The organism is Azospirillum sp., from assembly GCF_035628975.1.
Taxonomy (GTDB): Bacteria; Pseudomonadota; Alphaproteobacteria; order Azospirillales; family Azospirillaceae; genus Azospirillum.
Genome location: NZ_DASPIS010000079.1, coordinates 1 through 56,426, shown reverse-complemented (window position 1 = coordinate 56,426; position 56,426 = coordinate 1). Strand labels below are relative to the sequence as shown.

Below are 56,426 nucleotides of genomic sequence, written 5' to 3'. Positions count from 1 at the left end.
GCGGCGCCTTCTTCCGGTCGGTGCGCGGCACGCTGAACCACATCCTGGTCGCCGACCGGGTGTGGCTGGAGCGGATCGAGGGCGCCGGGCCGAAGCCCTCGGCGTTGGACGAGATCCTGTTCGACGACTTCGCTGGCCTCCGTGCCGCCCGCGAGGCGGAGGACGAGCGCATCCTGCGCGTGCTGGCCGCCACGCGAGCGGAGCGGTTCGAGTCGGTTCTCTCCTACCGCAGCATCGCGGGCACGGCCCACGAGCTTCCCTTCGCCCAGGTGCTAACTCACGTCTTCAACCACCAGACCCACCATCGCGGGCAGGCCCACGGCCTGCTGAGCCAGTTTGGGCTGGAAACCCCGTCCATCGACTTCGTTTATTTCCTGCTGGAGTCGAAATGAGCCGCCCCATCACCGATCCCGCCGCGCTGGAAGCCCTCTATGGCGAACCGGTTCCCGCCTCCATCGCCAAGGAGGTGCCGGCGCTGACCCCCGGCTACCGCGCGCTGATCGAGGCGTCGCCCTTCTTCGTTCTCGCCACCAGCGGGCCGGGCGGGCTGGACGCCTCGCCGCGCGGCGACGAACCGGGCTTCGTCCGGGTGGCGGACGACCGCACCCTGCTGATCCCCGACCGCCGCGGCAACAACCGCATCGACAGCCTGCGCAACATCCTGGCCGATCCTCGCGTCGGGCTGCTGTTCCTGGTGCCGGGGCTGAACGAGACCCTGCGCGTCAACGGCCGCGCGGTGATCGATACCGACCAGGATCTGTGCGAAAGCTTCGCCGTCGACGGCAAGGCGCCGAAATCGGTGCTGGTGGTGACCATCGAGACGGTGTTCTTCCAGTGCTCCCGCGCCCTGCTGCGTTCCCACCTGTGGGACCCTGCGGCGCAGGTGCCGCGCGCCAGCCTGCCGTCGGTGGGGTCGCTGCTGGCCGAGGCCAGCGCCGGCCGCGAGGGCGGCGACGCCTATGACCGCTCTCTGACGGAGCGGATCCCGAAGACGCTCTACTAGGCTCCCGCCTTCATTGGGCCGCGAGACGGCCGGCGGCCGATGGCTGCCCGCCGTCATCCGGCAAGCGGATGGTGAAGACGGAGCCTTCCTCGCGCGTGCTCTCCACCGTCAGAATGCCGCCATGGGCGGCAACGATCTTCTTCGTCATATAGAGCCCCAGCCCGGTGCCCTTCGTCCCGCGCGAGGAAGAGGCGCGGAAATAGATGGAGCCGATCCGCTCCACCTCCTCAGGCGCCATGCCACGCCCGCGATCGGCGATGCGGATGACGATTTCACCTCCGTCCCCGGCCGCATCATAGCCGGCCGTCACCCGCACCGGCGCCTCCGGGGGCGAGTAGCGCAGTGCGTTCTGCACGAGGTTGCCGATCGCCACCCCCAGGAAGGGCGCGTCGACCAGCAGCGGGTGGTCCGGCGTCTCCACCGCCACCTCCAGCCGGTCCTCCGCCTCCGTCCCCGTCAGGCCGCCCAGCGCCTCCTCCATCAACTGGCCCAGCGCCACCGGTTCCGGCTTCAGCGCCAGCGCTCCCTGGTCCAGCGCGTCGGAGGACAGGAACAGCTCCACCAGTTCGACCATCTTGCGGGTGGTGTTACGGATGCGCTCCAGCCGGGTCAGCGCCGCCGGCGCCGTGACCGCCCCGGACAGCTCGATCATCTGCGCCGCGCTGTCGATGGAGGCGAGCGGGGTACGGAACTCGTGCGACAGCATGGCGACGAAGGTGCGCTGCTCCTCCGCCCGCTTGGTGGCGAAGGCCGACTCCTCGCGTGCGCGCAGCCGTTCGGACTGCAGGCGGCCGATGCGCAGGGCCAGACCGACGCCCAGCACCAGAACCGCCAGCATGGACGAGATCTGGTAAGGATCGGCGACGGCGAAATCGGCCGGCAGCACGCCGCGCAGCGACATCTGCGTCAGCAGCAGGCCACCCAGCGAGACCAGCGTGCTGGCCAGATAGAAGCGCGGGCTGAGATCGCCGGGATTCAGCCAGACCATGCGCGCGGTCAGCACCAGCGCGATCACCACCACGATCAGCGCCGACAGCGTCACCACCGGATTGGTCAGGGCATAGAGCGGCGACACCGTCGTCGGCAGCATCAGCACGGACAGCAGCGCCAGCCCCTGGTAACAGCGGCGCAGCCACGGCGCCCCGCTCCGCAGGTCGAGGATATAGACCCACATGATCAGCGCCGCGGCGAAGCCCAGGAAGCCGCTGCTGCCCACCATCATGTTGATGGCCCAGCCCGGCATGTCCGGCAGCAGGGCGGCGGCGATGCCGTTGGCGAACAGATAATAGCAGAAGACGGTGGCGACATAGCCGGTGTAGGCCAGCAGCGCCCCGTCGCGCAGAAGCAGCCCCAACGCGACGTATCCCAGCGTCAGGATGCCCAGCACGCCGAGGAACAGGCCCTGGAACAGCAGGTCGGGCGTCTGGTGGTCGGCATAGGCCGCCGGCGTCCACATCCGGGCGGACAGGCGGATGGCGCTGATCGAATCGACCCGCAGATAGAGCGAGACCGGGTGTCCTTCCGGCAGGGTCAGCGGCAGGGCGTGCAGCCGCGTCTTCATCGGCCGCTGGCTGAAGGGAACGAAATCCCCCAGCCGGACCAGCCGGTAGGCGTCCGGACTTTGCGGCCGGCCGTCCGCCGCCATCGATTTGGGGTCCATCGATTTCGGCCCCATCAGTTTCGGAACGAACAGGTCGAGATGGTCGATGTAGGCCTCGCCCATCTCCAGGATCCAGTCGGCCGGGGCGCCGGGCGCGCGCAGCAGGTCGAAACGGTACCAATGGATGTCGCGGGTCTGGCCGGCCCCGCGGAAATCGCTGCGCGGCTCCATGCCTCCGGCGGCATCGGCCTTCAGGATGTCGGCGAAGTCCAGCTTGCGCTCCGGATCGACCAGCCGGGCGAAATGGCCGGCCAGCGTGGCGCCAGCGGTGGACGACTCCAGCCGCAGCGGCTCCACCGGCGCGGATGCGGACGCAATGCCCAATGCGCAAAGCCAAAGCAGGGCCGCGCCAAGCAGGACTCGCAAAAAATCGGGAAGATGGCCGGGCAGAAAGCTGGAGGGCCGGCGCTCCGCCGGGGTGCGAATGCGGATGGCCGGCAGGTTGCCGCGCCGGCTTTGCATCCACCGGCCGCTCGCGCCGCCGTTCTTCGCATCCTTGGTCATCGTACGGCTTCGATAAAGCTAAAGTTTTAGGAAAAGATTAAGCACATATGCATTCCGTCACCATCTTCCCCCAACCATGTCAGATGCGCGAGGGCGACAGCTTGAACTCCACCAAAGCGTCTGTCGAGGCGAGCGCCGCGACCAGCGTCATCGGGTCGAGATCGCCCTTGCCCTGCAGAACCAGCTGGCATTCGAACTGGCCGCTGCCGTTGGCGAGGTGGAAGGCCCAGTCGACCACCTCGAAGCCATGGCGGGCCACCTGCGCCCGCAGCTCGTCCGGCGGCGGCGCCTTGTCGCGGGGAAAGACCAGCGTCAGATGGACCACCGAGCGGTGCGGCAGCAACCGCTCGATCGGGCGCAGCAGGCTCATCACCAGGATGGTCAACAGCGCGGCGGCGATGGCGACGGCGTAGAAGCCAAGCCCGATGATGATGCCGATGGCGGAGGTCGCCCAGATCGACGCCGCGGTGGACAGGCCGCGGATCGACAGCCCCTCGCGCATGATCACGCCTGCGCCGAGAAAGCCGATGCCGGTCACGATCCCCTGGATCACCCGCGTCGGGTCGCCGGCCCCGGCGGCGCTCTGGACTCCCATGCCGCCATACCACATGGCGGGATAGGCGTTGACCACCGTCAGCGCGGCCGACGCCAGGCAGACCAGCCCATAGGTCCGCATCCCCGCCGCCCGCCCGTGATAGCTGCGCTCGTAGCCCAGCAGCAGCCCGACCGCCAACGCTCCCAACAGATGCAGAAGAATCAGCCCGTTGGTCACCAACTCGGCCGGCGACCAGTAGGAGCGCAGCAAATCCATGGCCACCCCATCTCGAACCGAAGCCCCGGGCCCTCCCCGCAAGGCCCGGCTCCAGTTTAGCGCGGTCCGGGCCGGAAGGCCTGCACGGCGCGATGGGAGGGTCCGCCGCGCCATTCCGTCACAGGCGTGAATAGCCCCGCTTGACCTGGGTCAATTCCAGACCGCCCCAAAGTATCGATACTAAGGGCCGAAAACCGGTACCTAAGGACCATACCTTGGTATCGGTCGATCCGTTCCCGCACCGACCGAGAGTGCAGCCATGAGGCCCACCAGTTCCCCCGTCCTGTCCCATCCGTCCGATCGGATCGCGACCGAGTCCGATCCGGCTCCGACCCGCCGGGCCGAGGGACTGATGTTCCTGTGGCTGGCCTTCCTGGTCTGGCCGCTGATCGCCATCGGCTCCGTATCGGCCTACGGCTTCTCGATCTGGATGTACCAGCTCCTCACCCACTGAGTCTTCCGACATGCCCCGCGCCCCCGAAGTCCACATCTCCAGCCTCGTCATCCAGCACAGCCCCGATTGCACCGAGGCGGTGCGCGAGGCGGCGAACGCCGTCGCCGGGCTGGAGTGGTGCGCATCGGAGAACGGCAAGGCCGTCGTGACGCTGGTCACCGCCAGCGCCGCCGAGGTGGTGGACCGCATCGCCCAGCTGAACGCCGTCCCCGGCGTGCACACCACGACCATGGTCTACCACCACTACGAACCCGCGGACGCGATCGACGCAGCCTGACGCCTCCACCGTCCAGGCGCGCCGCATCCGCCCTGTCCCGACCGAATTTCCTCCGAAACTGGAGTCTCCCTGCCATGTTCCTGTCCCGCCGCGATTACCTGAAGGCGCAAGCCGCCGCTGCCGCCGCCGCGGCGGCCGGAATCTCAATGCCCGCATCGGCCGCCAACATCCTCACCGGCGAAGGCGCCAAGCTGAACTGGTCCAAGGCCCCCTGCCGGTTCTGCGGAACCGGCTGCGGCGTGATGGTCGGCGTCAAGGACGGCCGCGTGGTCGCCACCCACGGCGACGCGAAGGCCGAGGTGAACCGCGGCCTGAACTGCGTGAAGGGCTATTTCCTGTCCAAGATCATGTATGGCGAGGACCGGCTGAACCAGCCGCTGCTGCGCATGAAGGACGGCAAGTTCGACAAGGAGGGCGAGTTCCAGCCGGTCAGCTGGGACGCCGCCTTCGACATCATGGCGCAGAAGTGGAAGGAGACCCTGAAGAAGAAGGGTCCGACCGCCGTCGGCATGTTCGGCTCCGGCCAGTGGACCATCTACGAGGGCTATGCCGCCTCCAAGCTGATGAAGGCCGGCCTGCGCTCCAACAACCTGGACCCGAACGCCCGCCACTGCATGGCGTCGGCGGTGGCCGGCTTCATGCGCACCTTCGGCATGGACGAGCCGATGGGCTGCTACGACGACATGGAGCAGGCCGACGCCTTCGTGCTGTGGGGCTCCAACATGGCGGAGATGCACCCCATCCTGTGGACGCGCGTCACCGACCGCCGCCTCAGCCATCCCGACTGCAAGGTCGCCGTCCTCTCCACCTTCGAGCATCGCAGCTTCGACCTCGCCGACATCGGTCTGGTCTTCACCCCCGGTTCCGACCTGGCGATCCTGAACTACATCGCCAACCACATCATCAAGACCGGCCGGGTGAACAAGGAGTTCATCGAGAAGCACTGCAACTTCAAGCGCGGCCGCGACGACATCGGCTACGGCCTGCGTCCCGAGCATGCGCTGGAGCAGAAGGCGAAGAACGCCGCCAAGGCCAACGACTCCGACCCGATCAGCTTCGACGAGTTCGCCAAGTTCGTCGAGCCCTACACGCTGGACAAGGCGCATGAGCTGTCGGGCGTGCCGAAGAACCGGCTGGAGGCGCTGGCCGAGCTGTATGCCGACCCGAAGGTGAAGGTCGTGTCCTTCTGGACCATGGGCTTCAACCAGCATGTCCGCGGCGTCTGGGCCAACAACCTCGTCTACAACATCCACCTGCTGACCGGCAAAATCTCCCAGCCCGGCAACGGTCCCTTCTCGCTGACCGGCCAGCCGTCCGCCTGCGGCACCGCGCGCGAGGTCGGCACCTTCGCCCACCGGCTGCCCGCCGACATGGTGGTGACCAACCCCGAGCACCGCAAACACGCCGAGGAGATCTGGAAGCTGCCGGAGGGGACCATCCCCGACAAGATCGGCTACCACGCCGTTCTGCAGGACCGCATGCTCAAGGACGGCAAGCTCAACGCCTACTGGGTCATGTGCAACAACAACATGCAGACGGCCCCGAACACGGCGAAGGAGACCTTCCCCGGCTACCGCAACCCGGAGAACTTCGTCGTCGTTTCCGATCCCTACCCCACCGTGACGGCGCTGGCCGCCGACCTGATCCTGCCGACCGCCATGTGGGTGGAGAAGGAGGGCGGCTACGGCAACGCCGAACGCCGCACCCAGCTGTGGCGCCAGCTGGTCGACGCGCCGGACGGTGCCAAGTCCGACCTGTGGCAGATCATGGAGTTCTCCAAGCGCTTCCGCATCGAGGAGGTGTGGCCGGAAGAACTCCTGAACAAGAAGCCGGAATACCGCGGCAAGAGCCTCTACGACGTGCTGTTCCGCAACGGCCAGGTCGACCGCTTCCCGCTGTCCGACCTCGACCCGAACTACGGGAACCACGAGGCCAAGGATGCCGGCTTCTACGTCCAGAAGGGCCTGTTCGAGGAATATGCCGCCTTCGGCCGCGGCCATGGCCATGATCTGGCGCCCTTCGACCTGTACCACCAGGAACGCGGCCTGCGCTGGCCGGTGGTGGACGGCAAGGAGACCAAGTGGCGCTACCGCGAGGGCTCCGACCCCTACGTGAAGGCCGGTGAAGGCATGCGCTTCTACGGCAACAAGGACGGCAAGGCGAATGTCTTCGCCCTGCCCTACGAGCCGCCGGCCGAAGCGCCCGACGCCGACTACCCGTTCTGGCTGTCGACCGGCCGCGTGCTGGAGCACTGGCACAGCGGGTCGATGACGCTGCGCGTGCCGGAGCTGCGCAAGTCGGTCCCCAACGCCGTGGTGTTCATGCACCCCGACGACGCCAAGGACCTGAACGTCCGGCGCGGGCAGGAGGTGCGCATCACCTCGCGGCGCGGCGAGGTCCGGGTGCGGGTCGAAACGCGCGGGCGCAACAAGCCGCCGCGCGGCCTGGTCTTCGTCCCCTTCTTCGACCACACGGTCCTCATCAATAAGGTGACGCTCGACGCCACCGATCCCATCAGCAAACAGACCGACTTCAAGAAATGCGCGGTCAAGATCACGCCCGTCGTGAACGCCTGAGGAGTGCCGGCATCATGAAGACCCGTTTCCTGATCGCCGCGCTGGCCCTTCTGGCCGGCGTCCCGGCCCTGACCATCGGCGTCACCTCCGGTGTTGTCGCCGCCGACAAGCCCGTCGTGATGGCCCAAGCAGCCGCCAACGCCACCGGCACCGTGGGGGGGATCAAGGTCCCCTCCGCCAATCATCCGATCACCACGGATGTCCCGGCCGAGGCGACCCACCGCGAGATCACCGACGACCAGAAGCGCGTGCGCAACTACGCCGACCAGCCGCCGCTGATCCCGCATGCCATCCGCGACTATCAGATTGACCTGAACATCAACAAGTGCCTGACCTGCCACGACCGCCGCAACACGGCCGGCTCGCAGGCGCCGATGCTGTCGGTCACCCATTTCCAGGACCGTGACGGCCAGACGCTGGGCACGGTGGCGGCGCGCCGCTACTTCTGCACCCAGTGCCACGTCCAGCAGACGGATGCGCAGCCGATCGTTCCCAACAGCTTCCGCGACTTCGACTCGGTCCTGGGCCATGCCCAAGGCGGCCAGAAATGACGATCCGATCCGCCCTGACGGGCCTGTGGCGGCTGTTCGCCCGCCCCAGCGTCCACTTCAGCCTGGGTTTCCTGACGCTGGGCGGCTTCATCGCCGGCGTCCTCTTCTGGGGTGGTTTCAACACCGCGCTGGAGGCGACCAACAAGGAGGCCTTCTGCATCAGCTGCCACGAGATGCGTGACAATCCCTATGAGGAGCTGAAGCAGACCATCCACTTCACCAACCGGTCGGGCGTGCGCGCAAGCTGCCCCGACTGCCACGTCCCGCATGAATGGACCGACAAGATCGCCCGCAAGATGCAGGCATCGAAGGAGGTCTGGGGCAAGATCTTCGGCACCATCGACACCCGCGAGAAGTTCCTGGACAAGCGCCGCGAGCTGGCCGAGCACGAATGGGCGCGTCTGAAGTCCAACAACTCGCTGGAATGCCGGAACTGCCACAGCGCCGATTCGATGGACATCACCAAGCAGAACCCGCGCGCGGCGAACATGCACGAGACCTACCTGTTCACCGGCCAGAACACCTGCATCGACTGCCACAAGGGCATCGCCCACCGCCTGCCCGACATGCATGGCGTGGAACCCGGCTGGACCATGAAGACCAGCCAGAAGTGAGTGCCTGGTTGCTGCAACAGCCCCGTCTCCGGAAGGAGCGGGGCTGTTTGCGTTTCACGGGAAACCTTTCAGGCTATCGAACCGCCGCCCACCGCACCGCCGGCCCGCTTTCGACACCAGCGATATCACCGATAGGAAATGGCAACTCCATCCATGGAGCTTTCTCTCTGAACGACGTTCCCCTCGCCGAACGCCTCGGCGGCATTGGAGGCGGTGATTTCAACGGTTGCCGCATCGATCCATCTGACATGGAGGTCATGCTGTCCCCGCACATACAGGAACTGCTTGCTGCCATCCGGATCGAACTTCCGATTTGCCGGGGCAAAGGTTGCCCGCGTGTTGAAGCCTGTTGTTGCACCACAATCGACTGAATAGATGACCACTGACACCTTTCCATCCGGCGAAGGCGTCTCCCCAAGATTATCAACTCGGCACATATCGAAGAAAAAAGCGATATAGATGAAAAATGTTGCGTATATCAATATAGGCACACAAAGAAACACACCAACCGCAACCAATATGATTTTATTTATTTGAAATTTTTTAATCATAATTTTCTATTGCCGCTCGGTGATACATTTTATCTAAACAGTTAGATCAAAATCAGAAAAAATTCGTCAGTATCTTTTCAAGGATTTATCCTCTTTACTTTCCGGCATGGCATGCACCTATCGACACAGAAAGTGTCACCGATAGGAGATGGCGACTCCATCCATGGAGTTTTCTCTCTGAACGATGTTTCCCTCGCCGAAAGCATCGGCGGCGTCGGCGGCAGTGATTTCAACGGTTGCCGCATCGATCCATCTGACATGGAAGTCGTGCTGTCCCCGCACATGAAGGAACTGCTTGCTTTTTCCAGGAACGAATTCCTTTTTTGCGGGAGCCAGAGCTGCCCTGGTGTTGAACCGACTTCCCGCACCGCAATCGATCGAGTAGATGACCACTGATGTCTCGCCATTTGGTGATGGCGTCACCCCGAAACTCTCAACCTCGCAAAAGCTAAAGAAAAAATTTATGTATATATAGACCGCAGAGAAAAAAATAATTATCAGAGCCACAGCTATCGACACAGAGATAAAAAATATTCTCAACATTCTATTCTTCGACGCTCCCATTATTTTTTCCTCACGTATTTTCCAACATAATAACTATACCCTTTTCCGATATTGTCATAGTCAACTGGATCATCGCCAAATGGCGCTACTCCTCCAATTCCTAGAATGGCTTCAAGTACACTCGGCGCCACCCCTCCCCATGATGGGTCACTTGTCCCTTGAGTTACTTGATACCAACCAGCCGTCCTTTGAAGGGTGTCCAATGAATATCCCATAGCGGCGCCAACGGCACCATAATGAAAATTCCCAAACCCCTCGTACTCTCTCGATATCCTCTTATAATCCCATGGACCATAACTCTTGACCTGATCATAAAACCATAAATCACCCACGACAGTATGCGCCCAATGATTCTCCGCCTCTTTTATGTTCTTATCGATATCCACACCCGGCGGAGCTTTCGGCACGCCATTCCCGGGAGTGTAACCCTGGGATTGAGCGTGACCGCTGCCGGACGGCCAACCCCGTTCATGTTCTGAAACGAGCACATCCTCACCGCTTACAGTTCGGATGTATTCGTTGACATGAACCGTAACGCCATGCTCCGCCCTATCTTTCGGACGTCCGGCAAAGTCATGGCGGGAATTATCAGGATATAGCGCGTCAAACCCGCGCGTCACCTTCGCAATCCATCGTTCACGCTCCGGATCTGCAGCATTCCAATAACGCGGATCCCGCATCATCGCGTGCAGAGCATCCAATGCCGATGCCTTTGTCCGTTGACTGGACATAACGCCCGCCCCCATCACAACACACCTGGAATGGGATTATTTACACAGCACCTCTTCGTCCAGACATAAATTCAAATCTCAACGTCTGAAGAACTGCCCTTGCGCGTGATCGAAATTAGGAATTTTCGCTTATCACCCCAGCAGTGCCACCGCCCACAGCGCCAGCAGCGTCACCAGCACCGCCTCGCCCAGTCCGATCAGCCCGCGCAGCCCCAGCGCTACCCACCAACTCGCCCAATCGCGGCGGTGGCGGACCTCCTTCAGCAGGCGTTCCTGGATGCCGGCGACGGTGCGGCGGGCCGACAAGCTGGCGATGCCGCCGACCAGCGCCACCACCCCGGTGCCCAGCACGAAATACAGCGCGCCCTTCCAGCCGGCGAAATGGTCGGGGTCGTTCAGGTAATGCCCGGTGCCGACGACGATCCACACCGCCGCCGGCCAGACGCCGACGATTTCCGGCCCGGGTCCTTCCCCCTTCGGCTCCTCTTTCCGAACGTCGCTCATTGCCGCCTCCTCAGCCGCCCGGCACATGACGGTAGGCCAGCACCCGCGTCGCCGGCCCGCCCTCCACATCGGCGAGCGGCAGCAGCAGCTCGACGAACTTCGCCCCCGGCAGCATCGGGTCGTCGCGCACCAGCAGGCAGCGCGGCTCTCCGCTTTCCAGGCAGGCGCGCAGATCGGACAGCCAGCGCTGCGCCGCCTGTTCCGGATGGCACTCCGTCACCCGCCGCGTGGTCGGCCGCCCGTCCAGACGACGCTGCAGGGCGCGGCCGCAGGACTTGTAGACGAAATCGCTGCCGTCGGCGGTCGGCTCCATCAGGGCGATGCGCGGCACGCTCTCGCGCACCTGCGCGGTGTCGATCTCGACCGCCAGCGGCATGCGGCGCTTGCGCTTCAGCCGGAGCCAATGGGTGTAGAGCACGCGGACCTGCGGCGACTGCTCCACATCGATCGGGTCGGCGCGGCAGGGCGGCGGCGGCAGGTCGAGCACCGGAGTCGCGACCGGCGCGTCGGCGAAGGCGGCGGCGGCCGGCACCGGCCGGGACACCGGCGGCATCGGCCGCGACGCCGCCGCGGTCACCGGCGCATGTGCCTGGCCGGCGGCCGTATGCCCGATCCGCCCGCCATGCTTCTTCAGCATCGGCAGCGGCGCCCAGGCGCTGCAGGTGTGATAGCCCTTGGTGATGCGGCGGTAGTCCTGGCTGCTGGCGGTGCGGCATTCGCCCTCCACCCCGTGGCGGGCGACATGGACAAGCGTGTTGTCCTCCGACAGCGCGCGCTCGCCCCCCCACGAGACGCAGGCGGCGCAGGCGCGGCTGTCCTTGGCGAATGCGTGGCTCATCGGGGCGTATCTCCAAAGGGTATGCGAAACGGGAGAATGGGAATTGATGCGTCCCTTTCACGCCCGGTTCAAGACCCGCATAGGGCGGCGGTGCCGTGCCCGAGATTCAGTCATGCGAGGGTGACATCCATGCCACCCCTTCCCCCCCGGCCCCGAACCCCCTATAAGGGGGCCTTGCACGACATGCCCATCCCCGCTCTCCGTCTCCGGTCCTCCGGTGCCGGGGGGTTTTCGGCTGACCACACTTCAGAGAAGCGGACCCATGCCCAAACGCACCGACATCAAATCCATCTGCATCATCGGCGCGGGTCCGATCGTCATCGGACAGGCATGCGAGTTCGATTATTCCGGCGTCCAGGCCTGCAAGGCGCTGCGCGAGGAAGGCTACCGGGTCATCCTCGTCAACTCCAACCCGGCCACCATCATGACCGACCCCGGTCTGGCCGACGCCACCTACATCGAGCCGATCACCCCGGCGGTGGTCGCCAAGATCCTGGAGAAGGAGCGCCCCGACGCCCTCTTGCCGACCATGGGCGGCCAGACCGCGCTGAACACGGCGATGGCGCTGTCCGACGACGGCACGCTGGAGCGCCTCGGCGTGGAGATGATCGGCGCCAAGCGCGACGTCATCGCCAAGGCCGAGGACCGTATCCTCTTCCGCGACGCCATGGACAAGCTGGGCCTCGAATCGCCGAAGTCGCGCATGGTCCGCACGCTGGACGAGGCGATGGACGCGCTGGAGTTCGTCGGGCTGCCGGCGATCATCCGTCCCAGCTTCACCCTGGCCGGCACCGGCGGCGGCATCGCCTACAACCGGGCGGAGTTCGAGGACATCGTGCGCGGCGGCCTGCGCGCCAGCCCGGTCGGCGAGGTGCTGATCGAGGAATCGGTGCTGGGCTGGAAGGAATATGAGATGGAGGTCGTGCGCGACGGCGCCGACAACTGCATCATCGTCTGCGCCATCGAGAACATCGATCCGATGGGCGTCCACACCGGCGACTCGATCACGGTGGCGCCGTCGCTGACGCTGACCGACAAAGAATACCAGATCATGCGCGACGCCTCGATCGCCGTGCTGCGCGAGATCGGCGTGGACACCGGCGGCTCGAACGTCCAGTTCGCGGTCAACCCGGCCAACGGCCGCCTGATCGTCATCGAGATGAACCCGCGCGTGTCGCGCTCCTCGGCGCTGGCGTCGAAGGCCACCGGCTTCCCGATCGCCAAGATCGCCGCCAAGCTGGCCGTCGGCTACCGTCTGGACGAGCTGACCAACGACATCACCGGCACCACGCCCGCGAGCTTCGAGCCGACGATCGACTATGTCGTCACCAAGATGCCGCGCTTCACCTTCGAGAAGTTCAAGGGGTCGGAGCCGCTGCTGACCACCTCGATGAAGTCGGTGGGCGAGGCGATGTCGATCGGCCGCACCTTCCAAGAGTCGGTGCAGAAGGCCCTGCGTTCGATGGAGACCGGCCTGACCGGCTTCAACGAGGTGAAGATCGGCGGGGAAGAGAACCCGGACCGCACCGCCATCCGCGGCGCGCTCGCCACCCCGACGCCCGACCGCCTGCTGGTGATCGCCCAGGCCTTCCGCCACGGCTTCACCGTTGACGAGGTCCAGGCCGTCTCCAAATACGACCCGTGGTTCCTTGAGCAGATCAAGGCGATCACCGACCGCGAGGCGGCGATCCGCGCCGACGGCCTGCCGACCGACAAGGCCGGCTGGCTGAAGCTGAAGCAGATGGGCTTCTCCGACGCCCGTCTGGCCGAACTGGCCAAGACCACCGAGGCCGCGGTCGCCACCGCGCGCCGCATGGCCGGCGTCACCCCGGTCTACAAGCGCATCGACACCTGCGCCGCCGAATTCGCCTCCGCCACCCCCTACATGTACTCGACCTACGAGACCGACGGGACCGGCGAGGCGGAGTGCGAGTCCGACCCGACCGAAGCGAAGAAGGTCGTCATCCTCGGCGGCGGTCCGAACCGCATCGGCCAGGGCATCGAGTTCGACTATTGCTGCGTCCATGCCGTCTACGCCCTGCAGGAGGCCGGCATCGAGACCATCATGGTCAACTGCAACCCGGAGACCGTCTCCACCGACTACGACACCGCCGACCGCCTGTATTTCGAGCCGCTGACGGCCGAGGACGTGGTGGAGCTGGTGCGGGTCGAGCAGCGCAAGGGCAATGTGCTGGGCTGCATCGTGCAGTTCGGCGGCCAGACCCCGCTGAAGCTCGCCGCCGCGCTGGAAGCCGCTGGCATCCCGATCCTCGGCACCTCGCCCGACGCCATCGATCTGGCCGAGGATCGCGAGCGCTTCCAGAAGCTGCTGCATGAGCTGAACCTGAAGCAGCCGGCCAACGGCCTCGCCCGCTCGCTGGAAGAGGCGGAGGCGGTGGCCACCCGCATCGGCTTCCCGGTCGTCATCCGTCCGTCCTACGTGCTGGGCGGCCGGGCGATGGAGATCGTCCACGACATGGCCGGGCTCCAGCGCTACATGGGCACCGCCGTGCAGGTGTCGGGCAAGAACCCGGTGCTGATCGACAGCTACCTGCAGGACGCCATCGAGGTCGACGTCGACGTCGTCTGCGACGGCACCGACGTGTATGTCGCCGGCGTGATGGAGCACATCGAGGAGGCCGGCATCCATTCCGGCGACAGCGCCTGCGCCCTGCCGCCCTACACGCTGCCGGCCGACATCATCGCCGAGATCAACCGCCAGTCGGACGCGCTCGCCCATGCGCTGAAGGTGGTCGGGCTGATGAACGTGCAGTTCGCGGTCAAGGACGGCACCGTCTACATCCTGGAGGTCAACCCGCGCGCCAGCCGCACGGTGCCCTTCGTCGCCAAGGCCACCGGCACCGCCATCGCCAAGATCGCTGCCCGCGTCATGGCGGGGGAGAAGCTGGGCGCCTTCACCCTGAACGGCCCGACGCCGCCGCACACCGCGGTCAAGGAAGCCGTCTTCCCCTTCGCCCGCTTCCCCGGCGTCGACATCGTTCTGGGTCCGGAGATGAAGTCGACGGGCGAGGTCATGGGCCTCGACCACAACTTCGCGCTCGCCTTCGCCAAGGCGCAGCTCGGTGCCGGCGTCACCCTGCCGGTCAAGGGCAGCGTCTTCGTCTCGGTCAAGGACCGCGACAAGCCGGCGCTGGCGGTGATCTCCAAGAAGCTGCACGACATGGGCTTCCGCATCCTCGCCACGTCGGGCACCGCCAAGGTGCTCAGCGACGCCGGCGTGCCGGCGGAAACCATCAACAAGGTCGTCGAAGGGCAGCCGCACATCGTCGACGCCATGATCAACGGCGACGTGCATCTGGTCATCAACACCACGGAAGGCGCCCAGGCGCTGTCCGACAGCTTCAGCCTGCGTCGCACCGCGCTGACCTACAACATTCCGTATTACACCACCGTGGCGGGCGCACGCGCGGCAGTGGAAGCGATTGCCGCACTCCGGAACGGCAGCCTTGAAGTCGCCCCGTTGCAGTCGTACCTTAGCGGATCGTATTAAGGACGGACGACGGCGCGGCGGACCTCCTCCGCGCCGTCTTCGTCCTTGATGTCGCTTTGGACAGGTCGAACGACTGCAAGCGGTGATGGACCGAACATGGAAAAAGTTCCGATGACAGCGGCGGGCTTCAACCGCCTCCAGGAGGAATTGAAGCACCTTAAGATCACCGAACGCCCGGCGGTCATCAAAGCCATCGCGGAAGCCCGCGAACACGGCGACCTTTCGGAAAACGCCGAGTATCACGCGGCGCGCGAACGTCAGAGCTTCATCGAAGGCCGCGTGCTGGAGCTTGAGGACAAGATCAGCCGTGCCGAGGTCATCGACCCGGCCAAGCTGACGGGCAATACCGTGAAGTTCGGTGCGACCGTGACCCTGGCCGACCAGGACACGGATGAGGAGACGACCTACCAGATCGTCGGCCAGGACGAGAGCGACATCAAGAACCGCCTGCTGTCGATCCAGGCGCCGCTGGCCCGCGCCCTGATCAACAAGTCCGTCGGCGACAGCGTGGAGGTCTCCACCCCCGGCGGCTCCAAGCTGTACGAGATCGTTTCGGTCGAGTTCCGCTGAGGGTTTTCCCCTCTCCCCACCAGGGAGAGGGGACATCAGGCCCCCTCACCCCCGCAGCTTATCCCTGAAGAATTCCGTCACCCGCCGGATCGCGTCCGAGCGGGCGTCTTCGTTCGTGCCGACATGGGCCGTTCCATCGGGTGCGGTGGCGAGGTCGTTGCGCTTGCGCACCGGGGCGTCGGGCGCGTCGAAGCCGTGATAGGCGTCGGGATAGACCACCAGTTCCATCCTGTCCTTCACCCCCTCGCGCCCGGCCAACTCGGCGCAGGCCTCCGGCGGTGTCCAGTCGTCCTTGTCGCCGACCAGCAGCAGCAGCGGACCGTCGGGTTGCCAGTCCTCATTGCTCAGCGACGCACGGCAGCCCGGATAGAAGGCCACGGCGGCGCGGAAACCGCCGGCTTCCGATCCCGCCGGCCCGTCTTCCCCGGCGCCATAGGCGGCCAGCACGGTGCCCGCCCCCTGCGACCAGCCGATCAGGCCGATGCGGTCATGATCCACCTCCGGCCGCCTGCGCAGGAAGGCCAGCGCGCCCCAGGCATCGCGCTTGCGCTCCACCGTGGCGCGGACGGTGCGGTCCTTCAGCGCGGTGGTGCAGACCTCCTCCACGTCGCGCGGGCCGAAGCTGTCGACCATCAGCACCTCGTAGCCCTGGCGCTGCAAGTGGGTCGCCCACCAGACATGGCGCGGCGACACCCGGCCGTTGCGGGCATAGAGGCCGCCGCAGCCATGCAGCATGACCACCGCCGGGTGCGGACCGGCGCCCGCGGGACGCAGCAGCCGCCCGGTCAGCATCGTCGGCGCCCCGCCGGTCAGGTCGCCATCGGTGGACGGAAAGCGGACGATCTCTTCGGCGTGGACGCCGACCGCGGCATGGGCCGGTGCCGCCACGGTCGACATCCCGGCGGCGAACAACCCGATACCGGCACACAGCGCCGCACTCAACACAGCCGCGCGACCGCGGGCGGAAGCCTTCATTCTCCAGCGTCCCCGACACCCGGCGCCGGCCACGACGGCGGCGCTCGCGGTTGCAATATTAAACCCCGGCGCTGCGGAAGGCCATGGCCGCCCCTCAATTGTCCCCGGAACTCGCCCTGTCCGATGGTGGACGCTGCCTTGCGGCGGCATTTGCGTTAGGGTACGGCCCCATGACCGACACCCCCGCCCCGCCCGCTCCGCCGCCGTCCGCCACGGTCCCCGCCTTCGGCACCTTCTGCCTCTACTGGCTGCGGCTGGGGCTGACCAGCTTCGGCGGGCCGGCCGGGCAGATCGCGATGATGCAGAGCGAGCTGGTCGACCGCCGCCGCTGGATCGACCAGACGCGGTTCCTGCACGCGCTGAACTTCTGCATGCTGCTGCCGGGTCCGGAGGCGCAGCAGCTCGCCACCTACATCGGCTGGCGGCTGCACGGGGTGCGCGGCGGGCTGGTGGCGGGCGGACTGTTCGTGCTGCCGGGCGCCCTTGTCCTGCTCGCCCTGTCCTGGATCGCCGCCGCCCATGGCGATACCGGGCTGGTCGGCGCGCTGTTCGACGGCATCAAGCCGGCGGTGGTGGCGATCATCGTCGCCGCGGTCTGGCGGATGGGCCGCCGCACGCTGAAGGGTCCGGCAGCGGTGGCGATGGCCGGCGCCGCCTTCCTGGCGCTGTTCGCGCTGAATCTGCCCTTCCCGCTGGTCATCGGCGCCGCGGCGGTGGTCGGCGGCGTCGCGGCGCGGATGGGCCGCCACTGGTTCGCCCACCCGCATCCGGTGGCGGACGGCGATGCCATGGAGGACGCTGCGGAGCCGGCGCCCAAGCCCGGCCGGCTGCTGGTTCTGGCGGCGCTGTTCGTCCTGCTGTGGGCGGTGCCGGTGGGGGCGGTGCTGCTGGCCTTCGGGACCGATCCCTGGCGCGGCATCGCGGCGCTGTTCACCAAGGCGGCCTTCGTCACCTTCGGCGGCGCCTATGCCGTGCTGCCCTATATCGCCGGGCAGGCGGTGGACGCCTATGGCTGGCTCGGCCCGCGCGAGATGGTCGACGGGCTGGCCCTGGCCGAGACGACGCCGGGGCCGCTGATCCTGGTCACGCAATATGTCGGCTTCTTCGCCGGCTGGAACCGGCCGGGTGGGCTGTCGCCGGCGCTGGCGGGAACGCTGGGGGCGGCGCTGACGACCTACGTCACCTTCCTGCCCTGCTTCCTGTTCATCTTCGCTGGCGCCCCCTATGTGGAGCGGCTGATCCACAACCGTCTGGCCGCGGGGGCGCTGGCCGCCATCGCCGCGGCGGTGGTGGGGGTGATCCTGAACTTAGGAGTCTATCTGGGGATGGCGGTGCTGCTGCCGGACGGGCAGCCGGCAGGACAGATGATCTGGACCTGGGCGATCATGCTAGCCGCGCTCTACGCCCTGACCCGGCGCGGCGTGGCGATCCACTGGGTGGTGCTGGGGGGAGCCGCGGCGGGCCTGCTCCAGGCGCTCGCCGCATCCTCCCTGTAGAAAGGCCGTTATGCCTTGCCCGTTCAGCGCCGGGTGGCGCGGGCGGGCGGCGTCTCGGCCACGTCCTCGACGAAATCCTCGTCCTCGTCGTCCTCGGTCCCTTCCGGGATGTCGGGCGAATCGACGTCGATGGGAACGCCGGGGGTGTGCTTGCTGGTGCGGATCGACAGGGCCGACTTGACATGGGCGACGTTGGGCGCCGACGTCAGCTTGGTCGTCAGGAAGCGCTGGTAGTCGTCCCAGTCCTCCGCCACGATCTTCAGGACGAAATCATATTCGCCGGCCAGCATGTTGCACTCACGCACGAGCGGCCAGCTGTTGACGAGCTCCTCGAATTTCTTTAGGTCCGCTTCGGCCTGGCTGCTGAGGCCGACCTGGGCGAACACCGTGACGCCAAACCCCAGTGCATCGGGGTTGACGTCGGCGTGGTAGCCACGGATGAATCCCGCCTCCTCCAGCGCGCGGACGCGGCGCAGGCAGGGCGGAGCGGAGATGCCGGCACGTCGGGCAAGCTCCACGTTGGTCATCCGGCCGTCGTTCTGCAGATCGCGCAGAATCCGACGGTCAATTCGGTCGAGTTTGACCCGCCGCATGGTTTTACTCGGTCGCTCCGGGGATGATTTGGAGAAAGGATATTACACGGGCATGGTGTCTACGCCAAGACCGAAACCCCCGCAAGGGCGAGCAACCCGGATACCGGTCTTTTCGCCGCAATCCCCTTCGCAGCCCCAACGATCCGAGTTCTCATGCAATCCTTGACCTGCTGGGTGGTGTCGGACGGCAAGGCCGGCATGGAAAACCAGTGCATCGGGCTGGCCGAGGCGCTGGGCCTGACGCCGGTGATCAAGCGTGTCCGCCTGCGCACCCCCTGGCGCCAGCTGACCCCCTACTGGCGCATCGGCAACCGCTTCGCCGCCGGCCCCAAGGGCGATCCGGTGGAGCCGCCCTGGCCCGACATCCTGATCGGCACCGGCCGGCAGTCCATCGCCGTCTCGCTGGCGGTGCGCCGCCAGTCGCGCGGGCGGACCTTCACCGTCCAGATCCAGGATCCGGTGATGAGCCCGCGGCATTTCGATCTGGTCGTCGTGCCGCGCCACGACAAGCTGCGCGCCGACAACGTGCTGGTGACGCGCGGCGCGCTGCATCGGGTGACGCCCGCCATCCTGGCCGACGCGGCCGAACGCTTCGCCCCGCGGCTGGCCCATCTGCCGCACCCGCGCATCGCCGTGCTGATCGGCGGAGACAACGGCGTCTACCGCCTGACGCCCACCATCATGGGCGACGTGGCCGAACGGCTGGCCAACCTGACGCGCACCCATGGCGCCGGGCTGATGGTCACCCCGTCGCGCCGGACCGGCGCCGACAACGAGGCGATCCTGCGCGCCCGCCTGTCCGGCCTGCCGGCGGAGGTGTGGGACGGCACCGGCGAGAACCCCTATTTCGCCTATCTCGGCCTCGCCGACGCCGTGGTGGTGACCTGCGACAGCGTGTCGATGACGTCGGAGGCCTGCTCCACCGGCAAGCCGGTCTATGTGATCGAGCTGGACGGCGGGTCGCCCAAGTTCCGCGCCTTCCATGACGGCCTGTACCAGGACGGCATCACCCGGCCCTTCGACGGCTCGCTCGACCATTGGAGCTATCAGCCGATGGACGAGACGCGGATCGTCGCCGAAGAGGTGATGCGCCGCCTGCCCGCGCACAGGAAGCGGCACGGTCTGGCGTAACAAGGCTGCGGGGTGCGGCGCGACCAATGCGCGCACCCCTTCGGCGCGATCCTTTGCCTGCGGAGTTCGGGGACGGGCCATGCCATAAGCGCTGGCAAACCGACCGCCCTCCGTCAGGCCGGTCGAGGGCCGTCCTTCCTTCCGGATCAATCGCCGCCATGACAGCCGACGCCATGATCGCCGCCGACACGCTCGCCACGACCTCCACCGCCGACACCGTTTCGGCCTCCTTCCTCCGTTGCCTGGAGCGCAGCCGGCTGTCGGAAACGCCCTACAATCATTGGCTGCTGTCCGAAGCCCTGCCGGAGGACGCCGCCGACGCCATTGCCGATCTGCCCTGGGGGCCGCCGCGGGTGTCCGACACCTACGGCAAGCGCGAGACCAACAACGCCTCGCGCACTTACTTCGGCGAGGAGAACCGGGCGAAATACGCGGTGTGCGAGACGGTCGCCCAGGCTTTCCAGGGCCGCCCGGTGGTGGAGGCGATCCAGCGCACCTGCAATGTCGACCTGACCGGCACCAGCCTGCGCATCGAATATTGCCAGGACACCGACGGCTTCTGGCTGGAGCCGCACACCGACATCGGCGTCAAGAAGTTCACGATGCTGATCTATCTGTCCAAGGGGCCGAACTGCTCGCATTGGGGCACCGACGTGCTGGACGAGACGCGGACGGTGGTCGCCCGCGCGCCCTACGCCTTCAATGAAGGCCTGATCTTCATCCCCGCCAGAAATACTTGGCATGGGTTCGAGAAACGTTCGATCGACGGCGTGCGCAAGTCGATCATCGTCAACTATGTCGGTCCCGAATGGCGGGCGCGGCAGGAACTCTGCTTCCCTGACAAACCTATTGCATAAAACTTCCGTCGTGTTTAAGTGACGCCGGTTTTGGGGGGCAATGCCACTGTCGGCACGCTCGTTGGGAGTTCAGTACCCATGTCCATGCTCGATCTGGACAAGTTCCGCGCCACCCCTCTGCAGCACGACCCCTTCGACTTCCTGTGCGTTCCCGGCTTCGTGAAGCGTGAGTTTCTCGAGGATCTGCACCGCGACTATCCCAAGGTCGACAAGCCCGGCTCCATCCCGCTGGGCGTCTTCCCCCAGGGGCCGAGCTTCGACCGGCTGATCGCCGAACTGAAGGGGCCGGAGGTCTGCAAGGCCTTTTCCGACAAGTTCGGGCTCGACCTGTCGGACTATCCGACGATGTTCACGGCGCGCGGCATGTGCCGGCCGACCGACGGCAAGATCCACCCGGATTCGGCCAGCAAGGTCATCACGGTCCTGATCTACATGAACCCGCCCTGGGAGGCGACCGGCGGCCGCCTGCGCATCCTGCGCACCCAGAACCTTGAGGATTACGCCGCCGAGGTTCCGCCGGAGGAAGGCACGCTGATGTGCTTCCGCCGCAGCGACACCTCCTGGCACGGCCACTATCCCTTCGAAGGCCAGCGCCGCGCGATCCAGATGAACTGGGTCAAGGGTAGCGTCTACATCTGGCACGAACAGTGGCGCCACCGCGTCGGCGCCTGGGCCAAGGGCGTGTTCGGGGGACAGGCCAAGGGGTATTGAGGGGGTGTTGATTGCGCCGAAATGCTTGTCCGGCGCCCCCTCCCTAACCCTCCCCCACCTCCGGTGGGAGAGGGAACTCCGCCGCTCTCGCGTTTAGCCCCCTCTCCCGCGTGAGCGGGGGAGGGTTGGGGAGGGGGCAATAGCTCGAGGGCGCAATCGCCACCCTCACCCCACCACCATCGCCGCCAGCGTCTCCAGCCTGTCCGCCTCGTGCGCCGGCTTGTCCCAGCGGATGCGGTGGACGCGCGGGAAGCGCATCGCCAGCCCGCTCTTGTGCCGGGTCGAGGGATGCACGCTGTCGAAGGCGACTTCCAGCACCAGACCGGCCTCCACCTCGCGCACCGGCCCGTAGCGGCGGGTGGTGTGGTTGCGCACCCAGCGATCCAGTTCGATCAGTTCGGCGTCGGTGAAACCGGAATAAGCCTTGCCGACCGGCACCAGCTCCTCCCCGCGCCAGACGCCGAAGGTGTAGTCGGAATAATAGCTCGACCGCTTCCCGTGGCCGCGCTGGGCGTACATCATCACGGTGTCGAGCGTCAGCGCCCCGCGCTTCCACTTGAACCAGGGCCCCTTCGGCCGCCCGGCCAGATAGGCGCTGTCGCGCCGTTTCAGCATCAGCCCCTCGATGCCGTTCTCCCGTGCCCCTTCACGCATCGCCACCAACTCGTCCCAGCCGCCGAAGGGCACCAGCGGCGACAAATCCATCCGCCGCGGCTGCACCGCCTCGAACCAGCGCTCCAGCCGGGCACGCCGTTCGATGAAGGACAGGCCGCGCAGATCCTCTTCTCCGTCGAACAGGATGTCGTAGAGCCGCACCCAGGCCGGCCCGTCGCGCAGCATCTGCGCCGTCACCGTCTTGCGGTTCAACCGCTGCTGCAGATCGTTGAAGGGCGCCACCACCCCGTCGCGCGCCACCAGCAGTTCGCCGTCCAGCACCGCGTCGAAGCTCATGTGATCGACGATGTCCGGGAAAGCCCCCGACACGTCGTCGCCGGTGCGGCTGTAGAGCCGCCGTTCCCCGCCCCGTGCCACCATCTGCACGCGGATGCCGTCCCATTTCCATTCCGCGGCATAGGCGGCGGGGTCGAGCGCGGCGCGGTCCTCCTCCTCCAGCGGGTGGGACAGCATCATCGGCCGAAAGCCGGCGCCGGACCCGGTCGCCGGGCGTTCTTCGCGCCCCTCCAGCCAGGCGAACAGCTCCGCGTAGGGTGCGGTCAGCCCGTGCCAGACCTCCTCCACGTCATCGACGCTCACCTCCGGCCGGGCGGCCTTGCCCCACTCCGCCAGCGCCGTCTTGGCCAGCCGTGCCGACACGCCGATGCGCAGCGCCCCGGTGATCAGCTTCAGCAGGGCGAAGCGCCCCGACGAGTCGAGTGTGTCGAGCCAGCCCTCCACCAGCCCCATCACCTGCCCGCGCTTGGCGGCCTGCAGCCCCTCCACCACCTCGTTCAGGCTGGGCGGTAAACTGTTGGCTCTCTCCGGCCGCTCCGGCCAGATCAGCGCCACCGTCTCCGCCAGATCGCCGACATAGTCGTAGGACAGCGCCAGCAACTCCGGATCGACCCGCGTCGCCGCCAGTTCGCGGATCGCTGCCGGCTTGGCCTCGCGGAAGCTCAAAGCCCCGGTCAGAGCCGCCAGCGCCCATCCGCGGTCGGGATCCGGCGTGGTGGCGAAATGGTCGACCAGCAGGCGGATCTTGCCGTTGCGCGAGGGCATGAAGACCAGCGCGTCGATCAGCGCGGCAAAGCGGTTCACGACGCCTCTCCTTCCCCGGCCTTCTCGGGATCGCCCTCCAAATCCTCGTCCTCGAAACCGATCAGCGCCAGCGCGCGGGCGCGGATGCCGCGGCTGGTGGCGTAATGGACCAGCGCCTCCTCCCGCCCATGCGTCACCCAGACCTCCGGCGCGCCGACATCCTCCAGCGTCCGGCACAGCTCGTCCCAGTCGGCATGGTCGGAGATGACCAGCGGCAGTTCCACCCCGCGCTGGCGGGCGCGCTGGCGCACCCGCATCCAGCCCGACGCCATCGCCACCACCGGATCGGCCAACCGCCGCGCCCAGCGGTCGGCCACCGCCGCCGGCGGGGCCAGCACCAGGGCGCCCTTCAGATCCTCCTTCGCCGCCACCGTGGCCGGCCGCAGCTCCCCCAACTCCACCCCCCAATCGCTATAGAGCCGGCACAGGGGCTCCAGCGCGCCATGCAGCCAGATCGGCCGGTCGTATCCCGCCGCCCGCAGCAGCGTGATCAGCCGCTGGCATTTGCCAAGCGCATAGACGCCGACGACATGGCTGCGCTCCGGGAACAGCTCCATCGAATGCAGCAGCTTTCCCACCTCCCCCAGGTCGGGCGGATGGCGGAACACCGGCAGGCCGAAGGTCGCCTCGGTGACGAAGACGTCGCAGGGCACCGGCTCGAACGGCGCGCAGGTGCGGTCGAGGCGGCGCTTGTAGTCGCCCGACACGACGACGCGCGACCCGGCATGCTCCAGCACCACCTGGGCGCTGCCCAGCACATGGCCGGCCGGCACCAGCCGCACATCGACATCGCCGATCCGCAAGGTCTCGCCATACTCCAGCGCTTGCAGGCTCCCCCCCACGCCTGCGCCCATCCGCTGGCGCATGATGGCGAGCGTGCCCGGAGTCGCCAGCACATGGCGGTTGCCCGGCCTCGCATGGTCGGAATGGCCGTGGGTGACGACCGCGCGCTCCACCGGGCGCACCGGGTCGATGTAGAAGCCCCCCGGCTCGACATAGAGCCCTTCGGGAAGGACCTTGATCCACCTGTCGGGGTGCGGGCGGCCCGGATTGGATTGGCCGGGATTGGATTGGTGTGCAGCGGACATGCGTCCTAATATAGGGCGCGAAAACCGCCCCCCAACATCGAAGAGACCGCGCATGCACCCGATCCTGCTGCCCACCCCCGAGGTCGCCGACGCGCTTGCCGGAAAGCGCCCGGTGGTGGCGCTGGAATCGACGGTGATCTCCCACGGCATGCCTTACCCCCGCAACCTGGAGACCGCCCGCGCGCTGGAGGCGGAGGTGCGGGCCGCCGGCGCCATCCCCGCCACCATCGCGGTGATGGACGGGCACATCCGCATCGGGCTGGACGACGAGGCGCTGGAGCGTCTGGCGACCGGCGGCCACGTTGTGCGCAAGCTCAGCCGCCGCGACCTCCCCGTCGCCATCGCGACTCGGGCGCTCGGCGCCACCACGGTGGCGGCGACGATGATCGGGGCGCGGCTGGCCGGAATATCCGTCTTCGCCACCGGCGGCATCGGCGGCGTGCATCGCGGGGCGGAGACCAGCTTCGACATCTCCGCCGACCTGGACGAACTGGCGCGCACGTCGGTCTGCGTGGTCTGCGCCGGGGCCAAGTCGATTCTCGACCTGCCCAAGACGCTGGAGGTGCTGGAGACCCGCGGAGTCCCGGTGCTGGGCTTCGGCACCGATGAATTCCCGGCCTTCTACAGCCGCCGCAGCGGCCTGCCCGTCGATCATCGCTGTGACAACGTAACTGCGGTGGCAGACATTCTGCGCGCGAAATGGCAGCTTGGCCTGGAAGGCGGCGTGCTGCTGGCCAACCCGATTCCACCCGCCGACGAGCTTGACGCCGACGCCATGGAAACCGCCGTCGCCCAGGCGCTGGCCAACGCGGAATCCAATGGGATCAAGGGGAAGGACATCACCCCCCACCTGCTGGCGGCGCTGGAGCGCATCACCGGCGGGCGCAGCCTGACCGCCAACATCGCGCTGATCCGCAACAATGCGCGGGTCGCGGCAGGTGTCGCCGCCGCCCTTGCCGCCACCTAGAACCGAATGGATAGGCCATACCTCAGCAGGGGTAAGGCTTTAGCCTCGCCCCCGGCTTAAGACCCCGTTAACCGCCTACGCGCAAATCTGTCGTCATCGAACGAGCGGAGGCTTCTATGCGCGCACCCAGCAGCACCTCGACCCTGGTTTCCCGGATGATCGCGATGGCCGGCCAAGGCGACGAGGCGTCGGGCATCGCGGAGATGAAGGAGCCGGCCCACGTGAAGCGCATCGTCTGGGCCTCCCAGGCGGCGAAGCTCCGGGTCTCCCTCTCGTCCCGTACCATCCACGAGATCGAAAGTGCGGTCACCGCCGACCTGGACAGCATGGAACTGCCGGAAGTGTTCTTCACCTCGGTCGAGGTGGGTGGCCATGTGGTGACCTGCGATCTGGACGCCTCCGGCACCGCGTCCATCTTCGGGCTGATCGAGGCCCACGAGTATGACGATCTGGTCGAAGAGGCCGGCGACGACGCCCTGTTCGGCGTCGATTGGGACGGCGTCTACGTCACCCCGGCCCGCACCCGGCATTGATCCCGGCCGATCCGGTTCCGCATACCGGGTCCACGCATCCGCTCCTTATGTCCCACTCGACGACGAACGCCCCGCAGGCAGCCTGCGGGGCGTTCGTCGTATCGGGGCAGACTTCAGGTCCGCCGCACGCTCAAAGAATGATGTTGCACGCCGTGAGGCTGTCCACCCCCTGCAGGGTGATCTTGAAGTCGGTACGTCCGTCCCCGTTGACGTCCCCCTGGATCATGCCGTCGGCCCAGCGCAATTCGCCGGCCTTCCGATCGAAGTCGGCGCCACCGATGAAGGTGAAGGACTGGTCGCCGCGCCGGCGGGTGTTGGCGTCGATGCCGTGCAGGTCCAGGGTGTCGTCCGGGGCGAAATCAACGATGGTGTCGTGCTGCGCGCCCTTGCCGATGTCCCGGACGGAGCGGAACACGAACCGGTCGGCACCGTCGCCTCCGGCGAGCAGATCGGCGCCCTCGTCACCCCGGATCAGATCGTCGCCGACGCTGCCGAGCAGGGTGTCGTCGCCACGGCCGCCCAGCAGCGTGTCGTCGCCGAGCCCGCCGACCATCAGTTCTGCCCTTCTGGACCCGCGGAGGGTGTCGTCGCCGCCGAAGCCGAGGACGGCGTGGTTGCCCCTCCTCGCGCTCGACTCCAGCGTTTCACCGTCGGCCGTTCCGGTGTCGAACCGCCAACCCTCCTTGAAAAGCCAGCTGTAATCGACGCCGGTGGCCTCGTCCGCCGCAGCCAGGAAGTTTGCGCGGGCCTGCTCCGGGGTGGTCGCCGCCTCCTTGGAGATGAGGCTTTGCCAGAAGCGGGCGTAATTGTCCTCGCCGAAATCCTCGTAGAGGCGGTGGAGGAGCGATCCGGCGAGGTCGGCTCCGTTGAGGCCGTAGGGATTCTCCGGGGCCGTATCGGTGACGAGTGTGTTGCGCCAGGTGAGGTTGGGGTTTGAAAAATAGAGTTGGGCCATGTCCTGCTGAACGGCAGCGACCAGCTGGTCCCATTCCATACCGTTGAAGGAGAGGCCGTCCACGCCTGTGGCCTCCATCGAAAGAAAGCGGTTCTCGATGGCGAAGCCGGTGGTGAAGGGCGGCAGCGTGTTGAGCGGCTGGTCGTAGAACCAGAAATTCCGTCCAAGTTCGTAGAAGAGAACCTGATCGTAAAGGCCCGCGTCCCGCACGCCGTCATAGAGGATATTGAAGTACTCGGGCATGATCTCGATGCCCGTGAAGCCGAGAAAGCCGCAGCCCGCCCCGCAGGTATCCTGCACCTCGGCGATGGTGGCCTTGCCGTTGTAAGTAAAGTAGGGCGACGGGATCCGGCCCGTGATGCGTGAATAGAAATCATAGGCGTCGTCCAGCTTGGCGACGATGTCCTGCATCACTTCGGCGTCGAGATCCGACGATTGGGTGAGGAGAACGATGTTCCGTCCCTCCCACGCCGTCCGTTCGAGCACCTCCCCGTAGATCGACGTATAGGCAACCACGACCGTCCTCCATGGTTGATTGTCTTCTTGTCCATCAAGTGTTTGCCGGCAACCGCAGGCTGTCGATTGCGGCTTGGGATGGGATATGGCAAGCCGGACTAATCACCTCGCTGCCGAGTCCAATCGGGCGGAGTGACGCCGCACCCCCATCGCCCGCCCGAACCGCTCCGACAGGGAAGCGCGCCGCCGCGGAACGGGGCGGCGGAACAGGGGATGGCCGCGGCTGTTCTCCCGGCTACACCCGCCCTTTCCCCATTCGGGAGACACCATCCGTGTCAGCCGCCTCCGCCAAGCCCCTGCCCTATGCGCCGTCGGTCGAAAGCCCCGGTCCCGATGAAGCCCGGCTTTTCGACGAGTTGGCGGAAACGATGCTGTCGATCAGCCGCAAGACCTACGAGGATAGCGGCCACGCCAACCGCAGCGTCCATGCCAAGAGCCACGGCCTGCTGATCGGCCGGCTGGACGTGCTGGACGATCTGCCGGCGGAACTCGCCCAGGGCCTGTTCGCGCGGGCGGAGAGCTATCCGGCGATCCTGCGGCTGTCGACGACGCCGGGCGACATCCTGCCCGACAGCGTGTCGACCCCGCGCGGTCTGGCGGTGAAGGTGCTGGGCGTGACCGGCGAACGGTTGCCGGGGTCGGAGGATCAGGCGACCCAGGATTTCGTGATGGCCAACGCCCCGGTCTTCTCCGCACCGGACGCCAAGCAGTTCCTGTCGACGCTGAAGCTGCTGGCCGCCACCACCGACCGGGCGGAGACGGCGAAGAAGGCGCTGTCCGCGACCCTGCGGGTTGCCGAACGGGTGGTGGAGGCCTTCGGCGGCGAGAGCGCCACCCTGAAGACCCTGGGCGGCCATCCCGCGACCCACATTCTGGGCGAAACCTTCTACAGCCAGGCGGCCCTGCGCCACGGCGCCCATGTCGCCAAGCTGCAGATCGTCCCCGTCTCGCCCAACCTGACGGCGCTGACCGATGCGCCGCTGACCGTCAACGGCAAGCCCGATAGCCTGCGCGAGGCGGTGGTGGAGTTCTTCCGCGACCATGAAGCGGTCTGGGAGCTGCGCGTCCAGCTGCGCACCGACGAGGAGCGCATGCCGGTGGAGGACGCCAGCGTGCTGTGGCCGGAGGAGTTGAGCCCCTACCGCGCCGTCGCCCGCATCACCGTGCCGCCCCAGACCGCCTGGAGCGAGGAGCGCTCCCGCGCCGGCGACGACCGGCTGGCCTTCAGCCCCTGGCACGGTCTGGCCGCGCATCGGCCGCTCGGCTCGATCATGCGCGCCCGCCGCCTCGCCTACGCCCGCTCCTCCGGCTTCCGCATGGAGCGCAACGGCTGCCCGATGCAGGAACCGGCGGCGGGCTACCGGCTGCCGGGGTGAGGCATGACAATCCCCTCTCCCCCCCGGGGAGAGGGTTAGGGTGAGGGGATCGCACTGCGTGCCTCAACCGAGAATCCTCCCTATGCATCCCCCTCACCCCGACCCTCTCCCCGGGGGGAGAGGGGGATTTCCCCCTCACTGCAGGCTGCGCTGCATCTCCTCGAAGGTGCGGGAGAAGCCGTTCAGCGGGAAATCGATGTCACGCTTGCCCAGGCGCGGGGAACTGACGCGGACCAGGATGGTCGAGCCGTTGCGGAACTGGTCGGCGACGCGGCCGGACACGAAGTTCGGGAACATGCACATGTTCAGCGTCGCGACATGCGATTCGATCCGCGGTTGGCGGTCGACACGGATGGCGCAGCGGTCGACCAGCCCCTGGCTGGTGGTCAGGAACAGGTGGAAGTCGTTGCCGGTCGGGATGACGCTGAGCGCGATGAAGCCGACATCCTTCCCGTCGTCGAACAGGCGGTAGATCATCAGCCGGCAGGTCTTGCTGTCGGTCATCCGGTCGATGTCGCACTGGTTGGTCCAGGCGCCCTCCGGCCCGAAATCGGCGGCGGCCTTGGAGAAGTCCACGGCGGCGGCCGGTGCCGGGGCAAAGATCCCGCCGGCTAGCGACAGGGCCAGAAGTCCCGTGGCGACAGCCGCCCTGAAGCCACCCATCAGACCCTTTGCACGCATCGCCCCCGCTCCCGCCATCGTTCGTGTTAACACGGAAAGCGCCATGATAACCGGCGGTGGCGGGGGTGCAAGGCACGAGATGCCGCGCGCCGGCCCCGAAGGACCGGCCAAGGGAAGGCCGGCGCGCGGCGTCCCCCGATCAGATGCGGCCTTCCTCGAAGTCGCGGAAGGCCTGCATCACCTCTTCGCGCGTGTTCATGACGAAGGGACCGCCCCAGGCGATGGGCTCGCCGATCGGCTCGCCGGCCAGCAGCAGGAAGCGCGCGCCCTCGGGCCCGGCGGTCGCCTCCACCCGCTCGCCGTCGCCCAGCACGATCACCCGCGGTCCCGACAGCAGCCCCTCGCCGCCGACATCCAGCGTGCCTTCGAACAGCACGAGGAAAGCGGTGTGGCCGGCCGGCAGAGGCTCCGCGAAGGAGACAGACGGCGGCAAAGCCACGTCGAAATAGCGGGCGTCGGTCGCCTCGGCCCGCACCGGCCCGGCGGTGCCGCGGGCGGTGTCCCCGGCGATCACGGTGACGGTCGCGCCGTCCTCGCGCCGCTCCACCGGGATGGAGGCGGCCGGGAACTCCTGATAGCGCGGCTCGGTCATCTTCAGCCGGGCCGGCAGGTTGATCCACAGCTGGAAGCCGCGCATCAGCCCTTCGGTCTGCTCCGGCATCTCCGAGTGGATCAGGCCGCGGCCGGCGGTCATCCACTGCACGCCGCCGGTCTCGATCACGCCTTCATGGCCATGGTTGTCGGCATGGCGCATGCGGCCGGCCAGCATGTAGGTGACCGTCTCGAAACCGCGGTGGGGATGGTCGGGGAAACCGGCGAGATAGTCGGTCGGCTGGTCGGACCCGAACAGGTCCAGCATCAGGAAGGGGTCGAGCGTGCGCAGGCGGGGCGTGCCCAGCATGCGGGTCATGCTGACCCCGGCGCCGTCGGAGGTGGCCATGCCCTCCACGGCGGCGAGGACCGGACGGACACCGGTGGTGGCGGACTGGGTGGACATGGCGGGGACTCCCAAGTGAATGCGCTGATGTTGCACCAGAGGTAGTCCGCCGCGGCCCCGCCGTGAAGCCGGCCCGCCCGCGCCACAGCGTTTCCGAAGGCGCAACAATCACCGGGCAACGCTCCCGCATCGGCAAACGAAAAAGGCCGCCGGGAAGCCCGGCGGCCCTTTCGAAGAGACCCGTGGGAAAGGGAGTGTTCTTAGTGGATGCTCTCGCCGTGCAGGGCGAGGTCGAGACCGTCGCGCTCCACATCCTCGTCCACGCGCAGGCCCATCACCACGTCGATGACCTTCAGCAGGACGAAGGTGGCGACGGCGCACCACACCATGGTGTAGAGCACGCCCTGGATCTGGATCCACACCGCACCGGCATTGCCTTCCAGCAGGCCCAGGGTGGCGGACGGGTCGGCCTGCAGGACGGCGGCGAAGGCGCCTTCCGCGTTGGACACCGACATCTTGGCGAAGACGCCGGTCAGGATGGCGCCGATCAGGCCGCCGACGCCGTGCACGCCGAAGGCGTCCAGGCTGTCGTCATAGCCCAGCATGTGCTTCAGGCTGGTGGCCGACCAGAAGCAGATCACGCCGGCGACGATGCCGATGATGATGGCGCCCGTCGGGTCGACGAAGCCGGCGGCCGGGGTGACGGCGACCAGGCCGGCGACCGCGCCGGAGATGATGCCGAGGATCGACGGCTTGCCCTTGACGATCCACTCCGCGAACAGCCAGCCCATGGCGGCACCGGCGGTGGCGATGTGCGTGGCGGCCATGGCCATGCCGGCACGCGGACCGGCGGTCAGGGCGGAACCGGCGTTGAAGCCGAACCAGCCCACCCACAGCAGCGAGGCGCCGATCAGCGACAGCACCAGGTTGTGCGGCATGAAGGCTTCCTTCGGGTAGCCCTTGCGCTTGCCGATCACCAGCGCGGCGACCAGACCGGCGACGCCCGCGTTGATGTGCACGACCGTGCCGCCGGCAAAGTCCAGCACGCCCATGCCGAAGAGGAAGCCCGACGGATACCAGACCCAGTGGGCGATCGGCGCATAGACCACGATCGACCACAGGGTGGTGAAGACCAGCAGCGAGGAGAACTTCATGCGGTCCGCGAAGGCACCGGTGATCAGCGCCGGGGTGATGATCGCGAAGGTCATCTGGAACATCATGAAGACCGGCTCGGGGATCGTCGTCGGCACACCGGCTCCGGTCGCCTCGCCCAGCACGAACGCCTTCGAGAAGTCGAGACCGTTCAGGAACAGCCGGTCCAGCCCGCCGATGTAGGCGCCGGTGCCGGTGAAGGCCAGGCTGTAGCCGATCACGTACCACAGGACGCTGATCAGGCAGGTGATGGCGAAGCTCTGCATCACCGTCGCCAGCACGTTCATCTTGCGGACCATGCCGCCGTAGAACAGCGCCAGACCCGGAATGGTCATCATCAGCACCAGCGCCGTGGAGACCAGCATCCAGGCGGTGTCGCCGCCATTCAGCGCCGGAGCCGCCGGCGCGGCAGCAGCGGCGGCAGCCGCCGCATCCTGGGCAAGGGCTGCGGCCGGCATGCCGACCGCGCCCAGAGCAACCGCCATCATCGGTGCGGCCAGAAGGAACAGACGGTTCATCGAGGCTCCTCTTTCTCCAAAATCGCTCCCACCCCTGCATGGCCGGCGCGGCACCGGAGGCATTCCGCGCGCAAACGCCGCACTGGGGCGACCCCGTCCCGGTCGCCCCGTCCCCGGCAAAGACGGGGCGGCGGACGGGACCAAGGACGCCTCCACCGTTACAAGAAGCGTGCCAGCCCAAAACGGCTTGGAATCGTCAGGGTTGTCCTGGGGCGGTACCCCGGAACAGGCATCACCCGGCGAGTCGCGGGGTGGGTTTGCACAGGAAATGGGCAGATGCCGGAGCCGGCATTCCGCCGCAATTTTCGGGCTTTCGACCGAACGAAAGGGCCGGATGCGCAGGTTTGGCGCAGCCGTCTGGCTGTCATTCCGGCAGTTGATCAAAAAATGTGCAGAAAACGGCCTGCGCGGCGGTCACTGCCGCCGCGGACGGCGAGAATGGGGCAGCCCTTCTACCTCTTCCATCCAGTCCGAACGGCTTGCCTCTCTTTCCGCCTAGGCAGGCGGGCGGGCGATGCGGCGGGTCAGCCGAGGCGAACCCGCCGCCGGGCCTATTGGACATGGCGGCGAGATGTGGCACCGTCAACGCCTCCATCGGGAAGGCCGCAGCCGAGCGGCCGCAAGAAAAAGGCAAAGGGGGTAACGGCCATGCTCGACAAACGCGATCTGCGCCTCGCACCGCGACGTGCGGTAGCGCTGGTGCTGGCCGGCGGACGCGGAAGCCGTCTGAAGCAGCTGACCGACCGGCGGGCCAAGCCGGCGACCTATTTCGGCGGCAAGTACCGCATCATCGACTTCGCGCTGTCCAACTGCGTCAATTCCGGCTTCCGCCGCATCGGCGTCCTGACGCAGTACAAGTCGCATAGCCTCCTGCGCCACCTCCAGCGCGGCTGGAACGTCTTCCGCGGCGAGATGAACGAGTTCTGCGACCTGCTGCCGGCCCAGCAGCGCGTCAGCGAGACGGAGTGGTACCAGGGCACGGCCGACGCCGTGTACCAGAACCTGGACATCCTGCGCGACCACGAGCCGGAATATGTCCTGATTCTGGCCGGCGACCACATCTACAAGATGGATTACGGGGCGCTGCTGCTGGACCACATCGACCGCAAGGCCGACGTCACCGTGCCCTGCATCGCCGTTCCGCGCGAACAGGCGAGCGGCTTCGGCGTGATGCACATCGACGAGGAACGCCGCATCATCGATTTCGTCGAGAAGCCGGCCGACCCGCCGCCGATGCCCGGCCGTCCCGATCTGGCGCTGGCCAGCATGGGCATCTACGTCTTCAACGCCCAGTTCCTCTACGAACAGCTGGAGCGCGACGTCGCCACCCCCGGCTCCAGCCGTGACTTCGGCAAGGACATCATCCCGCATCTGGTGAAGGCCGGCGCCCGCATCATCGCCCACGATTACGCCGACAGCGCCATCATCGACGCGCCGGACGACGCCCCCTACTGGCGCGACGTCGGCACCATCGACGCCTATTGGGAAGCCAACCTGGACCTCTGCCACGTCACGCCGCAGTTGAACATGTACAACCGCGACTGGCCGATCTTCACCTACCAGGAACAGCTTCCGCCGGCGAAGTTCGTCTTCGACGACGAGAACCGCCGCGGCATGGCGGTGGACAGCCTGATTTCGGGCGGCTGCATCATCTCCGGGTCCACCGTCCGGCGGTCGCTGCTGTTCAGTTCGGTCCGCGTCAACTCCTACAGCGAGCTGTACGAGGCGGTGGTCCTGCCGGAATGCGACATCGGCCGCCATTGCCGCCTGAAGAAGGTGGTGATCGACCGCGGCGTCAGCATCCCCAACGGCCTCGTCGTCGGCGAGGACGCGGAGCTGGACGCCAAGCGCTTCCACCGCAGCGAGGGCGGCGTCGTCCTGATCACCCGCGAGATGATCGAGAAGCTGCCGAAGGAATAGACCGCCTCCATCGCCCGCCTCCTCCACCGAAGCCAACCCCTCACCTCTACGACCGTCATTCCCGCGCAGGCGGGAATCCAGCGCCTCCGAAGCCGGTCCTTCGGAACAGCCTGGATCCCCGCCTGCGCGGGGATGACGGCCAAGTGAGCGGCAGGCCCGCCTTCCCCCGCCTTTCGCCCCTCCCGCCTTTCACCCGAGTGCCTTCCCGATGCGCGTCCTCTACGTCACGTCCGAATGCTACCCGATGGTCAAGACGGGGGGGCTGGCCGACGTGTCCGCCGCCCTGCCACCGGCCCTGATTGCCGCCGGCGCCGATGTCCGCCTGCTGCTGCCGGGATATCCCGCCGTTCTGAACAGCCTGCAGAACCTGCACGAGGTCGGCGACCTGATCACCGACCTGCCCGGCTGCGACCGCGCCCGGCTGTGCATCGGCCGCACGGCGGACGGGGTGCTGGCCTATGCGCTGGACGCGCCGTCGCTGTACGACCGTCCCGGCAACCCCTATCTCGGGCCGGACGGCAAGGACTGGGGCGACAACGCCCTGCGCTTCGCCGCGCTCGCCTGGGTCGCCGCCGGTTTCGCCGCCGAGAAGTCCTACGATCCCTGGTGGCGGCCCGACATCCTGCACGGCCACGACTGGCAGGCCGGCCTGATCCCCGCCTATCTGGCCCTGCGCCCCGACCGTTTCGCCGGCCCCTTCCGGCCGGGCACGGTGCTGACCATCCACAACATCGCCTATCAGGGCCTCTTCGGCCCCTGGATGCTGGGCGACATCGGCCTGCCGTCCTCCAGCTTCCGCGTCGACGGCGTCGAGTATTACGGCAACATCAGTTTCCTGAAGGCGGGTTGCTTCTACGCCGACCGCCTGACCACGGTCAGCCCGACCTACGCCAACGAAATCCAGACGGCGGAGCACGGCACCGGCCTGCAGGGCCTGCTCGCCACCCGCTCCGACGTGCTGACCGGCATCCTGAACGGCGTCGATTACGCGGTGTGGGATCCGGCGACCGACCCGCATCTGCCCGCCCGCTACACCCCCGACGACCTTGGCGGAAAAGATGCCTGCAAGTCCGACCTGCAATCCGCCTTCGGCCTGGACCGCCGGCCCGACGCGCCGCTGGCCGCCGTGGTCAGCCGCCTGACCTGGCACAAGGGCCTGGACCTCGTGCTGGAGGCCGCCAGCCAATGGGTGTCCTGGGGCGGCCAGCTGGTGGTGCTGGGCAGCGGCGACGCCTCCAGCGAGGCCGGTTTCCGCCAGCTCGCCCAATGGCACCCGCAGTCCATCGGCGTCCGCATCGGCTATGACGAGCCGCTGTCCCACCGCATCCAGGCCGGCTCCGACCTGTTCCTGGTGCCCTCGCGCTCCGAGCCCTGCGGCCTGACCCAGCTCTACGCCCTGAAATACGGCACCCTGCCGCTGGTCCGCCGCACCGGCGGCCTCGCCGACACGGTGATCGACGCCAACCCGGCCGCCAGCGCCGACGGCAGCGCCACCGGCTTCCAGTTCGTCAACGCCACCGGCCAGGAACTGGTGTGGGCGCTACGCCGCGCGATGAGCGTCTACCGCAAGCCCGACCGCTGGCAGACGATGCAGCGCCGCGCCATGACGAGGGACTTCGGCTGGCATGGACCGGCGGAGGAGTACATGGAGTTGTATCGGGGGCTTGGGGGGCGGTGAGCGCCCTTGGGAGGGCGGGTCGGATGCGATAGCCCCGGCCGCCCCACCACACCATCATTGCGCCCATCCGCCGTCCGCCCTATGTTCCCGGCAAACTCTCGCTTGTCCGGGCCCCGATGACTGACCTTTCGCACATCCGCAATTTCTCGATCATCGCCCACATCGACCATGGCAAGTCGACCCTTGCCGACCGGTTGATCCAGCAGTGCGGCGGCCTCGACGCGCGCGAGATGCGCGAACAGGTGCTCGACAGCATGGACATCGAGCGCGAGCGCGGCATCACCATCAAGGCCCAGACCGTCCGCCTGCTCTACAAGGCCGAGGACGGCAAGCAGTACACGCTGAACCTGATGGACACCCCCGGCCACGTCGACTTCGCCTATGAGGTGAGCCGGTCCTTGGCCGCCTGCGAGGGCTCGATCCTGGTGGTCGACGCCTCCCAGGGGGTGGAGGCGCAGACGCTCGCCAACGTCTATCAGGCGATCGACAACAACCACGAGATCATCCCGGTCCTCAACAAGATCGACCTGCCCGCCGCCGAGCCGGAGCGGATCAAGCAGCAGATCGAGGACGTGATCGGGCTGGACGCCTCCGACGCGGTGGAGATCTCGGCCAAGTCCGGCCTCAACATCGGCGCGGTGCTGGAGGCGGTGGTCAAGCGGCTGCCGCCGCCCCGGGGGGATGCCGATGCGCCGCTGAAGGCCCTGCTGGTCGACAGCTGGTACGACCCCTATCTCGGCGTCGTCATCCTGGTGCGCGTGGTCGACGGCGTGCTGAAGGTGAACCAGAAGGTCCGCTTCATGGCCGCCGGCTCCGCCCATGACGTGGACCGCGTCGGCGTCTTCACGCCGAAGGCGCTGCTGACCGGCGAGCTGCGGCCGGGCGAGATGGGCTTCATCACCGCCGCGATCAAGGACATCACTCAGACCAAGGTCGGCGACACCATCACCGACGAGCGCAAGCCGGCGACCGAGGCTCTGGCCGGATTCAAGCCGTCCATCCCCGTGGTGTGGTGCGGCCTGTTCCCGGTCGACGCCGCCGATTTCGAACGGCTGCGCGACAGCCTGGGCAAGCTGAAGCTGAACGACGCCAGCTTCCATTACGAGGCGGAGACGTCGGCGGCGCTGGGCTTCGGCTTCCGCTGCGGCTTCCTCGGCCTGCTGCATCTGGAGATCATCCAGGAGCGGCTGGAGCGCGAGTTCAACCTCGACCTGATCACCACCGCCCCCTCGGTGGTCTACAAGCTGACGATGACCGACGGGACGGTGCGGGACCTGCACAACCCGGCCGACATGCCCGATGTGATGCGGATCGACCACATCGAGGAGCCGTGGATCAAGGCCACCATCATGCTGCCCGACGAGTATCTCGGCGGCGTCCTGCAGCTTTGCACCGAGCGGCGCGGCCAGCAGATCGAGCTGACCTACGCCGGCGCCCGCGCCATGCTGGTCTACCGCCTGCCGCTGAACGAGGTGGTGTTCGACTTCTACGACCGGCTGAAGTCGATCAGCCGCGGCTATGCCAGCTTCGACTACCAGATGGACAGCTATGAGGAAGGCGACCTCGTGAAGCTGTCGATCCTGGTGAATGCCGAGCCGGTGGACGCCCTGTCGATGATCGTCCACCGCAGCCAGTCCGAACGCCGCGGCCGTCAGCTGTGCGAACGCCTGAAGGAACTGATCCCGCGCCAGCTCTTCAAGATCGCCGTGCAGGCCGCCATCGGCGGCAAGATCATCGCCCGCGAGAGCATCAGCGCCATGCGCAAGGACGTGACCGCCAAGTGCTATGGCGGCGACATCAGCCGCAAGCGCAAGCTGCTGGACAAGCAGAAGGAAGGCAAGAAGCGCATGCGCCAGTTTGGCCAGGTCGAAATTCCACAGAGCGCCTTCATCGCCGCGCTCAAGATGGGCGACGAGTAAGGATAGGGAAAGGCGGGCCTCGGCCCGCCTTTTTCGTCTCTGCCGAGTGGTCCGTGGGGCGCCGAGGGCTCATTCATCCGTCTCGTCGCGCTCCGCCAGGGTCTCGCGCAGGTCGCCGACACAGGTGGTGCGGATCCAGCGGGCCAGCTTTTCCGGGTTCCGGGTCGGGGCGTTCAGTTCGACATACAGGTCGATGGTCATGTCCCGGCGCGCGCCGCGCGTTTGGAGCAACTCCCAATAGATCGGTTCGACGCTGACGGCGATGCTCATACGGTCGAGCGTCAGCAGGCGGCGTTCCATCGGCATCTCCCACAATTCATTCCTGTCCGGCTACTATCGCCAGCTACGAGCAAAGTACGTATTTTGCAATTTAGCTATTACCATACTTTATAAAATGCGTATACAATTAGTAAGCTAATTAATTGCTTTCCAATTTCGAGTGGTGCATCGTCGCCCCATGGCTGACGATCTTGTTGCCCTGACGGTGAAGCTCGAGCGCGAGGACTGGAAGATCGTGCACGAGCATGCACTTGCACTCAAAATGAACGGCGATTCCGCGCGGGGATCAATTCAAGGTGTATTGACTGCCGCGCTCGCCGATTACTTCAAGACGCATGGGCTGGGCGAACTGAAGACGAAACCGGTAGGCCGCGGCGGTCCTCGCCATCGCAGATCGGACTGATTTCTTTCCACTCCTCCGGAAACAAATCCCGCCTTGCCGCGTCATCTTCCCCAAGGGCATGCGCGTCCGCAGGCGTCGCACCCTTCTTCGAGTCCAATCCGGGAGGATGACATGCGCAAGATTCTCGCCGCCGCGGTGCCGGCCCTGCTGCTGCTGGCCGCCGCCGCGCCGGGCCATGCCCAGACCAGTTCCGGCAGGGCCAACGCGGTCGCCAACGGCACGATGGACACCGGCGCCCGCGACGTCCAGGCCAGCCGCGACATGATCGGCAAGCGGGTGGTCCACCGCCATGGCGGGCCGGTCGCCGGCACGATCCAGAACGTGACCACCGACGCCCAGGGCCAGACGATGGTCGAGCTGAAGATGGCCAAGACCGGCCAGACCGTCATGCTCACCCCGTCCTCCTTCGAACGCCGCGGCCGTCAGGTCGTCATCATGCATGACCAGAACGAGCTGCAGCAGCTCGCCCAGTATGCCAGCCAAGCCAACACCGGCTACGGCAGCTCGACCGGTGGGGCCATGGGTGGGTCGATGGGCGGCTCCATGGGCGGCATGGGCGCCGGTTCCATGAACCAGGGCACCATGAACCACGGGTCGATGAACCAGGGCTCGATGGGCCAGGGTTCGATGAATCAGGGCTCGATGAATCAGGGCACCATGAACCGCGGCTCCATGGGCCAGGGCACGATGGACGAACGCATCATGTCTCCGAACAAGCCCGGCATGGAGTAAGCCACCGGCGGAGGCGGGAAGCCCGATGGCCCCCGCCTCCGGACAGGGGCATCAGCCCCCGATCACCCTCAGACGATCACCGTCAGCTCGCCGGCCAGCGGCTTCGGCATCTCCGCCTTGACCGCGCCGGTGTCCAGGCCGCCGGCGAGCAGGCAGACCAGCTTGGCGTAGCTGGCCTCCGGCGTCATGTCATAGGCGCCGACGGCGCCGATGGCGCCCAGCCCGGTGGCGTAGGCGCCGGGCAGCACGGCGCCGCGCTGCACCTGGGTGTTGTCCATCAGCACCACGCCCGCCTTCACCGCGGCTGAAAGCGCAGACAGGAAATCCGGGTCGGTCGGGCCGTTGCCCTCGCCGAAGGCCAGCAGCACCGCCCCTTTCGCCGCCGGGCTTGTGCCGGTCAGCATCGCCGACACCGTGCTGGCGCGGATGCCGGGATAGAGCCACAGCATGACGACGGAGAATTCCGCCAGCGCCGCCGCCTGGGCGTCCAGCACCGCCAGCCGCTTGGCCCGGTTCTCCGGCTCATCCAGCGAGACCGCCGCGTCCGGCATCGGCAGCCAGTAAGGCTCGTTGCGGGCGATCACGCTGCCGACGGTGGCGAGCGGCGGGAAGTTCGGCGAATCGAAACCGGCGAAGCGGTTGGCGTCGACCTTGGACGACCGGTTGCCGCGCAGCAGCTTGGTGTCGAAATAGACGCAGACCTCCGGCACTGGCAGGGTCCCCGCCGCCACCACGGCGCCGACCAGATTGGCGAGCGCGTCGCTCAGCGTGAAGGTCAGCGGCACCTGCGACCCGCTGAACACCACCGGCTTCGTCAGGCCGGGCAGCAGGAAGGACAGGGCCGACGCGCTGTAGGCCATGCTGTCGGTGCCGTGCAGCACGACGAAGCCGTCATACTCGTCGTAAACCGACAGCAGCCGCCGGGCGATGGCGATCCAGTCCGCCGGAGTCATGTTGGAGCTGTCGAGCGTGCGGTCGAACCAGCCCATGGTCCAGGTCAGATCCTTGTAGTCCCGCACCCCATGGCCGGACAGGCCGGGCATTGACAGGACCAGCCGTTCGAACTCCGGGCCCGGCACCGGGGCCAGCGCCCCGTCGGGATTGGTGACGCACCCGATGGTGCCCCCGGTGTACAGCACATAGACCCGCGCCATCGTCCGCTCCTCCCGCATTCCTGTCGGCTGCAGGATAGGCGGACCCCCCGCTACTTCTCAAGGCACAGCCGCCCCTGGAGCGTCAGCGGAGTCCGCACCGACGCCGGAGCCTCCTCTGCAACCAACCGCCGGCCGGGTGCTGGAGCGGCTGCCGGAACCGGGTTGTAGGCAAGGCGAAACCGCCGCGGTTCCGGCACCGCCGGCGGGGGCGCCGCTGGCGGATCGATTCGGGCGGCAGCGAGAACCACGCTGGTCCAGGCGGCGAACAGGGACATGGTCGGAAACTCCAAAGCGATCGGAGACCGAACATGGGCCGCGCTCCATTCCCTTGGAAACGAATAGCCATTATGCCGTCATCACGATTCGTAATGACCGCATCGTTGCGGATGGGCAGGCGCTCTGGTTGAATGGGAGGCAACTTCCGGTCCCCCGCCATGCCCGCCAATCTCGATACCGACCTGCTGCGCGCCTTCGTGGCCGTCGCCGACAGCGCCAGCTTCACCCGTGCCGGCGAAAGGCTGGGCCGCACCCAGGCGGCGGTCAGCCAGCAGGTGCGCCGGCTGGAGGACACGGTGGGCAAGCGGGTGTTCGAACGCGACACCCACGGCGTGCGCATGACCCGCGACGGCGAGGTGCTGCTGGCCTATGCCCGGCGCATGCTGACCTTGAACGACGAGGTGATGGCGCTGATGCACCGCAGCCCGACGGTGGCCAGCGTCCGCATCGGCACGCCCGACGATTACGCCACCATGCTGCTGCCGGACGTGCTGGCCCGCTTCAACGCCGCCTATCCCGACGTGATGGTGGAGGTGATCTGCGACAACAGCCCCGATCTGGTGGCGGAGATCGACAAGGGCCGCTACGATCTGGCTCTGGTCACCCGCAAGGCCGGCGAGGCCGGCGGCGAACTGGTGCGGCAGGAACCGGTGTCCTGGGTCGCCCCGCCGCAGGAGCCGGTATCTCCATCGGGTCCGCCGCCGGGACACCGCCCGGTGGAGAGCCTCGATCCCCTGCCGCTGGCGCTGTTCCCCAAGGGCTGCGTCGTGCGCGACCTCGCGGTCGCCGCGCTCGACGGGATGGGGCGCGACTGGCGCGTCGCCTTCACCAGCAAGAGCGTCGTCGCCGTCCATGGCGCGGTGATGGGCGGGCTGGGGGTGACGGCGATGGAAAACTGCACCATCCCGCCCAGCCTGCGCCGCATCGGTGCGGCGGAGGGGTTTCCGGAACTGCCCGACATCGACATCGCCCTGCACCGCGCCCGCGGCACGGCGCCCAAGCCGGTGCGCCTGCTGGCCGACGCCATCCACGACCTTGTCGGCCGGCAGATGCTGGGCCGCCGGGTGCCGAACCGCGATGTGCCGGTGCCTGCGAGGGAAGTCACGTCATGACCGCAGCGTCCGTCTCCGCCGCCATCCTCCTTGGACTCGGCAGCATCATGGCGGCCATCCCGCCGGCCCGGGCGCAGAGCCCCGTCGCCATTGGCGCGCCGCTGACCGGCGAGGTCGTGCTGAACCGCGACATCGAGGTTCGGATCGGCCCCAGCGAGGATGCCCGCATCGTCATGACGCTGAAGCAGGGAAAGGCGCTGAACGCGCTGGGCACCCCGCGCGGCACCTATTGGACGGAGATCGCCATCGGCGGCCAGCCCATCGGCTATGTCCCCGCCGATTCGCTGGACCCGGCGCTGATGGTCACCGGACGGCCGGCGATCGGCGGCGAGGGGCCGCGCCCGCCGAAGCCGGCCGCCAGCCAGCCGGCGGACGCCCCCCTGCCCCACCGCAGCGCCGCCGTCGTGCCGCGCGCCGCCTGGGACAAGGCCGCCCAGACCCCGGCGGAAGGCTATGTCGTCGCCGCCGGCCCGATTTCCGCGACCGAGATCCTGAGCAACCGCAAGCGGCGCGGCTTCACCCTGCGCAAGGGCGACGTGGTGGCGCTGATCGGCGCCGCGAACGGCGAGGCGACGCTGGCGCTGCCGGCCGGCTCCCGCGCGGTGGCGCCGGTGCAGGGGCTGGTCGGGGTGGTCGCGCCCTATCCGCTGCCGGGCATGCCGCCGGTCGAACCGGGCATGCTCTACGGCATCAAGCTCGGCGAATATGTCAGCTATGCCGAGGGCTTGCGCGCCTGGAAGGAGTTCACCGCCGGGCCGGGCAGCGCCTATCGCGACCTGCCGCCGATGGTGTGGCCGGTCTTCCGCAAGGGCCGGCTGCTGTACGAGGTGGGGGTCGCCCCTTTCACGCGGTTGCAGGTCGACACCGCCTGCGGCACGTTGGCGCAACGCGGACTCGATTGTACGGTGATCGAGCTGGATACGTTTTGATGGATTTGCACCAGACGGGCCGGCCGCGCCCTCCCTCATGACCCCTTCACGAACGAAGAGCCATGACCAACGCCGACCCGACCGCCCCGCAAGACGACGCGAAGCCCGATCCGCCCCAGGCGGATACAGGGTCCATGCCGGAGAATGCCGACGAGGATCTGGTGTTCCTGGACGACGCGGCTCCCGACGCCGGTCCGTGGGAAGAGGAGGAGCCCGGCAGCCGCTGGACCATGCTGATCGTCGATGACGAGCCGGAGGTCCATTCGATCACCAAGCTCGTCCTGTCGGATTTCGCCTACAAGGGGCGCAAGGCACGTTTCCTGTCCGCCCATTCGGCGGCGGAAGCGCGGCGGATCCTGGCGCGGGAAAGCGATATCGCGCTGATCCTGCTGGATGTGGTGATGGAGACCGAGGATGCCGGCCTGCGGCTGGTCCATCACATCCGCGAGGAGCTGCAGAACCGCAACGTCCGCATCATCCTGCGCACCGGCCAGCCGGGACAGGCGCCGGAACGCGCGGTGATCCTCGATTACGACATCAACGACTACAAGGCGAAGACCCAGCTGACCGCCCAGCAGCTGTTCACCACCACGGTCGCGGCGCTGCGCTCCTACGAGGACATCGTGGCGATCGATGCCAACCGCCGCGGCCTGGAAAAGATCATCGAGGCCTCGTCGTCGCTGTTCCGCGCCCGCTCCATGAAGCTGTTCGCGGCGGGCGTGCTGACCCAGCTGTCCGGCCTGCTGGGGGTGGGGCCGGACGCGATCCTCTGCATGCAGCGCGGCGGCAGCGGCGAAGGGAATGGCGAGGGGGGTGGCGGCGAGGGGAAAGACTGCGCTGGTCTTTATGTGCTGGCCGGTTCCGGCCGCTTCGAGGATCTCATCAACGAGCCCGCCGCCGGCCACGTCGACGCTTCGGTGCTGGCGGCGGTGACCGCCTGCCTGGAAAAGCGGACGCACCTCTATGCCGGCGATCACTGCACGCTCTATATCCGCACGCCGAACGACCGCGAGACGGTGGTCTATCTGCGCTCCAACCGGCCGCTGTCCGACCTGGACCGCAAGCTGATCGAGGTGTTTTGCGGCAAGATCTCCGTCGGTTTCGACAACCTGCACCATTACGAACAGCTCTACCGGGCGCAGCAGGGCACGCTGGCGGCACTGGCCGATATGGCCGAAGGCGGTCGCGGCGTGCTCGGCATGCACCGGCTTGCGGTAGAGGCGGTGGAGGATGGCCGCTTCAGCCGGTCGCTGCGCATCGCGGCGATCACGGAACGCATCGCCCGCCGCCTGCATGCCGATGGACTGTTCCCCGAGTCGCTGGACGAATCGACGCTGGAGATCATCGGGCTGGCGGCGATCCTGCACGACATCGGCAACGCCGCGGTCGATCCGGAGATCCTGTCGAAGCCCGGGCCCCTCGACCCGGCGGAACGCAGCGCCATGCAGGCCCACACGGTGGCCGGCGCCACCCTGCTGAACCAGGCGAGCCATCTGGCCGATGGCCCCACCCATCTGCATCTGGGGGCGGCGGTGGCGCGCTGGCATCACGAGAATTGGGACGGCACCGGCTATCCCGACGGCCGCACCGGGGCGGCGATCCCGCTGTGCGCCCGCATCGTCGCGGTCGCCGACGCCTATGACGCGATGACGCGCGACCGCCCCTATCGCAAGGCTTTGTCCCGGGAAGACTCGGTGGCGGAGATCAGGCGGCTGGCGGGGCTTCGCTTTGACCCGGCGGTTGTCGATGCCTTTCTTGCGGTGCTGCCGGACATCGACCGGATGGGTCCGGCAACGCGTTAGAATCCTGCGCGCTGTCGGACGGCTGTTTACCCCGTCCTCAGGGGCGGCAAAGCGCTTCCACCGCCTCGCGCAGCGGCCCGACCTGCACCGGCTTCAGCAGCAGCTGGCAGCCCATCAGTTCGGCCTCGTCACGCCGCTCTGGGGTGCTGTCGCCGGTCAGGATGATAGCCGGGATCTGCTGCCCGGTTTCGGTGCGGACGCGCTCCACCACCTCGCGCCCGGTCCGGCCGGCCGGCAGGTAATGGTCGGCGATGATCAGGTTCGGCGTCCGGGTCAGGCCGCCGAGCTGCGCCTCCAGGGCGGCGGCGCTGACCGCGGTCACCACCTCGTACCCCCAGCCGTCCAGCAGGATCGCCAGCCCTTCAACGATCGACCGATCATCGTCAACCACAACGATAAGTGGCTTAACCGACGCCGGTTTGTTTGCTTGATCGTCTTTCGGCTCAGCCATTGGTTACCCCAGCTTCGTCATCAGCATTATGATTGCCACCGAACACGCCAAGGCAATGGAAGCGTTGCCTGTGCCATAGCGGTGACATCGGTCGATTCACGGGCCTTCCGTAGACAAATTGTCCGGCAACCCGATCTTTCCACAGAGCCCCACGCCTTCGTCAAACATTGAATTGCAACGAAGAGTACCACGGTCTTCCCTTACCGAAAGCACTCGGGATTCCTCAATCAGCGATTCATCATATGCTTGAGTGATCGGGTAACCGGGTAGCGACTCTCTCTGAGTTTTTCCGCTTCACAAAAAAAGACCCCCCGGCGAAGCGGGGGGTCTTTGTATTGCTCGGTCTTTCCTTCAACCGAAGGATGCCGATCCTCAGCTGCGCAGGCTTCCGCCGGTGGCCTTGACCACTGCCGCGACGATCTTCTGGCCGACCGCCTCGATCGCCTCGTCGGTCAGGGTCGCAGTGGTCGGCTGGTAGGTGACCGAAACGGCGACCGACTTGCGTCCTTCGCCCACGCCGGGACCTTCATACACGTCGAACACCGCGACATCCTTGACCAGCGCCTTGTCGGCGCCCTTGACGGCGCGGAGGATCTTGTCGGCCTCCACCTTGCGGTCGACGACGAAGGCGAAGTCGCGCTCCACCGGCTGGAAGGCGGACAGCTGGACCATCGGCTTGGCGGTGCCACCCTTCTTCTTGGGCAGCGGCACGGCGTCCAGCATCACCTCGAAGCCGACGACCGGCCCCTTTACGCCCAGCGTCTCCAGCACCGACGGATGGATCTCGCCGAAGCGGGCCATCACGGTGGGGCCGAGCCGCAGCACGCCGGACCGGCCGGGATGGTACCAGCCCGGCGCGTCGGTGGTGACCTGCAGGTTGGCCGTCGGGGCACCGGCCGCCTCCAGCACCGCCAGCGCGTCGGCCTTGGCGTCGAACACGTCGACACCGCGGGCCTTCTCCGCCCAGTGGCGGGGCACGGCCGCGCCGGCGCGGATGCCGGCGGCGACGCTGTCCTGCCCATCCGGCGCCGGGGTGCGGAAGGCCGCCCCGACCTCGAACAGGCGCACGTCGGCGAAGCCGCGGTCGGCATTCCGCCCGGCGGCCTGGATCAGGTTGGGCAGGATCGACGGACGCATCACGTCCAGGTCGCTGCTGATCGGATTGACCAGCCGCAGGCCCGGCTCGCCACCGCCGAACAGCTCGGCGACCGGACCGGACAGGAAGGACCAGGTCACCGCCTCCGACAGCCCGCGGCCGGCCAGCGTGCGCTTGGCCAGCGCCACGCGGCGCTGCTTCAGCGTCAGGGCCGGGCGGGTCAGCACCGTCTCGCGCGGCAGCGGCGTCGCCGGGATGGCGTCGAAGCCGTGGACGCGCAGCACCTCCTCCACCAGATCGGCCTCGCCATGGACGTCGGCGCGCCAGGACGGGACGCCGAAGCGCAGACGGCCGTCCGCATCCTCGCCCTCGACCGTGAAGCCCAGGTCCATCAGGATCTGCACCTGACGGTCGCGCGGCAGGTCGACACCGCCCAGCGCCGCGACGCGGCCCGGACGCAGGCTCAGGCTGCGCTTCCAGTCCGGTTCGGCTCCGGCGACCACCAGTTCCGACGGCTCGCCGCCGCACAGTTCCAGGATCAGGCGGGTGGCGCGTTCCATGCCGGCGAAGACCGCGGCCGGATCGACGCCACGCTCGAAGCGGTAGCGCGCATCCGAATCGATGCCCAGCCGGCGGCCGGTCTGCGCGGTGCGCACCGGATCGAACAGCGCGGCCTCGACGAAGACGTTGACGGTCGTCTCGGTGCAGCCGGTCGGCTCGCCGCCGACGATGCCGGCCAGAGCCTCCGCCCGTTCGTCGTCGGCCACCACGGTCATGGCGCCGTCCAGCGCGTATTCCTTGCCGTTCAGCGCCGCCAGCGTCTCACCCTCGCGGCCCAGGCGGACGGTGATGTTGCCCTGGACCGTGTCGGCGTCGAAGACGTGCAGCGGGCGGGCGGCGTCGAAGGTCAGGTAGTTGGTGATGTCGACCAGCGCCGAGATCGGGCGCAGGCCGATGGACACCAGCTTGTCCTGCAGCCACTTCGGCGACGGACCGTTCTTCACGCCGCGGATATAGCGGCCGACGAACAGCGGGCAGGCCTCCGGGGCGGCGATGGTCACGCCGATCGGGCTGGCGAAGCGGCCCTCCACCGGGGTGGTGTCGAGATGCCCGGCGGTCAGCGGCTTCAGCGTGCCCATGCCGGATGCTGCGAGATCGCGGGCGATGCCGCGCACGCCCGCGCAGTCGGCACGGTCGGGCGTCAGGTTGATGTCGATGACCGGGTCGTTCAGCCCGGCATAATCGGCAAAGCCGGCACCGACGGGGGCGTCGTCCGGCAGCTCGATGATGCCTTCATGCTCGTCGGACAGCTTCAGCTCGCGCTTCGAGCACATCATGCCGTTCGACTCGACGCCGCGGATGACGCCCTTCTTCAGCGTGATGTCGGAACCGGGGACATAGGTCCCCTCCGGCGCGAAGACGCCCTTCATGCCGGCGCGCGCATTGGGAGCGCCGCAGACGACCTGCAGGGTGCCGGCGCCGGTATCGACCATCAGCACGCGCAGCTTGTCGGCGTCCGGGTGCTTTTCGGCCGAGACGACATGGGCGACGCGGAAGGGCGCCAGCTCCTTCGACCGGTCATGGACGCCTTCCACCTCCAGCCCGAGGGCGGTCAGCTTCTCCGTGATCTGGTCGAGCGAGGCGTCGGTCTCCAGATGGTCCTTCAGCCAGGACAGCGTGAACTTCATGGGAGCGGGTCCGTGATGCGATGAATGTCTGGCGGGCAGAGAGGGGCGAAGAGAAAGGGAGTGAGGATCACTCGGCCGCGGCGGAATGGGTGAAGGGGTTGTCGTTCGGGTGGGCCTCGAACCACAGCGCGTCGGCGTCCAGGTCCAGTTCGCCCGGCCACACCAGCGAGCGGCCACGCGGGCCGACCGCGACGGCGGCGAACAGGGCCGGATCGGAAAGCGCCGCGAACACGCCGCCACGGGCGATCAGGGGGCTCATGTCGACGCTGGTCTCGGCACCGCCGACCCAGCGCAACAGCACCCGCCGGCCTTCCGGGAGCGGGGTGGCGCTTTCGATGCGGTTCTTCAGCAAACCCGGCATGCTTCCCTCCAAACTCGGCCCGTTACAGGCGATCCGGCGCCACATGACTGCGGCACTTGACCCAGTTCAGCGCCAGATCGGCCTGCTTCGGTCGCGCCCATTCTGTGACGCGGCGCAGGATCCGGCCCGGTACATCCCCTTCGATCAACGCCAGATCCGCAACGCGGATCAGCGCTTCGCACTCACCGTATTCGACATGGAAATGGGGCGGATCGTGATCCTGATAATACATCAGGATCACGATCCCGTCGAATTCGGCAATGGTCGGCATCGCCTCAGCGCGTCAGGCCGTGGGCGATGTTGGGAATGTCGAGCGGGACGAAGCCGTAATGCTTCAGCCAGCGCAGGTCGGCTTCGAAGAAGGTGCGCAGGTCGGGGATGCCGTATTTCAGCATGGCGACGCGCTCCACCCCCATGCCGAAGGCGAAGCCCTGGTAGCGGGTGCTGTCGATGCCGCAGGCTTCCAGCACGTTCGGGTGGACCATGCCGCAGCCGAGGATCTCCAGCCAGTCGCCGTAATTCCCAAGCTTCAGCTCGCCGCCCTTGCGCGAGCAGCCGATATCGACCTCCGCCGACGGTTCGGTGAAGGGGAAGAAGCTGGGGCGGAAGCGCAGCGGCAGATCGTCCACGTCGAAGAAGGCGCGGCAGAACTCCACGAGGCAGCCCTTCAGGTGCCCCATGTTGGTCGCCTCGTCGATGACCAGCCCCTCGATCTGGTGGAACATCGGGGTGTGGGTCATGTCGTAGTCGGAGCGGTATGTGCGCCCCGGCGCGATGATGCGGATCGGCGGCTTGTTGTTCAGCATGGTGCGGACCTGCACCGGGCTGGTGTGGGTGCGCAGCAGCATCTTCTTGTCGGCCCCGTTTTCTGAGGGCGAATCGGGCAGATAGAAGGTGTCGTGCATGTCGCGCGCCGGGTGGCCGGGCGGGAAGTTCAGGGCGGTGAAGTTGTGGAAATCATCCTCGATGTCCGGCCCTTCGGCGACCGAGAAGCCCATCTCGGCGAAGATGGCGATCATCTCGTCCATCGTCTGGCTGATCGGGTGGATGCGCCCCTCGGTCTCCGGGCGGATCGGCAGGGTCACGTCGACCCGCTCGGCCTCCAGCCGCGCCTTCAGGTGGGCGGCGGCGAGGTCGGCCTTGCGCGCGTCGATGGCGGCGGCGATCTCGTCCTTCAGCGCGTTCAGCGCCTGACCGCGCTCCTTGCGCTCGTCCGGCGTGAGGTTCCCCAGCTCCTTCATGAAGCCGGTGATGCGCCCCTTCTTGCCGAGCGCGGAGACCCGCACCTCGTCCAGCGCCGAAAGGTCGGCGGCGGCGTTGACCTGCGACAGAAGTTCGTCTTTCAGCGCGTCGAGCATGGCGGTTCCCGGCAAGCGTGGGGAAGAAAACGGTGCAAAAAGAAAAAGGGAGCCGGCCCAGCGGCCCGGCTCCCTTCTCTTACAACTGACGCCGTGACGGCAAGCGTTCCCAGGGCGGGAAGCGCGAGGCGTTACGCGGCGGCCTTGGAGGCGAGCGCGGCCTGGGCCTTGTCCACCAGGGTCTTGAAGGACTCCGGCTCGCGCGCGGCCAGATCGGACAGGACCTTGCGGTCGATCTCGATGCCGGCCAGCTTGATGCCGTTGATGAAGCGCGAGTAGGTCAGGCCGTACTGACGGACGCCGGCGTTGATGCGCTGGATCCACAGGCCGCGGAAATCGCGCTTCTTATTGCGGCGGTCGCGGTAGGCGTAACGAAGCGCCTTCTCGACCTTCTCGACCGCAATGCGGAAATTCTTGGAATTGCGACCCCGGTAGCCCTTGGCGAGCTTCAGGATCTTGCGGTGACGGGCGTGCGTCGTGACGCCGCGCTTAACACGAGCCATGGTTCAGTCCTTCCGAATTCTATGATGTGCCGAGATCAGGCGTTGCGCAGCCAGTTCTTCAGCACCGTGCGGGCGTTGGAGTCGCACAGGGTCATCATGCCGCGCGCGTTGCGCTTCATGTTCGGGGACTTCTGTTCCAGGCAGTGGCGCTTGTAGGCGGCCTGAGCGCGAACCTTACCCGTGGCGGTCACCTTGAAGCGCTTCTTGGCGCCGCTCTTCGTCTTCAGCTTGGGCATTTTCGTTTCCTAGAGGGAAATGAGGCGGAATTCCATCGGACGGTTGGGCATGCCCTGAGCCATACGGCCCAGCCTCGCCGCCCGTGGAAGGATGCGCTTATACGCGCGGGGGCAGCGGGATGCAAGGGGGATGTGGGACGGGGCGGCCGAGTGAAGGGTAAGGCAAGGATCGGGAGCCGCGTGGTTTTCCGGCCCTCCTCCTCACCGGCTCGCCCTTATGTTAGGATTTTGCGCCTAGTGGTTTAATGAGGGAGCGCCAGATGGAACATCAGCGAAAAAGTGTTTCACCCTGTTTCATCCCGCATCGAACCGCCGGCTCGCCGCCCAACCACGCCCGATGGAACAGTCTCCGGAATCCGTTCCACGCCGTTCCATCCTCCTCACCGCCAACCAACGCCCCCATCCGCCCTACGCCATTCGCCGCAGCGCTTGCCGCATTGCACGCCCCCGCTGGCGCATGGCCCCTGCCCGCGCTATCTTCCCGGCCATGAGCGACCACACCCCCGACCCGCAAAAGCCCGCGTCCGGTGCCGAAGGCAACTGGTTCGGCTTCACCCCCGTCGATCCGTCCGCCAAGTCCGGGCTGGTCCGCGCCGTCTTCGACAGCGTGGCGACCAACTACGACCTGATGAACGACCTGATGTCGGGCGGCATCCATCGGCTGTGGAAGGACACGCTGATGGAAATGGTGGCGCCCAAGCCGGACATGACCCTGCTCGACGTGGCGGGCGGCACCGGTGACATCGCCTTCCGCTTCCTTAAGCGTGGCGGCGGGGCTGCGGTGGTCTGCGACATCACCGAGGCGATGGTCCGGGTGGGCCGCGACCGCGCCGTCGACCGCAACATCCTGTCCGGCGTGCAATGGACGGTCGGCGATGCCGAGCGGCTGCCCATCGCCTCGCGCTCGGTCGACGCCTACACCATCGCCTTCGGCCTGCGCAACGTCACCCGCATCGACGAGGCGATCAAGGAAGCCCACCGCGTCCTGAAGCCCGGCGGCAAGTTCTATTGCCTGGAATTCAGCCACGTCGTCCTGCCGGTGCTGCGCGAGCTGTACGACGTCTATTCCTTCCAGGTGCTGCCCTTCATGGGCCGCGTGGTGGCGAAGGACGAGGCGAGCTACCGCTATCTGGCCGAGAGCATCCGCCGCTTCCCGCAACAGGCCGATCTGGCCAAACGGATCGAGGCCGCGGGCTTCGGTGCGGTGCGCGTGCGCAACCTGTCGGGCGGGATCGCCGCCATCCATTCCGGCTGGCGGATTTAAGACCCCGTGTTCCGTATCCTGCGCAACCTGATCCGGATGGCCGTGATCGGCCGAACGGTCGCCCGTCACGATGCCCTGCCCACCAGCCTGCTCGGCACCGCCCCCGGACTGCTCTGGCTGTGGCGCCGCGTCGCCCGCAAGGACGTGCCCGGCCGCGAGGGCGAGCGGCTGGCCCGCGCGCTGGCCGAACTCGGCCCCACCTACATCAAGCTGGGGCAGCTGCTGTCCACCCGCTCCGATCTGGTCGGCGAGCGGATGGCCGTCGATCTGGCGGAACTGCAGGACAAGCTGCCGCCCTTCCCCGGCCATCAGGCCCGCGCCATCATCGAGGCGGAGTTCGGCCAACCCGTCCAGGCCCTGTTCCAGAGCTTCGACGACAAGCCGGTCGCCGCCGCCTCCATCGCGCAGGTGCATTTCGCCGTCACCGCTGACGGGCAGGAGGTGGCGGTCAAGGTGCTGCGTCCGGGCATCGAAGAGGCGTTCGAACGCGACATCGACCTGTTCTACCGGCTGGCGAGCCTCGCGGAATGGGTGCTGCCCCGGCTGAAGCGGCTGCGGTTGGTCGAGGTGGTCGACACCTTCGCCCGCACCTCCCGGCTGGAGATGGATCTGCGGATGGAGGCCGCCGCCGCATCGGAGCTGGCGTCGAACTTCAAGGACGATCCCACCTTCAACGTGCCGCGGGTCGATTGGGAGCGCACCGGCGGCCGGGTGCTGACGCTGGAGCGCATCCGCGGCTTCAAGGTGGACGAGCCAGCCCGCATCTCCGCCGCCGGCTTCGACCGCGACGAGATCCTGGCGATGGCCTCGGCCAGCTTCTTCAACCAGGTCTTCCGCGACGGCTTCTTCCACGCCGACCTGCATCCCGGCAACCTGTTCATCAACGAACAGGGCACCATCACTGCGGTCGATTTCGGCATCATGGGCCGGCTGGACCGCGAGACGCGCTATTACCTCGCCGACATGCTGATCGGCTTCCTGACCGGCGACTACCGCCGCGTCGCCATCGTGCATTTCGAGGCCGGCTACGTTCCGCGCCACCAGTCGATCGAGATCTTCACCCAGGCCTGCCGCGCCATCGGCGAACCGTTGCAGAACAAGCCTCTGGCCGACATCTCGGTCGGCCGGCTGCTGGCCCAGCTGTTCGCGGTCACCGAACAGTTCGAAATGGAAACCCAGCCTCAGCTGCTGCTCCTGCAGAAGAGCATGCTGACGGCCGAGGGCGTCGGGCGGCTGCTGAACCCCAACATCAACATGTGGGAACTGGCCCGTCCGCTGATCGAGGAGTGGATGCGCGAGAACCGCGGGCCGGAGGCGCAGATCATCGACGATGCCGGCGCCCTGCTGACCACCGTCCGCCGCATCCCCGCCCTGGTCAGCGAGGCGGAGCGGGTGACCCGCGACATCGCGGAAGGCGGGGTGCGCCTGCACCCGCAGACCGTCCGCCAGATGCTGAACGGTTGGGAACACCGCCGCCGCTCGGACCGCGCCGCCCTGTGGGTGATCGCGGCCCTGCTGGCGGTCATCGCCATTCAGATGCTGTAAGGGCCGCGACTGCGCCGGAATTCCCGAAGCACTTTCGTCGAGCGTCATTCCCGCGACGGCGGGAATCCAGACTTTTCAACTGTTTGAGCCGGAAGCCTGGATCCCAGCCGTCGCGGGGATGACGGTCGAGGAAGATCTTACTTTAAGCTCAGTAGCCCCGGCTGCGGTCCACCAGATTGGGCAGCGGCCGACCCTCGCGCAGGGCCTTCACCGCGTCGGCGACCTGCACGGCGCAGAGCGACGGGTGGGTGATCCCGGCGACATGGGGGGTGACGCGGACCTGCGGATGGCGCCAGAGCGGGTGGTCGGCCGGCAACGGCTCCGTCGCGAAGACATCCAGGCTGGCGCCGCGCAGATGGCCGCTGTCCAACGCATCCAGCAGATCCGACTCGACCAGATGCCCGCCGCGGGCGGCGTTGATGACCACCGCCCCCTTGGGCAAGGCGGCGAACAGCGACGCATCCATGATGCGGCGGGTCTCGCCGGTCAGCGGCAGCAGGCAAACGAGGAAATCGCACTGCGGCAGCATCGCCGCCAGACCGTCGGGACCGGAGAAGCTCTCCACCCCCTCGATGCTCTTGGGACTGCGGCTCCAGCCCATCAGGCGGTAGTCCAGGGTCCGCAGCGTGCGGGCCGATGCCGCCCCCAGCTCGCCCATGCCCAGGAATCCGATGGTCACCTCGGAGGCTGGACGATGATCCAGCTGCTCCCACCGCGCTTCGGCCTGGAAGGCGGCATACGCGTCCATCAGCCGGTGCCAGTACAGAACCTGGTAGACCACATAGCCGGCCATATCGACCGTCAGCCCCTCCGACACCATCCGCACCAGCGGCACGTCGGGCAAGGTCGGGTCCTCCAGGATCGGCTCCACCCCAGCGCCCAGCGACACGATCAGCCGCAGGTTGGGAAGGGTCGCCAGCATGCCGGCCGGCGGCTTCCACACCACCGCCACTTCGATGTCGGCGACGTCGCCGGTCTCGGGCCAGACGCGCATCTCCAGGTCGGGAAAATGGCGGGCGATTTCCCGGCGCCAATCCTCGGCGCTGTCGCTGGCGGAGCAGAACAGAAGCGTCACGGCCGAACCCCTGCTATTTAGATTGGTGTTGGGGTGCGAACGATAGCGCCTTTCCCGAACTCCGCAAGGAAGCAAGCCCGTGCCGCGCCTGATCCTGCTGAACAAGCCCTATGGCGTGCTGCCGCAATTCACCGACGACCAGGGCCGCCCGACCCTGGCGGAACTGGTGCCGGTGAAGGGGGTCTATGCCGCCGGCCGGCTAGACCGCGACAGCGAGGGGCTGCTGGCGCTCAGCGACGACGGACCGCTGATCGCCCGCATTGCCTCGCCGGCCAACAAGATGCCGAAGACCTATTGGGTGCAGGTGGAAGGTATCCCGACCGACGAGGCGCTGGAGGCTCTGCGCCGCGGCGTCACGCTGAAGGACGGCCCCACCCTGCCGGCCGAGGTGCGGCAAATGGAGGAACCCCTGTCGCTATGGCCGCGCGATCCGCCGGTGCGCTACCGCGCCGCCATCCCCACCAGCTGGATCGCGCTGACCCTGCGCGAGGGGCGCAACCGGCAGGTCCGCCGCATGACCGCGGCGGTCGGCTTCCCCACCCTGCGGCTGATCCGCTGGTCGATCGGCGACTGGACACTGGACGGGCTGGCGCCGGGGCAGTGGCGGGAGGTCCCCCAACCACCCGCGACACCCAACAAAGGGCCAAAGACCCCGGCACCAACCGGCAAGCGCGTCCCCGTCAAGCCGCGCCGAACAGCTGCTCCTCGCTCAGCGCCATCACGCTCGCGGAGCCGTTGACGACGGTAGCCCGCAGCGCCGCCGCCTTCGGCAGAACATGGGTGGCGAAGAAGCGCGCGGTCAGCGGCTTGGCCGACAGGAAGGCGGTGTCGGCATCGCCCTCCGCCAGCCGCTCCGCCGCCACCTTGGCGGCGCGGGCAAGCTGCCAGCCGCCGGCGACCACGCCCATCAGCTCCAGCAGAGTCACCGATGCGGCGGCCGGCAGGCGCGGATCCTGCTTCGCCACGCTCAGCACCCAGGCCACCGCCTGCTTGGCCTCCAGCACGGCGGCGGCCAACTCGGCCCCGGTGACGCGCAAGGCGTCGTCAGCATGGCCGGACAGCTCGCCGCCCAGCGCCGCGATCTCGTCCAGCAGCCCGTTGGCGGTCGCTCCGCCGTCGCGCAGGATCTTGCGGTTGATCAGGTCGTTGGCCTGGATGGCGGTCGTGCCCTCATAGATCGTGGTGATGCGGGCATCGCGCAGATGCTGGGCGGCCCCCGTCTCCTCGATGAAGCCCATGCCGCCATGGACCTGCACGCCGTCCGACGCCAGCTGCTGGCCGGTCTCGGTGCACCAGCCCTTGGCGATGGGGGTCAGCAAATCGACCAGCAGGGCGGCCCGGCCGCGCGCCGCCTCGTCGGCATGATGGTGCGCCACGTCCACCGCGGCGGCGGCGGTGTAGAGGATGCCGCGCATCGCCTCGATCCGCGCCTTCATGCCCATCAGCAGGCGGCGGACGTCGGGGTGGTTGACGATGCCCTTCGACTGGCCCTCGCTCCAGCCCAGCGGCTTGCCCTGCACGCGGTCGCGGGCATAGGCCAGCGCCTGCTGATAGGCGCGCTCGGCGATCGACAGGCCCTGCATGGCGACGTTCAGCCGGGCGTGGTTCATCATGGTGAACATGTATTCCAGGCCGCGGTTCGGCTCGCCCACCAGGAAGCCGGTCGCCCCGCCCTCGTCGCCGAAGGACAGCACGGCGGTCGGGCTGCCGTGGATGCCCAGCTTGTGCTCCAGCGACACGCACTTCACCTGATTGCGGGCGCCCAGGCTGCCGTCGGCATTGACCAGGAACTTCGGCACGACGAACAGGCTGATGCCCTTCACGCCCGGAGGCGCATCGGGCAGGCGGGCCAGCACCAGATGGACGATGTTCTCCGTCAGGTCGTGGTCGCCGTAGGTGATGAAGATCTTCTGCCCGCTGACAAGGTAATGGTCGCCATTCGGCACCGCGCGCGACCGGGTGGCGGCGAGGTCGCTGCCGGCCTGCGGCTCGGTGATGTTCATGGTGCCGGTCCACTCGCCCGAGATCATCTTGGGCAGGTAGATGTCCTTAAGCGCCTCGGAGCCGTAGAGCTGAACCGCGTTCACCGCCCCCTGGGTCAGCATCGGGCAGAGCGCGAAGGCCATGTTGGCGGAATGCCACATCTCCTGCACCGCGGTGTTCAGCAGGTTGGGCAGCCCCATGCCGCCGCGCGCCGGATCGAAGGGCAGACCGTTCCAGCCGCCCTCCACCAGCGCCTGCCACGCAGGCCCCCAGCCCTCCGCCGTGCGGGCGATTCCGTCGGTGCCGAGTTTGGCCCCCTGGACGTCGCCGATGCGGTTCAGCGGAGCCAGGACGTTCTCGGCGATCTTCGCCGCCTCGCCCAGGATGCTGTCCACCATGTCGGGGCTGGCATCCTCGAAGCCCGGCAGAGCCGCCACGTCGGCCATGCCGGCGAGGTGGTCGAGGACGAAGCGGATCTCTTTCAGCGGCGGGGTGTAGGGGATCGCGGCGGCGGTCATGGGGGACCTCTTCGGGTAACGGGGAAACGAACGGTGTCAGACGGCCTGCTGCAGTTCCGGCAAGGCCTTGAACAGGTCGGCGACGAGGCCGTAGTCGGCGACCTGGAAGATCGGCGCCTCCTCGTCCTTGTTGATGGCGACGATCACCTTGCTGTCCTTCATGCCGGCCAGATGCTGGATGGCG

54 protein-coding genes and 1 pseudogene (1 of these 55 running past the window's edge) are annotated in these 56,426 nt (G+C 67.4%); 27 read left to right on the top strand and 28 right to left on the bottom strand.

What is annotated here, in order from left to right; translation table 11 throughout:
* Together VD964_RS17150 and VD964_RS17145 are read left to right on the top strand one after the other, a co-directional pair.
* Positions 1-392 carry the 3' portion of a DinB family protein gene (locus tag VD964_RS17150; protein ID WP_324869726.1) on the top strand. The gene continues 109 nt to the left of window position 1, outside the view, so the window shows 392 of its 501 coding nt (coding positions 110-501); the start codon falls outside the window, past its left edge; it ends in the stop codon at positions 390-392.
* A complete protein-coding gene (locus tag VD964_RS17145) occupies positions 389-1,003 on the top strand; it encodes a pyridoxamine 5'-phosphate oxidase family protein (RefSeq protein ID WP_324869725.1) in 615 nt (204 codons plus the stop codon). The genes VD964_RS17150 and VD964_RS17145 overlap by 4 nt, the downstream gene beginning before the upstream one ends.
* Positions 1,004-1,013: 10 nt before the next feature.
* Here the strand turns inward: VD964_RS17145 and VD964_RS17140 are convergent, their stop codons facing one another.
* Together VD964_RS17140 and VD964_RS17135 are read right to left on the bottom strand one after the other, a co-directional pair.
* Positions 1,014-3,167 (bottom strand): sensor histidine kinase, encoded by a 2,154-nt coding sequence (locus tag VD964_RS17140; RefSeq protein ID WP_324869724.1) that lies wholly within the window; start codon positions 3,165-3,167, stop codon positions 1,014-1,016.
* Between the two features lie 79 nt (positions 3,168-3,246).
* Positions 3,247-3,978 carry an MgtC/SapB family protein gene (locus tag VD964_RS17135; RefSeq protein WP_324869723.1) on the bottom strand — a complete coding sequence of 244 codons (732 nt, stop codon included), beginning with the start codon at positions 3,976-3,978 and terminating at the stop codon, positions 3,247-3,249.
* A gap of 259 nt (positions 3,979-4,237) precedes the next feature.
* Between VD964_RS17135 and VD964_RS17130 the strand changes: the two genes are divergently transcribed.
* The 5 genes from VD964_RS17130 to VD964_RS17110 all read left to right on the top strand — a co-directional run bounded on the left by VD964_RS17130 (position 4,238) and on the right by VD964_RS17110 (position 8,450).
* Positions 4,238-4,432: a periplasmic nitrate reductase, NapE protein gene (locus VD964_RS17130; protein ID WP_014246631.1), complete on the top strand. Its 195-nt coding sequence runs from the start codon at positions 4,238-4,240 to the stop codon at positions 4,430-4,432.
* Positions 4,433-4,442: 10 nt separating this feature from the next.
* Entirely contained in the window at positions 4,443-4,709 is a 267-nt protein-coding gene (locus tag VD964_RS17125) for a chaperone NapD (protein WP_324869722.1), read from the top strand.
* A gap of 74 nt (positions 4,710-4,783) precedes the next feature.
* Positions 4,784-7,285 carry a nitrate reductase catalytic subunit NapA gene (napA, locus tag VD964_RS17120; RefSeq protein WP_324869721.1) on the top strand — a complete coding sequence of 834 codons (2,502 nt, stop codon included), beginning with the start codon at positions 4,784-4,786 and terminating at the stop codon, positions 7,283-7,285.
* Between the two features lie 14 nt (positions 7,286-7,299).
* Positions 7,300-7,836, top strand: a complete 537-nt coding sequence (locus VD964_RS17115; protein ID WP_188092574.1) for a nitrate reductase cytochrome c-type subunit — start codon at positions 7,300-7,302, stop codon at positions 7,834-7,836.
* Complete coding sequence (locus tag VD964_RS17110) at positions 7,833-8,450, top strand: cytochrome c3 family protein (protein ID WP_324869720.1); 618 nt, start codon at positions 7,833-7,835, stop codon at positions 8,448-8,450. Before VD964_RS17115 ends, VD964_RS17110 begins: the two co-directional genes overlap by 4 nt.
* 125 nt (positions 8,451-8,575) lie before the next feature.
* Here VD964_RS17110 and VD964_RS17105 read toward each other — a convergent pair whose 3' ends face one another.
* From VD964_RS17105 to VD964_RS17085, 5 genes are all read right to left on the bottom strand, one after another.
* Positions 8,576-9,001: a DUF5412 family protein gene (locus tag VD964_RS17105; RefSeq protein WP_324869719.1), complete on the bottom strand. Its 426-nt coding sequence runs from the start codon at positions 8,999-9,001 to the stop codon at positions 8,576-8,578.
* A gap of 135 nt (positions 9,002-9,136) precedes the next feature.
* Positions 9,137-9,565 (bottom strand): DUF5412 family protein, encoded by a 429-nt coding sequence (locus VD964_RS17100; protein ID WP_324869718.1) that lies wholly within the window; start codon positions 9,563-9,565, stop codon positions 9,137-9,139.
* Positions 9,565-10,248: a polymorphic toxin type 44 domain-containing protein gene (locus tag VD964_RS17095; protein WP_324869717.1), complete on the bottom strand. Its 684-nt coding sequence runs from the start codon at positions 10,246-10,248 to the stop codon at positions 9,565-9,567. Before VD964_RS17095 ends, VD964_RS17100 begins: the two co-directional genes overlap by 1 nt.
* Positions 10,249-10,428: 180 nt before the next feature.
* The gene (locus tag VD964_RS17090; protein WP_324869716.1) at positions 10,429-10,800 is read right to left on the bottom strand and encodes a hypothetical protein; all 372 of its coding nucleotides are present in this window, start codon (positions 10,798-10,800) and stop codon (positions 10,429-10,431) included.
* A gap of 10 nt (positions 10,801-10,810) precedes the next feature.
* Positions 10,811-11,638, bottom strand: coding sequence for a hypothetical protein (locus VD964_RS17085; RefSeq protein WP_324869715.1), 828 nt, complete (start codon positions 11,636-11,638; stop codon positions 10,811-10,813).
* Positions 11,639-11,900: 262 nt separating this feature from the next.
* Between VD964_RS17085 and carB the strand changes: the two genes are divergently transcribed.
* Together carB and greA are read left to right on the top strand one after the other, a co-directional pair.
* Positions 11,901-15,149 (top strand): carbamoyl-phosphate synthase large subunit, encoded by a 3,249-nt coding sequence (gene carB, locus VD964_RS17080; RefSeq protein WP_324869714.1) that lies wholly within the window; start codon positions 11,901-11,903, stop codon positions 15,147-15,149.
* Positions 15,150-15,245: 96 nt separating this feature from the next.
* On the top strand, positions 15,246-15,719 hold the full coding sequence (gene greA, locus VD964_RS17075) for a transcription elongation factor GreA (protein ID WP_063633617.1): 474 nt from the start codon (positions 15,246-15,248) through the stop codon (positions 15,717-15,719).
* Between the two features lie 45 nt (positions 15,720-15,764).
* Here greA and VD964_RS17070 read toward each other — a convergent pair whose 3' ends face one another.
* Positions 15,765-16,694, bottom strand: coding sequence for a dienelactone hydrolase family protein (locus VD964_RS17070; RefSeq protein WP_324869713.1), 930 nt, complete (start codon positions 16,692-16,694; stop codon positions 15,765-15,767).
* Between the two features lie 170 nt (positions 16,695-16,864).
* Here VD964_RS17070 and chrA point away from each other — a divergent pair, with 170 nt between their 5' ends.
* Positions 16,865-18,190: a chromate efflux transporter gene (chrA, locus tag VD964_RS17065; RefSeq protein WP_324869712.1), complete on the top strand. Its 1,326-nt coding sequence runs from the start codon at positions 16,865-16,867 to the stop codon at positions 18,188-18,190.
* A gap of 23 nt (positions 18,191-18,213) precedes the next feature.
* Here chrA and VD964_RS17060 read toward each other — a convergent pair whose 3' ends face one another.
* The gene (locus VD964_RS17060; protein ID WP_324869711.1) at positions 18,214-18,783 is read right to left on the bottom strand and encodes an Lrp/AsnC family transcriptional regulator; all 570 of its coding nucleotides are present in this window, start codon (positions 18,781-18,783) and stop codon (positions 18,214-18,216) included.
* Between the two features lie 153 nt (positions 18,784-18,936).
* On the opposite strand from VD964_RS17060, the gene VD964_RS17055 reads away from it, so the two are divergent.
* The 3 genes from VD964_RS17055 (at position 18,937) to VD964_RS17045 (ending at position 21,482) form a co-directional block, all read left to right on the top strand.
* Positions 18,937-19,914, top strand: a complete 978-nt coding sequence (locus VD964_RS17055; RefSeq protein ID WP_324869710.1) for a mitochondrial fission ELM1 family protein — start codon at positions 18,937-18,939, stop codon at positions 19,912-19,914.
* A gap of 158 nt (positions 19,915-20,072) precedes the next feature.
* Entirely contained in the window at positions 20,073-20,771 is a 699-nt protein-coding gene (locus VD964_RS17050; RefSeq protein ID WP_324869709.1) for a 2OG-Fe(II) oxygenase, read from the top strand.
* 78 nt (positions 20,772-20,849) lie between these two features.
* Positions 20,850-21,482, top strand: coding sequence for a 2OG-Fe(II) oxygenase (locus VD964_RS17045; RefSeq protein ID WP_324869708.1), 633 nt, complete (start codon positions 20,850-20,852; stop codon positions 21,480-21,482).
* 165 nt (positions 21,483-21,647) lie between these two features.
* On the opposite strand, the gene VD964_RS17040 is transcribed toward VD964_RS17045, so the two are convergent.
* Both VD964_RS17040 and VD964_RS17035 read right to left on the bottom strand, forming a co-directional pair.
* Positions 21,648-23,237 carry a cisplatin damage response ATP-dependent DNA ligase gene (locus tag VD964_RS17040; RefSeq protein WP_324869707.1) on the bottom strand — a complete coding sequence of 530 codons (1,590 nt, stop codon included), beginning with the start codon at positions 23,235-23,237 and terminating at the stop codon, positions 21,648-21,650.
* Positions 23,234-24,325: a ligase-associated DNA damage response exonuclease gene (locus VD964_RS17035; protein WP_324869706.1), complete on the bottom strand. Its 1,092-nt coding sequence runs from the start codon at positions 24,323-24,325 to the stop codon at positions 23,234-23,236. The genes VD964_RS17040 and VD964_RS17035 overlap by 4 nt, the downstream gene beginning before the upstream one ends.
* A gap of 52 nt (positions 24,326-24,377) precedes the next feature.
* Here VD964_RS17035 and VD964_RS17030 point away from each other — a divergent pair, with 52 nt between their 5' ends.
* Both VD964_RS17030 and VD964_RS17025 read left to right on the top strand, forming a co-directional pair.
* Positions 24,378-25,292, top strand: a complete 915-nt coding sequence (locus tag VD964_RS17030) for a pseudouridine-5'-phosphate glycosidase (protein WP_324869705.1) — start codon at positions 24,378-24,380, stop codon at positions 25,290-25,292.
* A gap of 116 nt (positions 25,293-25,408) precedes the next feature.
* Complete coding sequence (locus VD964_RS17025) at positions 25,409-25,825, top strand: hypothetical protein (protein ID WP_324869704.1); 417 nt, start codon at positions 25,409-25,411, stop codon at positions 25,823-25,825.
* A 130-nt stretch (positions 25,826-25,955) separates the two neighbouring features.
* On the opposite strand, the gene VD964_RS17020 is transcribed toward VD964_RS17025, so the two are convergent.
* Complete coding sequence (locus VD964_RS17020; protein ID WP_324869703.1) at positions 25,956-27,296, bottom strand: calcium-binding protein; 1,341 nt, start codon at positions 27,294-27,296, stop codon at positions 25,956-25,958.
* A 272-nt stretch (positions 27,297-27,568) separates the two neighbouring features.
* On the opposite strand from VD964_RS17020, the gene VD964_RS17015 reads away from it, so the two are divergent.
* The gene (locus tag VD964_RS17015) at positions 27,569-28,672 is read left to right on the top strand and encodes a catalase family protein (RefSeq protein ID WP_324869702.1); all 1,104 of its coding nucleotides are present in this window, start codon (positions 27,569-27,571) and stop codon (positions 28,670-28,672) included.
* A 135-nt stretch (positions 28,673-28,807) separates the two neighbouring features.
* Here the strand turns inward: VD964_RS17015 and VD964_RS17010 are convergent, their stop codons facing one another.
* The 3 genes from VD964_RS17010 to VD964_RS17000 form a co-directional block, all read right to left on the bottom strand.
* Positions 28,808-29,353 carry a hypothetical protein gene (locus VD964_RS17010; protein WP_324869701.1) on the bottom strand — a complete coding sequence of 182 codons (546 nt, stop codon included), beginning with the start codon at positions 29,351-29,353 and terminating at the stop codon, positions 28,808-28,810.
* Positions 29,354-29,492: 139 nt separating this feature from the next.
* Positions 29,493-30,350, bottom strand: a complete 858-nt coding sequence (locus tag VD964_RS17005; protein WP_324869700.1) for a pirin family protein — start codon at positions 30,348-30,350, stop codon at positions 29,493-29,495.
* Between the two features lie 200 nt (positions 30,351-30,550).
* Positions 30,551-31,960, bottom strand: a complete 1,410-nt coding sequence (locus VD964_RS17000) for an ammonium transporter (RefSeq protein ID WP_063633583.1) — start codon at positions 31,958-31,960, stop codon at positions 30,551-30,553.
* Between the two features lie 648 nt (positions 31,961-32,608).
* On the opposite strand from VD964_RS17000, the gene glgC reads away from it, so the two are divergent.
* From glgC to lepA, 3 genes are all read left to right on the top strand, one after another.
* Positions 32,609-33,880 (top strand): glucose-1-phosphate adenylyltransferase, encoded by a 1,272-nt coding sequence (gene glgC / locus VD964_RS16995; protein ID WP_324869699.1) that lies wholly within the window; start codon positions 32,609-32,611, stop codon positions 33,878-33,880.
* A 208-nt stretch (positions 33,881-34,088) separates the two neighbouring features.
* Entirely contained in the window at positions 34,089-35,558 is a 1,470-nt protein-coding gene (glgA, locus tag VD964_RS16990; protein WP_324869698.1) for a glycogen synthase GlgA, read from the top strand.
* Between the two features lie 116 nt (positions 35,559-35,674).
* Entirely contained in the window at positions 35,675-37,477 is a 1,803-nt protein-coding gene (gene lepA / locus VD964_RS16985) for a translation elongation factor 4 (RefSeq protein ID WP_324869697.1), read from the top strand.
* A gap of 69 nt (positions 37,478-37,546) precedes the next feature.
* On the opposite strand, the gene VD964_RS16980 is transcribed toward lepA, so the two are convergent.
* On the bottom strand, positions 37,547-37,777 hold the full coding sequence (locus VD964_RS16980; protein ID WP_324869696.1) for a hypothetical protein: 231 nt from the start codon (positions 37,775-37,777) through the stop codon (positions 37,547-37,549).
* Between the two features lie 157 nt (positions 37,778-37,934).
* Here VD964_RS16980 and VD964_RS16975 point away from each other — a divergent pair, with 157 nt between their 5' ends.
* Positions 37,935-38,159 (top strand): hypothetical protein, encoded by a 225-nt coding sequence (locus tag VD964_RS16975; RefSeq protein ID WP_324869695.1) that lies wholly within the window; start codon positions 37,935-37,937, stop codon positions 38,157-38,159.
* Between the two features lie 111 nt (positions 38,160-38,270).
* Positions 38,271-38,891, top strand: a complete 621-nt coding sequence (locus VD964_RS16970; RefSeq protein ID WP_324869694.1) for a hypothetical protein — start codon at positions 38,271-38,273, stop codon at positions 38,889-38,891.
* 68 nt (positions 38,892-38,959) lie between these two features.
* Here VD964_RS16970 and VD964_RS16965 read toward each other — a convergent pair whose 3' ends face one another.
* A complete protein-coding gene (locus VD964_RS16965; RefSeq protein WP_324869693.1) occupies positions 38,960-40,045 on the bottom strand; it encodes an asparaginase in 1,086 nt (361 codons plus the stop codon).
* A 50-nt stretch (positions 40,046-40,095) separates the two neighbouring features.
* Positions 40,096-40,320, bottom strand: coding sequence for a hypothetical protein (locus tag VD964_RS16960; protein WP_324869692.1), 225 nt, complete (start codon positions 40,318-40,320; stop codon positions 40,096-40,098).
* 159 nt (positions 40,321-40,479) lie between these two features.
* On the opposite strand from VD964_RS16960, the gene VD964_RS16955 reads away from it, so the two are divergent.
* The 3 genes from VD964_RS16955 to VD964_RS16945 all read left to right on the top strand — a co-directional run bounded on the left by VD964_RS16955 (position 40,480) and on the right by VD964_RS16945 (position 44,164).
* Entirely contained in the window at positions 40,480-41,433 is a 954-nt protein-coding gene (locus tag VD964_RS16955) for a LysR substrate-binding domain-containing protein (protein ID WP_324869691.1), read from the top strand.
* Complete coding sequence (locus VD964_RS16950; RefSeq protein ID WP_324869690.1) at positions 41,430-42,362, top strand: SH3 domain-containing protein; 933 nt, start codon at positions 41,430-41,432, stop codon at positions 42,360-42,362. The genes VD964_RS16955 and VD964_RS16950 overlap by 4 nt, the downstream gene beginning before the upstream one ends.
* A 62-nt stretch (positions 42,363-42,424) precedes the next feature.
* Entirely contained in the window at positions 42,425-44,164 is a 1,740-nt protein-coding gene (locus VD964_RS16945; RefSeq protein WP_324869689.1) for a DUF3369 domain-containing protein, read from the top strand.
* Between the two features lie 37 nt (positions 44,165-44,201).
* On the opposite strand, the gene VD964_RS16940 is transcribed toward VD964_RS16945, so the two are convergent.
* The 7 genes from VD964_RS16940 to rpmI all read right to left on the bottom strand — a co-directional run bounded on the left by VD964_RS16940 (position 44,202) and on the right by rpmI (position 49,857).
* Entirely contained in the window at positions 44,202-44,555 is a 354-nt protein-coding gene (locus VD964_RS16940) for a response regulator (protein ID WP_149228226.1), read from the bottom strand.
* A gap of 432 nt (positions 44,556-44,987) precedes the next feature.
* Positions 44,988-47,399, bottom strand: a complete 2,412-nt coding sequence (gene pheT / locus VD964_RS16935; protein ID WP_324869688.1) for a phenylalanine--tRNA ligase subunit beta — start codon at positions 47,397-47,399, stop codon at positions 44,988-44,990.
* 67 nt (positions 47,400-47,466) lie between these two features.
* A complete protein-coding gene (locus VD964_RS16930; protein WP_324869687.1) occupies positions 47,467-47,760 on the bottom strand; it encodes a DUF2442 domain-containing protein in 294 nt (97 codons plus the stop codon).
* A gap of 22 nt (positions 47,761-47,782) precedes the next feature.
* The gene (locus VD964_RS16925; RefSeq protein ID WP_324869686.1) at positions 47,783-48,031 is read right to left on the bottom strand and encodes a DUF4160 domain-containing protein; all 249 of its coding nucleotides are present in this window, start codon (positions 48,029-48,031) and stop codon (positions 47,783-47,785) included.
* A gap of 4 nt (positions 48,032-48,035) precedes the next feature.
* Positions 48,036-49,118: a phenylalanine--tRNA ligase subunit alpha gene (gene pheS / locus VD964_RS16920; RefSeq protein ID WP_324869685.1), complete on the bottom strand. Its 1,083-nt coding sequence runs from the start codon at positions 49,116-49,118 to the stop codon at positions 48,036-48,038.
* Positions 49,119-49,249: 131 nt separating this feature from the next.
* A complete protein-coding gene (rplT, locus tag VD964_RS16915; RefSeq protein WP_149228229.1) occupies positions 49,250-49,621 on the bottom strand; it encodes a 50S ribosomal protein L20 in 372 nt (123 codons plus the stop codon).
* A 35-nt stretch (positions 49,622-49,656) separates the two neighbouring features.
* On the bottom strand, positions 49,657-49,857 hold the full coding sequence (gene rpmI / locus VD964_RS16910; RefSeq protein WP_012975158.1) for a 50S ribosomal protein L35: 201 nt from the start codon (positions 49,855-49,857) through the stop codon (positions 49,657-49,659).
* Positions 49,858-50,344: 487 nt separating this feature from the next.
* On the opposite strand from rpmI, the gene VD964_RS16905 reads away from it, so the two are divergent.
* Together VD964_RS16905 and ubiB are read left to right on the top strand one after the other, a co-directional pair.
* Positions 50,345-51,121, top strand: coding sequence for a class I SAM-dependent methyltransferase (locus VD964_RS16905; RefSeq protein WP_324869684.1), 777 nt, complete (start codon positions 50,345-50,347; stop codon positions 51,119-51,121).
* A 6-nt stretch (positions 51,122-51,127) separates the two neighbouring features.
* On the top strand, positions 51,128-52,666 hold the full coding sequence (gene ubiB / locus VD964_RS16900) for a 2-polyprenylphenol 6-hydroxylase (RefSeq protein ID WP_324869683.1): 1,539 nt from the start codon (positions 51,128-51,130) through the stop codon (positions 52,664-52,666).
* Positions 52,667-52,814: 148 nt separating this feature from the next.
* Here ubiB and VD964_RS16895 read toward each other — a convergent pair whose 3' ends face one another.
* Positions 52,815-53,741, bottom strand: a complete 927-nt coding sequence (locus tag VD964_RS16895; RefSeq protein WP_324869682.1) for a glyoxylate/hydroxypyruvate reductase A — start codon at positions 53,739-53,741, stop codon at positions 52,815-52,817.
* A 79-nt stretch (positions 53,742-53,820) separates the two neighbouring features.
* Between VD964_RS16895 and VD964_RS16890 the strand changes: the two genes are divergently transcribed.
* Entirely contained in the window at positions 53,821-54,480 is a 660-nt protein-coding gene (locus VD964_RS16890; protein WP_324869681.1) for a pseudouridine synthase, read from the top strand.
* Here the strand turns inward: VD964_RS16890 and VD964_RS16885 are convergent.
* Both VD964_RS16885 and VD964_RS16880 read right to left on the bottom strand, forming a co-directional pair.
* Positions 54,422-56,242, bottom strand: a complete 1,821-nt coding sequence (locus VD964_RS16885) for an acyl-CoA dehydrogenase C-terminal domain-containing protein (protein ID WP_324869680.1) — start codon at positions 56,240-56,242, stop codon at positions 54,422-54,424. The two genes, VD964_RS16890 and VD964_RS16885, sit on opposite strands and share 59 nt — an antisense overlap.
* 36 nt (positions 56,243-56,278) lie before the next feature.
* Positions 56,279-56,426: pseudogene (locus tag VD964_RS16880) on the bottom strand (electron transfer flavoprotein subunit alpha/FixB family protein); the annotation flags it as partial.

Coding starts and splice junctions, on each gene's coding strand:
- VD964_RS17045 (WP_324869708.1), top strand. CDS start 20,850: ATGTCCATGCTCGATCTGGACAAGTTCCGCGCCACCCCTCTGCAGCAC.
- VD964_RS16960 (WP_324869692.1), bottom strand. CDS start 40,320: ATGTCCCTGTTCGCCGCCTGGACCAGCGTGGTTCTCGCTGCCGCCCGA.
- VD964_RS17035 (WP_324869706.1), bottom strand. CDS start 24,325: ATGTCCGCTGCACACCAATCCAATCCCGGCCAATCCAATCCGGGCCGC.
- glgC (WP_324869699.1), top strand. CDS start 32,609: ATGCTCGACAAACGCGATCTGCGCCTCGCACCGCGACGTGCGGTAGCG.
- VD964_RS16965 (WP_324869693.1), bottom strand. CDS start 40,045: ATGGCGCGGGTCTATGTGCTGTACACCGGGGGCACCATCGGGTGCGTC.
- VD964_RS17055 (WP_324869710.1), top strand. CDS start 18,937: ATGCAATCCTTGACCTGCTGGGTGGTGTCGGACGGCAAGGCCGGCATG.
- rpmI (WP_012975158.1), bottom strand. CDS start 49,857: ATGCCCAAGCTGAAGACGAAGAGCGGCGCCAAGAAGCGCTTCAAGGTG.
- VD964_RS16980 (WP_324869696.1), bottom strand. CDS start 37,777: ATGGAACGCCGCCTGCTGACGCTCGACCGTATGAGCATCGCCGTCAGC.
- glgA (WP_324869698.1), top strand. CDS start 34,089: ATGCGCGTCCTCTACGTCACGTCCGAATGCTACCCGATGGTCAAGACG.
- VD964_RS17140 (WP_324869724.1), bottom strand. CDS start 3,167: ATGACCAAGGATGCGAAGAACGGCGGCGCGAGCGGCCGGTGGATGCAA.
- VD964_RS17135 (WP_324869723.1), bottom strand. CDS start 3,978: ATGGATTTGCTGCGCTCCTACTGGTCGCCGGCCGAGTTGGTGACCAAC.
- greA (WP_063633617.1), top strand. CDS start 15,246: ATGGAAAAAGTTCCGATGACAGCGGCGGGCTTCAACCGCCTCCAGGAG.
- VD964_RS17115 (WP_188092574.1), top strand. CDS start 7,300: ATGAAGACCCGTTTCCTGATCGCCGCGCTGGCCCTTCTGGCCGGCGTC.
- VD964_RS16955 (WP_324869691.1), top strand. CDS start 40,480: ATGCCCGCCAATCTCGATACCGACCTGCTGCGCGCCTTCGTGGCCGTC.
- VD964_RS16945 (WP_324869689.1), top strand. CDS start 42,425: ATGACCAACGCCGACCCGACCGCCCCGCAAGACGACGCGAAGCCCGAT.
- VD964_RS16930 (WP_324869687.1), bottom strand. CDS start 47,760: ATGCCGGGTTTGCTGAAGAACCGCATCGAAAGCGCCACCCCGCTCCCG.
- VD964_RS17085 (WP_324869715.1), bottom strand. CDS start 11,638: ATGAGCCACGCATTCGCCAAGGACAGCCGCGCCTGCGCCGCCTGCGTC.
- VD964_RS16925 (WP_324869686.1), bottom strand. CDS start 48,031: ATGCCGACCATTGCCGAATTCGACGGGATCGTGATCCTGATGTATTAT.
- VD964_RS17010 (WP_324869701.1), bottom strand. CDS start 29,353: ATGCGTGCAAAGGGTCTGATGGGTGGCTTCAGGGCGGCTGTCGCCACG.
- lepA (WP_324869697.1), top strand. CDS start 35,675: ATGACTGACCTTTCGCACATCCGCAATTTCTCGATCATCGCCCACATC.
- VD964_RS16905 (WP_324869684.1), top strand. CDS start 50,345: ATGAGCGACCACACCCCCGACCCGCAAAAGCCCGCGTCCGGTGCCGAA.
- VD964_RS17090 (WP_324869716.1), bottom strand. CDS start 10,800: ATGAGCGACGTTCGGAAAGAGGAGCCGAAGGGGGAAGGACCCGGGCCG.
- VD964_RS16970 (WP_324869694.1), top strand. CDS start 38,271: ATGCGCAAGATTCTCGCCGCCGCGGTGCCGGCCCTGCTGCTGCTGGCC.
- VD964_RS17095 (WP_324869717.1), bottom strand. CDS start 10,248: ATGATGCGGGATCCGCGTTATTGGAATGCTGCAGATCCGGAGCGTGAA.
- pheT (WP_324869688.1), bottom strand. CDS start 47,399: ATGAAGTTCACGCTGTCCTGGCTGAAGGACCATCTGGAGACCGACGCC.
- VD964_RS17060 (WP_324869711.1), bottom strand. CDS start 18,783: ATGCGGCGGGTCAAACTCGACCGAATTGACCGTCGGATTCTGCGCGAT.
- rplT (WP_149228229.1), bottom strand. CDS start 49,621: ATGGCTCGTGTTAAGCGCGGCGTCACGACGCACGCCCGTCACCGCAAG.
- VD964_RS17145 (WP_324869725.1), top strand. CDS start 389: ATGAGCCGCCCCATCACCGATCCCGCCGCGCTGGAAGCCCTCTATGGC.
- carB (WP_324869714.1), top strand. CDS start 11,901: ATGCCCAAACGCACCGACATCAAATCCATCTGCATCATCGGCGCGGGT.
- VD964_RS17105 (WP_324869719.1), bottom strand. CDS start 9,001: ATGATTAAAAAATTTCAAATAAATAAAATCATATTGGTTGCGGTTGGT.
- VD964_RS17025 (WP_324869704.1), top strand. CDS start 25,409: ATGCGCGCACCCAGCAGCACCTCGACCCTGGTTTCCCGGATGATCGCG.
- VD964_RS17100 (WP_324869718.1), bottom strand. CDS start 9,565: ATGGGAGCGTCGAAGAATAGAATGTTGAGAATATTTTTTATCTCTGTG.
- VD964_RS16885 (WP_324869680.1), bottom strand. CDS start 56,242: ATGACCGCCGCCGCGATCCCCTACACCCCGCCGCTGAAAGAGATCCGC.
- VD964_RS17005 (WP_324869700.1), bottom strand. CDS start 30,350: ATGTCCACCCAGTCCGCCACCACCGGTGTCCGTCCGGTCCTCGCCGCC.
- VD964_RS17070 (WP_324869713.1), bottom strand. CDS start 16,694: ATGAAGGCTTCCGCCCGCGGTCGCGCGGCTGTGTTGAGTGCGGCGCTG.
- VD964_RS17130 (WP_014246631.1), top strand. CDS start 4,238: ATGAGGCCCACCAGTTCCCCCGTCCTGTCCCATCCGTCCGATCGGATC.
- VD964_RS17000 (WP_063633583.1), bottom strand. CDS start 31,960: ATGAACCGTCTGTTCCTTCTGGCCGCACCGATGATGGCGGTTGCTCTG.
- VD964_RS16975 (WP_324869695.1), top strand. CDS start 37,935: ATGGCTGACGATCTTGTTGCCCTGACGGTGAAGCTCGAGCGCGAGGAC.
- VD964_RS17050 (WP_324869709.1), top strand. CDS start 20,073: ATGACAGCCGACGCCATGATCGCCGCCGACACGCTCGCCACGACCTCC.
- pheS (WP_324869685.1), bottom strand. CDS start 49,118: ATGCTCGACGCGCTGAAAGACGAACTTCTGTCGCAGGTCAACGCCGCC.
- VD964_RS16950 (WP_324869690.1), top strand. CDS start 41,430: ATGACCGCAGCGTCCGTCTCCGCCGCCATCCTCCTTGGACTCGGCAGC.
- VD964_RS17110 (WP_324869720.1), top strand. CDS start 7,833: ATGACGATCCGATCCGCCCTGACGGGCCTGTGGCGGCTGTTCGCCCGC.
- VD964_RS17030 (WP_324869705.1), top strand. CDS start 24,378: ATGCACCCGATCCTGCTGCCCACCCCCGAGGTCGCCGACGCGCTTGCC.
- VD964_RS17125 (WP_324869722.1), top strand. CDS start 4,443: ATGCCCCGCGCCCCCGAAGTCCACATCTCCAGCCTCGTCATCCAGCAC.
- napA (WP_324869721.1), top strand. CDS start 4,784: ATGTTCCTGTCCCGCCGCGATTACCTGAAGGCGCAAGCCGCCGCTGCC.
- chrA (WP_324869712.1), top strand. CDS start 16,865: ATGACCGACACCCCCGCCCCGCCCGCTCCGCCGCCGTCCGCCACGGTC.